The 57,671-nt window shown below is 62.1% G+C and carries 54 protein-coding genes and 1 tRNA gene (2 of these 55 running past the window's edge); 40 read left to right on the top strand and 15 right to left on the bottom strand.

Going from position 1 to position 57,671, the window contains the following annotated elements; translation table 11 throughout:
- The 3 genes from EP165_RS13370 to EP165_RS13360 form a co-directional block, all read right to left on the bottom strand.
- Positions 1–86, bottom strand: the beginning of a protein-coding gene (locus EP165_RS13370) for a homoserine dehydrogenase (RefSeq protein ID WP_127523309.1). The gene continues 1,228 nt to the left of window position 1, outside the view; only the first 86 of its 1,314 coding nucleotides appear in the window; it begins with the start codon at positions 84–86; its stop codon lies off the left edge, out of view.
- 40 nt (positions 87–126) lie between these two features.
- Positions 127–1,344, bottom strand: coding sequence for an LL-diaminopimelate aminotransferase (locus tag EP165_RS13365; protein ID WP_127523308.1), 1,218 nt, complete (start codon positions 1,342–1,344; stop codon positions 127–129).
- Positions 1,345–1,425: 81 nt separating this feature from the next.
- Positions 1,426–1,746, bottom strand: coding sequence for a hypothetical protein (locus tag EP165_RS13360; protein WP_127523307.1), 321 nt, complete (start codon positions 1,744–1,746; stop codon positions 1,426–1,428).
- Positions 1,747–1,868: 122 nt separating this feature from the next.
- Between EP165_RS13360 and EP165_RS13355 the strand changes: the two genes are divergently transcribed.
- The 12 genes from EP165_RS13355 (at position 1,869) to EP165_RS13300 (ending at position 15,860) form a co-directional block, all read left to right on the top strand.
- Positions 1,869–3,698 carry a PHA/PHB synthase family protein gene (locus EP165_RS13355; protein WP_127523306.1) on the top strand — a complete coding sequence of 610 codons (1,830 nt, stop codon included), beginning with the start codon at positions 1,869–1,871 and terminating at the stop codon, positions 3,696–3,698.
- 221 nt (positions 3,699–3,919) lie between these two features.
- Positions 3,920–5,242 carry a YcbK family protein gene (locus EP165_RS13350; RefSeq protein WP_245440137.1) on the top strand — a complete coding sequence of 441 codons (1,323 nt, stop codon included), beginning with the start codon at positions 3,920–3,922 and terminating at the stop codon, positions 5,240–5,242.
- A 72-nt stretch (positions 5,243–5,314) separates the two neighbouring features.
- A tRNA-Glu gene (locus tag EP165_RS13345) sits at positions 5,315–5,390 on the top strand.
- A gap of 184 nt (positions 5,391–5,574) precedes the next feature.
- Positions 5,575–7,008, top strand: coding sequence for a tetratricopeptide repeat protein (locus EP165_RS13340; protein ID WP_127523305.1), 1,434 nt, complete (start codon positions 5,575–5,577; stop codon positions 7,006–7,008).
- Positions 7,009–7,064: 56 nt separating this feature from the next.
- On the top strand, positions 7,065–9,500 hold the full coding sequence (gene ligD / locus EP165_RS13335) for a DNA ligase D (protein WP_127523304.1): 2,436 nt from the start codon (positions 7,065–7,067) through the stop codon (positions 9,498–9,500).
- Positions 9,501–9,527: 27 nt separating this feature from the next.
- Positions 9,528–10,379, top strand: coding sequence for a non-homologous end joining protein Ku (ku, locus tag EP165_RS13330; protein WP_127523303.1), 852 nt, complete (start codon positions 9,528–9,530; stop codon positions 10,377–10,379).
- Entirely contained in the window at positions 10,376–11,461 is a 1,086-nt protein-coding gene (locus EP165_RS13325) for a tetratricopeptide repeat protein (protein ID WP_127523302.1), read from the top strand. Before ku ends, EP165_RS13325 begins: the two co-directional genes overlap by 4 nt.
- Positions 11,458–12,096 (top strand): alpha/beta hydrolase family protein, encoded by a 639-nt coding sequence (locus EP165_RS13320; protein WP_127523301.1) that lies wholly within the window; start codon positions 11,458–11,460, stop codon positions 12,094–12,096. Before EP165_RS13325 ends, EP165_RS13320 begins: the two co-directional genes overlap by 4 nt.
- Positions 12,093–12,863 carry an exodeoxyribonuclease III gene (gene xth, locus EP165_RS13315; protein ID WP_127523300.1) on the top strand — a complete coding sequence of 257 codons (771 nt, stop codon included), beginning with the start codon at positions 12,093–12,095 and terminating at the stop codon, positions 12,861–12,863. Before EP165_RS13320 ends, xth begins: the two co-directional genes overlap by 4 nt.
- 105 nt (positions 12,864–12,968) lie before the next feature.
- Positions 12,969–13,799, top strand: a complete 831-nt coding sequence (map, locus tag EP165_RS13310) for a type I methionyl aminopeptidase (RefSeq protein ID WP_127523299.1) — start codon at positions 12,969–12,971, stop codon at positions 13,797–13,799.
- Between the two features lie 72 nt (positions 13,800–13,871).
- The gene (gene radC / locus EP165_RS13305) at positions 13,872–14,618 is read left to right on the top strand and encodes a RadC family protein (RefSeq protein ID WP_127523298.1); all 747 of its coding nucleotides are present in this window, start codon (positions 13,872–13,874) and stop codon (positions 14,616–14,618) included.
- A 27-nt stretch (positions 14,619–14,645) separates the two neighbouring features.
- Positions 14,646–15,860 (top strand): lipid-A-disaccharide synthase-related protein, encoded by a 1,215-nt coding sequence (locus tag EP165_RS13300; protein ID WP_127523297.1) that lies wholly within the window; start codon positions 14,646–14,648, stop codon positions 15,858–15,860.
- 44 nt (positions 15,861–15,904) lie between these two features.
- Here EP165_RS13300 and EP165_RS13295 read toward each other — a convergent pair whose 3' ends face one another.
- From EP165_RS13295 to tpiA, 3 genes are all read right to left on the bottom strand, one after another.
- Entirely contained in the window at positions 15,905–16,621 is a 717-nt protein-coding gene (locus tag EP165_RS13295) for a L,D-transpeptidase family protein (RefSeq protein ID WP_127523296.1), read from the bottom strand.
- A gap of 180 nt (positions 16,622–16,801) precedes the next feature.
- On the bottom strand, positions 16,802–17,161 hold the full coding sequence (gene secG / locus EP165_RS13290; RefSeq protein ID WP_127523295.1) for a preprotein translocase subunit SecG: 360 nt from the start codon (positions 17,159–17,161) through the stop codon (positions 16,802–16,804).
- Positions 17,162–17,312: 151 nt separating this feature from the next.
- Entirely contained in the window at positions 17,313–18,077 is a 765-nt protein-coding gene (gene tpiA, locus EP165_RS13285) for a triose-phosphate isomerase (RefSeq protein WP_127523294.1), read from the bottom strand.
- 147 nt (positions 18,078–18,224) lie between these two features.
- Here tpiA and EP165_RS13280 point away from each other — a divergent pair, with 147 nt between their 5' ends.
- The 13 genes from EP165_RS13280 (at position 18,225) to kynA (ending at position 32,222) form a co-directional block, all read left to right on the top strand.
- Complete coding sequence (locus EP165_RS13280; protein WP_127523293.1) at positions 18,225–20,108, top strand: SurA N-terminal domain-containing protein; 1,884 nt, start codon at positions 18,225–18,227, stop codon at positions 20,106–20,108.
- 10 nt (positions 20,109–20,118) lie between these two features.
- Positions 20,119–21,141, top strand: a complete 1,023-nt coding sequence (gene trpD / locus EP165_RS13275) for an anthranilate phosphoribosyltransferase (RefSeq protein WP_127523292.1) — start codon at positions 20,119–20,121, stop codon at positions 21,139–21,141.
- The gene (gene trpC / locus EP165_RS13270; RefSeq protein WP_127523291.1) at positions 21,141–21,965 is read left to right on the top strand and encodes an indole-3-glycerol phosphate synthase TrpC; all 825 of its coding nucleotides are present in this window, start codon (positions 21,141–21,143) and stop codon (positions 21,963–21,965) included. Before trpD ends, trpC begins: the two co-directional genes overlap by 1 nt.
- Before the next feature lie 4 nt (positions 21,966–21,969).
- Positions 21,970–22,461: a cyclic pyranopterin monophosphate synthase MoaC gene (moaC, locus tag EP165_RS13265; protein WP_127523290.1), complete on the top strand. Its 492-nt coding sequence runs from the start codon at positions 21,970–21,972 to the stop codon at positions 22,459–22,461.
- A gap of 8 nt (positions 22,462–22,469) precedes the next feature.
- Positions 22,470–23,675 carry a molybdopterin molybdotransferase MoeA gene (locus tag EP165_RS13260; protein WP_127523289.1) on the top strand — a complete coding sequence of 402 codons (1,206 nt, stop codon included), beginning with the start codon at positions 22,470–22,472 and terminating at the stop codon, positions 23,673–23,675.
- 120 nt (positions 23,676–23,795) lie between these two features.
- Positions 23,796–26,093 (top strand): bifunctional salicylyl-CoA 5-hydroxylase/oxidoreductase, encoded by a 2,298-nt coding sequence (locus EP165_RS13255; RefSeq protein ID WP_127523288.1) that lies wholly within the window; start codon positions 23,796–23,798, stop codon positions 26,091–26,093.
- The gene (locus EP165_RS13250) at positions 26,090–26,809 is read left to right on the top strand and encodes an SDR family NAD(P)-dependent oxidoreductase (RefSeq protein WP_127523287.1); all 720 of its coding nucleotides are present in this window, start codon (positions 26,090–26,092) and stop codon (positions 26,807–26,809) included. The genes EP165_RS13255 and EP165_RS13250 overlap by 4 nt, the downstream gene beginning before the upstream one ends.
- Positions 26,806–27,327 (top strand): MarR family winged helix-turn-helix transcriptional regulator, encoded by a 522-nt coding sequence (locus EP165_RS13245; protein ID WP_245440136.1) that lies wholly within the window; start codon positions 26,806–26,808, stop codon positions 27,325–27,327. The genes EP165_RS13250 and EP165_RS13245 overlap by 4 nt, the downstream gene beginning before the upstream one ends.
- Positions 27,327–28,130 carry an enoyl-CoA hydratase family protein gene (locus EP165_RS13240; protein WP_127523286.1) on the top strand — a complete coding sequence of 268 codons (804 nt, stop codon included), beginning with the start codon at positions 27,327–27,329 and terminating at the stop codon, positions 28,128–28,130. Before EP165_RS13245 ends, EP165_RS13240 begins: the two co-directional genes overlap by 1 nt.
- Positions 28,130–29,296, top strand: a complete 1,167-nt coding sequence (locus tag EP165_RS13235; protein WP_127523285.1) for an acyl-CoA dehydrogenase family protein — start codon at positions 28,130–28,132, stop codon at positions 29,294–29,296. Before EP165_RS13240 ends, EP165_RS13235 begins: the two co-directional genes overlap by 1 nt.
- Positions 29,297–29,300: 4 nt before the next feature.
- Complete coding sequence (locus EP165_RS13230; protein WP_127523284.1) at positions 29,301–30,920, top strand: AMP-binding protein; 1,620 nt, start codon at positions 29,301–29,303, stop codon at positions 30,918–30,920.
- A gap of 27 nt (positions 30,921–30,947) precedes the next feature.
- A complete protein-coding gene (locus tag EP165_RS13225; protein WP_127523283.1) occupies positions 30,948–31,346 on the top strand; it encodes a RidA family protein in 399 nt (132 codons plus the stop codon).
- Positions 31,347–31,385: 39 nt separating this feature from the next.
- Positions 31,386–32,222 carry a tryptophan 2,3-dioxygenase gene (gene kynA / locus EP165_RS13220; protein WP_127523282.1) on the top strand — a complete coding sequence of 279 codons (837 nt, stop codon included), beginning with the start codon at positions 31,386–31,388 and terminating at the stop codon, positions 32,220–32,222.
- A 10-nt stretch (positions 32,223–32,232) separates the two neighbouring features.
- Here the strand turns inward: kynA and EP165_RS13215 are convergent, their stop codons facing one another.
- Together EP165_RS13215 and EP165_RS13210 are read right to left on the bottom strand one after the other, a co-directional pair.
- A complete protein-coding gene (locus EP165_RS13215; RefSeq protein ID WP_127523281.1) occupies positions 32,233–33,426 on the bottom strand; it encodes a mandelate racemase/muconate lactonizing enzyme family protein in 1,194 nt (397 codons plus the stop codon).
- Between the two features lie 118 nt (positions 33,427–33,544).
- On the bottom strand, positions 33,545–34,459 hold the full coding sequence (locus tag EP165_RS13210) for a LysR family transcriptional regulator (RefSeq protein ID WP_164743033.1): 915 nt from the start codon (positions 34,457–34,459) through the stop codon (positions 33,545–33,547).
- A 192-nt stretch (positions 34,460–34,651) separates the two neighbouring features.
- Between EP165_RS13210 and EP165_RS13205 the strand changes: the two genes are divergently transcribed.
- The 12 genes from EP165_RS13205 to EP165_RS13150 all read left to right on the top strand — a co-directional run bounded on the left by EP165_RS13205 (position 34,652) and on the right by EP165_RS13150 (position 47,622).
- On the top strand, positions 34,652–35,902 hold the full coding sequence (locus EP165_RS13205) for an aminotransferase class V-fold PLP-dependent enzyme (RefSeq protein ID WP_127523279.1): 1,251 nt from the start codon (positions 34,652–34,654) through the stop codon (positions 35,900–35,902).
- A gap of 16 nt (positions 35,903–35,918) precedes the next feature.
- Positions 35,919–37,019, top strand: a complete 1,101-nt coding sequence (locus EP165_RS13200; protein ID WP_127523278.1) for an ABC transporter substrate-binding protein — start codon at positions 35,919–35,921, stop codon at positions 37,017–37,019.
- Between the two features lie 55 nt (positions 37,020–37,074).
- The gene (locus EP165_RS13195; protein WP_127523277.1) at positions 37,075–38,004 is read left to right on the top strand and encodes an ABC transporter permease; all 930 of its coding nucleotides are present in this window, start codon (positions 37,075–37,077) and stop codon (positions 38,002–38,004) included.
- A complete protein-coding gene (locus EP165_RS13190) occupies positions 38,001–38,822 on the top strand; it encodes an ABC transporter permease (RefSeq protein WP_127523276.1) in 822 nt (273 codons plus the stop codon). The genes EP165_RS13195 and EP165_RS13190 overlap by 4 nt, the downstream gene beginning before the upstream one ends.
- Positions 38,815–39,924 (top strand): ABC transporter ATP-binding protein, encoded by a 1,110-nt coding sequence (locus tag EP165_RS13185; protein WP_127523275.1) that lies wholly within the window; start codon positions 38,815–38,817, stop codon positions 39,922–39,924. The genes EP165_RS13190 and EP165_RS13185 overlap by 8 nt, the downstream gene beginning before the upstream one ends.
- Before the next feature lie 70 nt (positions 39,925–39,994).
- On the top strand, positions 39,995–40,969 hold the full coding sequence (locus EP165_RS13180; protein ID WP_127523274.1) for an ornithine cyclodeaminase: 975 nt from the start codon (positions 39,995–39,997) through the stop codon (positions 40,967–40,969).
- A 45-nt stretch (positions 40,970–41,014) separates the two neighbouring features.
- Positions 41,015–41,911 (top strand): LysR substrate-binding domain-containing protein, encoded by an 897-nt coding sequence (locus EP165_RS13175; protein WP_245440135.1) that lies wholly within the window; start codon positions 41,015–41,017, stop codon positions 41,909–41,911.
- Positions 41,912–42,122: 211 nt separating this feature from the next.
- Entirely contained in the window at positions 42,123–43,373 is a 1,251-nt protein-coding gene (locus EP165_RS13170) for an ABC transporter substrate-binding protein (protein WP_127523272.1), read from the top strand.
- A gap of 19 nt (positions 43,374–43,392) precedes the next feature.
- Positions 43,393–44,349 carry a carbohydrate ABC transporter permease gene (locus tag EP165_RS13165; protein WP_127523271.1) on the top strand — a complete coding sequence of 319 codons (957 nt, stop codon included), beginning with the start codon at positions 43,393–43,395 and terminating at the stop codon, positions 44,347–44,349.
- Entirely contained in the window at positions 44,346–45,188 is an 843-nt protein-coding gene (locus EP165_RS13160; RefSeq protein WP_127523270.1) for a carbohydrate ABC transporter permease, read from the top strand. The genes EP165_RS13165 and EP165_RS13160 overlap by 4 nt, the downstream gene beginning before the upstream one ends.
- A 23-nt stretch (positions 45,189–45,211) precedes the next feature.
- A complete protein-coding gene (locus EP165_RS13155; RefSeq protein WP_127523269.1) occupies positions 45,212–46,309 on the top strand; it encodes an ABC transporter ATP-binding protein in 1,098 nt (365 codons plus the stop codon).
- A gap of 17 nt (positions 46,310–46,326) precedes the next feature.
- The gene (locus EP165_RS13150; RefSeq protein WP_127523268.1) at positions 46,327–47,622 is read left to right on the top strand and encodes an NAD(P)/FAD-dependent oxidoreductase; all 1,296 of its coding nucleotides are present in this window, start codon (positions 46,327–46,329) and stop codon (positions 47,620–47,622) included.
- A 13-nt stretch (positions 47,623–47,635) separates the two neighbouring features.
- Here the strand turns inward: EP165_RS13150 and EP165_RS13145 are convergent, their stop codons facing one another.
- The 6 genes from EP165_RS13145 to EP165_RS13120 form a co-directional block, all read right to left on the bottom strand.
- The gene (locus EP165_RS13145; protein WP_245440134.1) at positions 47,636–48,355 is read right to left on the bottom strand and encodes a maleate cis-trans isomerase family protein; all 720 of its coding nucleotides are present in this window, start codon (positions 48,353–48,355) and stop codon (positions 47,636–47,638) included.
- Positions 48,356–48,359: 4 nt separating this feature from the next.
- Positions 48,360–49,802 carry an amidohydrolase family protein gene (locus tag EP165_RS20695; RefSeq protein WP_127523266.1) on the bottom strand — a complete coding sequence of 481 codons (1,443 nt, stop codon included), beginning with the start codon at positions 49,800–49,802 and terminating at the stop codon, positions 48,360–48,362.
- A complete protein-coding gene (locus tag EP165_RS13135) occupies positions 49,778–51,076 on the bottom strand; it encodes a TRAP transporter large permease (protein WP_127523265.1) in 1,299 nt (432 codons plus the stop codon). Before EP165_RS13135 ends, EP165_RS20695 begins: the two co-directional genes overlap by 25 nt.
- Positions 51,073–51,675: a TRAP transporter small permease subunit gene (locus EP165_RS13130; protein ID WP_245440160.1), complete on the bottom strand. Its 603-nt coding sequence runs from the start codon at positions 51,673–51,675 to the stop codon at positions 51,073–51,075. Before EP165_RS13130 ends, EP165_RS13135 begins: the two co-directional genes overlap by 4 nt.
- 72 nt (positions 51,676–51,747) lie before the next feature.
- A complete protein-coding gene (locus EP165_RS13125) occupies positions 51,748–52,779 on the bottom strand; it encodes a TRAP transporter substrate-binding protein (RefSeq protein WP_127523263.1) in 1,032 nt (343 codons plus the stop codon).
- Positions 52,780–53,052: 273 nt separating this feature from the next.
- Positions 53,053–53,853, bottom strand: coding sequence for a BtpA/SgcQ family protein (locus EP165_RS13120; protein ID WP_127523262.1), 801 nt, complete (start codon positions 53,851–53,853; stop codon positions 53,053–53,055).
- 164 nt (positions 53,854–54,017) lie between these two features.
- Here EP165_RS13120 and EP165_RS13115 point away from each other — a divergent pair, with 164 nt between their 5' ends.
- The 3 genes from EP165_RS13115 (at position 54,018) to EP165_RS13105 (ending at position 57,310) form a co-directional block, all read left to right on the top strand.
- Entirely contained in the window at positions 54,018–54,812 is a 795-nt protein-coding gene (locus EP165_RS13115; RefSeq protein ID WP_127523261.1) for an SDR family NAD(P)-dependent oxidoreductase, read from the top strand.
- A gap of 46 nt (positions 54,813–54,858) precedes the next feature.
- Entirely contained in the window at positions 54,859–56,355 is a 1,497-nt protein-coding gene (locus tag EP165_RS13110) for an FGGY-family carbohydrate kinase (RefSeq protein ID WP_501981678.1), read from the top strand.
- A 106-nt stretch (positions 56,356–56,461) separates the two neighbouring features.
- The gene (locus tag EP165_RS13105; protein WP_245440133.1) at positions 56,462–57,310 is read left to right on the top strand and encodes a DeoR/GlpR family DNA-binding transcription regulator; all 849 of its coding nucleotides are present in this window, start codon (positions 56,462–56,464) and stop codon (positions 57,308–57,310) included.
- A gap of 28 nt (positions 57,311–57,338) precedes the next feature.
- Here the strand turns inward: EP165_RS13105 and EP165_RS13100 are convergent, their stop codons facing one another.
- Positions 57,339–57,671, bottom strand: the 3' portion of a protein-coding gene (locus tag EP165_RS13100) for an ABC transporter ATP-binding protein (protein WP_127523258.1). Its footprint extends 726 nt past the window's final position; 333 of the gene's 1,059 nt are visible here — the last part of the coding sequence; its start codon lies off the right edge, out of view — the gene reads right to left on this strand; it ends in the stop codon at positions 57,339–57,341.

Genomic DNA, 57,671 nt, shown 5'->3' with positions numbered 1-57,671 from the left:
TCGGCTGCCTTCTCGGCAAGCACTCGAACGGTCGAAGCACCAACCGTGCCCAAACCCGCAATTCCGATCCGCAACGCGTCGGCCATAATCCCGGCGTCCCCTCTTCCTGTCTGTCAGTAATATGTCTCAGCGGCGGGCGTTCAGCGCCACCACGTTGTCCGGTTTGGCGTCGGCGGAAGCCAGAAACCGCTTGATGTTTCGTGCCGCCTGGCGAATGCGGTGTTCGTTTTCCACCAACGCAATGCGCACGAAATCGTCGCCATGTTCGCCAAACCCTATGCCCGGTGAAACAGCGACATCCGCCTTCTCGACCAGAAGCTTGGAGAATTCGAGCGACCCGAGCTCACGGAACGGCTCCGGGATCGGCGCCCAGGCGAACATGGTGGCGGCGGGAGCCGGCACCTGCCAGCCCGCGCGGGCAAATGCGTCCACCAGCACGTCGCGGCGGCGGTGATAGATCGAGCGCACCTCCTCGACCTCTGCGCCATCCGAATTCAGGGCTGCTGTTGCCGCAACCTGAATCGGCGTGAAAGCGCCATAGTCGAGATAGGATTTGACACGCGTCAGCGCCGCGATCAGCCGCTCGTTGCCGACGGCAAAACCCATACGCCAACCCGGCATCGAAAAGGTCTTCGACATCGAGGTGAACTCGACCGTGACATCCATCGCGCCCGGCACCTGCAGCACCGACGGGGGCGGATTGTCATCGAAATATATCTCCGCATAGGCCAGGTCCGACAGCAGAATCAGCTCGTGTTTGCGGGCGAAAGCGACGACGTCCTTGAAGAAATCCAGTGTTGCGACATGCGCCGTCGGGTTCGACGGATAATTGAGGATCAGCGCGAGAGGCTTGGGGATGGAATGGCGGATGGCGCGTTCCAGCGCCGGAATGAAACCCTCGTCCGGTTCAACCTGCATGGAACGGATCACGCCGCCCGACATAATGAAGCCGAATGCGTGGATCGGATAGGTCGGGTTCGGGCACAGCACCACATCGCCCGGCGCTGTGATCGCCTGGGCCATATTGGCAAAGCCTTCCTTGGAGCCCAGCGTGGCGACGATCTGCCGTTCGGGGTCGAGCTTTACACCGAACCGGCGGGCATAATAGTTCGCCTGCGCGCGCCGCAGGCCGGGAATGCCGCGCGACGAGGAATAGCGGTGGGTGCGCGGGTCGCGCACGACATCGCACAATTTGTCCACGATGCTCTGCGGCGTCGGCAGATCGGGATTGCCCATGCCGAGATCGATGATATCGGCGCCGCTGGCGCGAGCGCTCGCCTTGAGCCTGTTGACCTGCTCGAACACATAAGGCGGTAGCCGGCGAACCTTGTGAAACTCTTCCATGGCGTTTTCCGTCGGAGGCGTGAACGCGGCGGCTATACACCCAATCACCCGACGGGTCGATAGAAGCCGCCGGTTCCGCCGCTAATTCTCGATTTCCTCAAGCGTGTCCTGGGCATGCGACTTTTTCAGCTTCTTGAGCCGGTCGACATCGTTGTTTGCGGTGGTTGGAAGCGACTTCTGTGCGGCACGCTGGGTTTTCAGCGCCGCGAGCCGGTCAGCGGCTTCTTCGTCGGTGAGTTGTTCTGTCTCGGCCCGCGGCGGTATATTGAGGTTGGGGTAGCTCCCGGTATTGCGCGCGCCGGGCACCGCATCCTCGAGCGAGGCAGACACGCATCCACCCGCGATTGCGAGCACCGCCAGAAGCAGCCATGCGCGCAGAAATTTCACAACAGCCAACGTCACCGCGAGGCGTTCCCTTTCGCTGTTCCCTTGAGCCGCGTCAAATTGCTGACGCAGTTGGACGTGTAGGGACTTGTCATTGTAATATGTCAACAAAAAGCACGAGTGGGAGGCTCGGCGCCGGCATGAGCGATCCGCGCGAAAAAGTCGAAGACGGCAAGGCTGAAGACAGCGGCGTCGAGCAATACATCGTCAAGGATCCGGAGCGTTTTGCGCTGAATTTCGCGCGCATGATCGAGGAAGCCGGCAAGGCGGCCGCTGCCTGGGCCGAGCCGCGCGAAAAGGGTGAAATCCGCGACACGGTTTCCGACCCTGTGACCGACATGGTCCGCACCTTCTCCAAACTCACCGAATATTGGCTGTCCGATCCTTCGCGGGCACTGGAGGCGCAGACCCGCCTCTTGTCCAGTTATATGACCATCTGGTCGAACTCGGTGCAGAAACTGAGCGGCAACACGCGCGATGACCTGGTCGAGCCCGAACGGGGCGACAAACGTTTCCAGGATCCCGAATGGGCAAGGAATGCCTTCTTCGACTTCCTCAAGAAGACGTATCTCGTGACCTCGCGCTGGGCCTCTGATCTGGCGGAGGAAACAGGAGGGCTCGACGAGCACACCCGCCACAAGGCCCGCTTCTACATCAAGCAGATCACCAACGCGCTCTCGCCGTCGAATTTCGTACTCACCAATCCGGAGCTGTTCCGCGAAACCGTGGCCAGCAATGGCGAGAACCTGGCGCGCGGCATGCATATGCTCGCCGAAGACATCAAGGCTGGCCATGGCGAACTCAAGCTGCGTCAGTCGGATGCGTCCCGTTTCGCCGTCGGCGAGAATATCGCGACGACCCCCGGCATGGTCGTGGCCCGCAACGACCTCGTGGAGATCATCCAGTACGAGCCGACGACCAAGAAAGTACTGCGGCGCCCTCTGCTGATCTGCCCGCCCTGGATCAACAAGTTCTACATTCTCGATCTCAACCCGGACAAATCCTTCATCCGCTGGGCGGTGGAGCAGGGCCACACAGTATTCGTCATTTCCTGGGCAAATCCCGACGAACGTCACGGCCGCATGGACTGGGACGATTATTTCGAACTCGGCCTCGGCTTTGCACTCGACACGATTGAAAAAGCGACTGGCGAGAAGAAGGTCAATGCGATCGGCTACTGCGTCGGCGGCACTTTGCTTGCGGCGTCCCTCGCCAAGATGGCACGCGATGGCGACGATCGGATCCGTTCCGCGACTTTCCTGACTACGCAGGTCGATTTCACCTATGCAGGCGACCTGAAGGTGTTCGTCGACGAAGAGCAGATCGCCGCTCTCGAAAAGGCCATGAACGAAAAAGGCTATCTCGACGGCACGCGCATGGCGACAGCCTTCAACATGCTGCGCTCCAGCGAGCTGATCTGGCCTTACGTGGTCAACAACTACATGCGCGGCAAGGCGCCGATGCCGTTTGACCTGCTCTACTGGAACTCGGATTCGACGCGCATGGCGGCGGCCAACCACTCCTTCTACCTGCGCAACTGCTACCTCGACAACAATCTGAGCAAGGGCAAGATGCGGCTCGGCGGCAAACCGGTCTCGCTCTCCGATGTCAAAATACCGGTCTACAATCTGGCGACACGCGAGGATCACATAGCCCCGGCGAAATCGGCCTTTATGGGGAGCACCTTTTTAGGCGGTGACGTCGAGTTCGTGCTGGCCGGCTCCGGTCACATCGCAGGCGTGGTCAATCCGCCGAAAGCCGGCAAGTATCAGTTCTGGACCGGCGGCAAACCGGAAGGTGAGTTCGACCATTGGCTCGCCAATGCGGAGGAGACGCCGGGATCGTGGTGGCCTCATTGGCAAAAGTGGATCGAATCGCAGGATAAGAAGCGCGTCGACGCACGGACACCGGGCGACAAAACCGAGCTTCTGGACAGAGCGCCGGGCTCATATGTGAAGGTGCGCGTTTGAATTTGCGGTCCCGGCTGCAATTCGTTAGTTTGCAGCCTGTGATTTCCGCCACAGGTTCAAACGCACAACAGTGCTTGTTGGCCAGCGGATGTCGCTGCTAGGGGCAAGAACACTTTTGGTGGGACAATCCGGCGGATTCGTTCGCGTCGGCCTTACCGAAAAACCGGTTGAGAGTGTCTGCAGCCGCGATGCGGCGATGACAAACGCAAAAGGAAGAAAACTTGCAGGCTGACGGAGTGACAACGCCGGCCACTCGTGGGTTTAAGGTCGCATGTCGTGGCGGCGTTGCCGGGCTGGCAGGGTTGATGCTCGCCTCATGCAGCACCTCGTCAGACCCCTTCACGCAGCTTGGTCTCGTCGCTCAGCCGGGCTATCAGCAGCAGGCACCCCAGATCGCAGACGCACAGGCCGCTACCGACGAACGGCAATTCGCTGTCTCGGGCGACGATCCGGCTTTACCCGAACAGGTCGCGTCGAACCCCTCACCCGCCGATGGCAGCGAGCCGGCTGTGGTCTCCGGCGGCGAAACACAGCTCGCAGCTGTGCTGCCGACAGCGGATGATGCAACGCTCGCTGCCCGCATGGGTACCGGCGGCGCCTATCTTGAAAGTGTTCCCGCGGTAGCCGCCCCGCGGGCCGCGGTCGAGCCGGAACCGCGCCGGCGCGGTTTTTTCTCCGCCCTGTTCGCCAAGACCGACCACCGCAGGGCACCGCCGACGAATGTTCAGCAGCCGACAGCTCCGGCACCCCCTCAGATTGCTGAAGCAGACATTTCTCCGGTTTCCGGCCTGCCGCAGGCTGAGGAACCCACTCAAATAGCCACCGCAGAGGCTGCCGATCCGGTCGATGTTGCGCAACCGACGGCATATGTGGAGAACCGCCCTCCGGAAGCCGTGCCGCAGGCGCCTGCAAAGCGCCGCAGCTTCCTCTCCGCGTTTTTCTCAAATTCCGAGGCTACTACGCCGCGGGCGGCGCAGAAACCTGAGCCGGTGATGCTTGCCGCGGCCCAGCCTAGCCAGTCTTCCGCTGCAGGGTTTTACAGCGAGAAGGCCCTGCCCGGGGTAAGGGACACCGACAACCTTTACGAAATCAAACGCAAATCGGGCACGAACGACCACAGCGACATCGACATCAACGAGAACAACGATGTCGAGCTTGCCTTGGCGCCTGGTTTTGCGCGGCTGGCGCCGAACGGTCTGACGATCCAGACCGACAGGGTCGACGTCGCGTGCCTGAAACCATCGCTGGTGCGGGTGCTCAAGGCGGTCGAAGGGCATTACGGCGAAAAGGTCGTCGTTACGTCCGGCTATCGCAGTCCGCAGCATAATCGCCGGGCGCGCGGCTCCAGCAATTCGCTGCATATGTATTGCGCTGCAGCCGACATCCAGGTTCCCGGCATAGGCAAATGGGAACTGGCGCAGTTCTTGAGGACGATGCCGGGTCGCGGCGGCGTTGGCACTTATTGCCACACCAAATCCGTGCATATTGACGTGGGTCCGGAGCGCGATTGGAACTGGCGCTGCCGCCGGCGCAAAAGAAAGTAGAAAAATCTTCGCATCAAGCGGGCTTTCCGGGTTGCCGGGCAAAGCGAAGCTGTTATAAGCGCTCCGTTCCGCGCGCCCATCGTCTAGCGGTCTAGGACGCCGCCCTTTCACGGCGGAAACACGGGTTCGAGTCCCGTTGGGCGTGCCAGAACATCTCTCCTGCCTTTCTGCAATGACAACAGCTTAAACAAATCGCGCGCCGCCGTTCGCTTTCGGCGGTCACTGTTGTTAAGCTCATCCCGAGGGTCTGAAGCGTACGAGCATGCGATCAGACGCATACAGGTCTCATCGTTGTTCTCGGGCGTTTCGGCCACTGGCTGGGAGGTGGCACGATGCGACTGTTGCTAACATTGGCGTTGTCGATGTTTGCGGTTTCGGCTTTTGCCGACACTGAATCGGACGAGCGGGATTGCGCCAACCGAAAGCTGGATGCCGAACAGCGCATCGAAGCCTGCGACCGGCTGCTTGCCGCTCCCTCTGTCAGCGATGCGGTACAGGTCCGGGTGCTGCGCAATCGGGCCGACGCGAAAGAGCAGCTCGAAGATTGGGACGGCGCGGTCGCCGACTACCAGACAGCGCTTGGGATAGATCCGCAAAATCCCGGTCTGTACCGCGATCTCGGCTGGGTCCGCCTGCAGATGAAAGACTATCAGGCCGTTGTGACCGTGCTCGACAAGGCGATCGAGTTCGACCCACGCAGCGCCTGGTCGTTCCAGCATCGCGGCATTGCCTGGGCGCGCCTCAAAAAATACGACACGGCGCTCGCCGACTACAATCGTTCGCTTGAGCTCGACCCGCTGCGCCCCTCCGCTCTGCGGGCGAGAGGTTATCTCTACGTCAAGCTCGGCGAACACGAAGCTGCGCTGCCCGACTTCGATCAGGTGCTGGCACTGGAGCCCTACAACGCCGCGCTCTATTCCGCGCGGGCCGCGGCGCATGAGGAGCTCGGCCACCGGCAGAAAGCGCTGCATGACGCCGAAGTCGCGCGCTGGCTCAACCCGAACCTGGGCCTGCCGGACAGGATCATCGAGCGGCTCTCCGCGCCAAGTGGCATGGCCGATCCAGGCTCTGCCGATTTCGATGCGCCGGATGAAGGGCGAACGATGGTTTACCTGGAGCTGGTCATCAGCCCGCAAGCCAAGCTGTCGCCCATGGAAGAAGCGATCGAGGATCTGATCAACTTCTTTCGCCCCGTCGTGAAACCACTGCCCGAACGGCGCAGCTTTGTTTCCCGAACCGCCGGCGCAACGGACGCGGATGTGACCACTGTCAGCACGGTTCAGACCCATGCGACCAACGCCGAGGCCCAGGCGGTCGACTATTTCCGGACGATGTTCCCGACCGTCATTCCGGGAGGCCAGGGCCCCGACCTTCACATCGCACGCCAGCTTGAGGCCCTCGCAGGTCTCTGGCCCCTCAAGGCGGGAGCGTCTGCACAGGGCTCGGGCGACATCTTCGTCGTGTGCCCGGAATCAGGGCCCATGGTGATGATGCTGCAATGCGCACCGGACGAGCAGGTGCCCATGGGCAATGTCGACTGGAAAACGACGGTCGAAGGCTGGGAGGATGTCGTGGTGCCGGCGGGAACCTTCGGGGCCTACCGCATCCGCCATTCCGAGCAGACCACGATCAATATGTTCGGCCGGCCGATCCAGCGGCAGGACGAGTTCACGCTCTGGTATTCGCCCCAGCACAAATGGTGGCTGAAGCGAGAGGTTGCCGCGCAGGACAAGGTGAGCCTGTCGCTCGCAACCGAGATCGAATGATCGGGCGCTGCCGTCCATCTGGTTTTTGGCCGGCGCACGTGTAGTCTTTTCGCCAGATGGCGTCTCTGAAAGACTATAAATCGAAGCGCGATTTCGCCCGCACGCCGGAGCCGACAGGTTCGGCGGCCGCGGGTGCTGGAAACCGCTTCGTCATCCACAAACATTCCGCCACAGCCGATCACTACGATCTGCGGCTTGAGCTCGATGGTGTGCTGAAGAGCTGGGCGGTGCCGAAGGGGCCGTCGCTCGACCCGGAGCAGAAGCGCCTTGCGGTCGAAACCGAGGATCACCCGCTCGAATATATCGATTTCGAGGGCGTCATCCCGGAAGGCGAGTATGGCGGCGGGCCAATGATCGTATGGGATACCGGCGTCTGGGCACCGATGGAGGACCCGGAAAAGTCACTCGCCAGCGGTGCGTTCAAGTTCCGGCTGGCGGGCGAGAAACTCAATGGCGGCTGGATGCTCGCCCGGCTGAAATCCAAGCAGGGCGAAACCAAACGCAACTGGCTGCTTTTCAAGGAGCGCGACCAGGCGGCGGCACCCGATGTCGATATCCTGATGGAGCGCCCGGAAAGCGTGAAAACCGGACGCCGCATCGAAGAACTCGTCGCGGCACCAGACAAGAAAGCCGCCTCCCGAGCCAAGCCACCCAAGGTCGCGCGCCTGCGCGGCGCCGTGAAAGCCCCTTTCCCGGCTGGCCTCAAGCCGCAACTGGCGACCGCCGCCGATGCTCCGCCCGTGCAGGGCAAGTGGCTGCACGAGATCAAGTTCGACGGCTACCGCACGCTGGTCGAGATCGACAGGGAAGCCACACGCATGATCACGCGGAGCGGCCTCGACTGGACGAAGCGTTACTCCGCACTTGCCCGCGCGTTCTCCGCACTGCCCTGCAAGCGGGCGGTCCTGGATGGCGAGGTCGTGGTGCCCGACGATGACGGCATTACTCGCTTTGCCGCCTTGCAGGATGCGCTGTCGGCAAAAGCCTCCGAGCAACTCGTCTTCTACGCCTTCGATCTGCTTTATCTCGACGGCTACGACCTGCGTCAGCTGCCGCTGGAAAAGCGCAAGGAACTGCTGAAACAACTGCTCGATGCCGCTACCCCCAAACCCGCTGCAATCCTCTACAGCGATCACATTGAAGGTGACGGCAAAGCCTTCTACGAGCGCGCGTCGGAGATGGGGCTTGAAGGCATCGTCTCCAAACGCGCCGACGCCAAATACGAGCAAGGCCGCTCAAAGACCTGGCTCAAGGTGAAGGCGCAGAAGACTGGCGATTTCGTCATTGGCGGCTACACGCCTTCCGAAACGAATAGCGGCCTCGGCTCGCTTGCGCTGGGCGAATGGCAGGATGGCGAGCTGGTTTTTGTAGGCGGGGTAGGCTCCGGCTTCGACAATGCAACACTCAAGATGTTGGTCGAGCGGCTCGAGCCGCTGCGCGCCGGGGCGCCTGCGTTCGAAGGCACGCCGAAGGACGTGCTGCCCGTCAAACCGGTGCTTTCCGCCCATGTCCATTTTTCCAATCGCACAACAAGCGGCATGCTGCGCCACGCTGTCTACAAGGGGCTGCGCGAAGTCGAGCTTTCCGCAGAGCCCGCCCGCCCCCGCAAGCGCCTCATCTCGGATGCCGACCTCGCAGGGATTTGGGTCACAAACCCGCAGCGGCGTGTGTTCGGCAAGACCGGCGCCACCAAGCTCGACATCGCAATCTACTACGCGGCGGTGGGCGACTACATGCTGCCACACATTCTTGGCCGCCCCGTCTCGCTGATGCGCTGCCCGACCGGTCGCCCGCAGGACTGTTTCTACCAGCGCCATGCTTTTTCCGGCATGCCGCCATCGCTGGCTACCTTCGACATGAAATCTTCCGACGGTGAAACAAAGCGCTACATCGCCATCGAAGACGCCAAGGCCTATCTGGCGCTGGCGCAATTCGGTGTGGTCGAGCTTCACGCATGGGGATCGATGCGCAAGCAGCCGGAAAAGGCCGACCGCGCGGTGTTCGACCTCGATCCGGGCGAAGGCATCGGCTGGCGCGAGATCGTGGAAGCGGCGCTGCATCTGCGACAGCCGCTCGAAGACATGGGACTGGTCCCGTTCGTGAAGACATCGGGCGGGCGCGGCGTCCATATCGTGGTTCCGATCAAGCCCGGGCCGAACTGGAAGCGCGTTCACGCCGCCACCGGCAAGATCGCCGAAAAGCTGGCCGCGTCAGCGCCAGAGCTTTTCACCACCACAATGGGCAAGGCGAACCGCAAAGGCCGCATTTTCATCGACTTCCACCGCAACGCGCGCGGCGCCACCGCGGTGGCGCCCTACTCGCTTCGCGCACGGCCCAACCTGCCCGCCTCCACCCCCCTTTCCTGGGCCGATCTGGAGTCAATCGACGCGCCGGAGGATTTGAATTATTCTACGTTGCCTGGGCTGTTAACTTCTTCAGGCGATCCTTGGGCTCAGATCGGCGACAATGCCCGCGCTCTGCCGGGCGCATAGCCTTGAGTATTTGCGTAGGAGACGGTGATGGCACCACGCGCCACCTGGAAAGGTCATTTGCGATTGAGTCTGGTGAGCTGCCCCGTGCGGCTCTACAACGCCACCAGCTCGAAGGACCGGATTACCTTCAATCAGTTGCACAAGGACACACACAACCGGATCAACATGAAGCCGGTTGATCCCGAGCTCGGCCTTGTCGAGCGGTCCGACCTCGTGAAGGGCTACGAATACGAAGACAAGAAGTACATCATCATCGACAGTGATGACCTCGACAACGTGAAGATCGAATCCAATCACACGATCGGCATCGAGGCCTTCGTCGACGAGGGTGAGATCGACCCGCTCTATCTCGACGCGCCCTATTATCTGGCGCCCGACGGCGCGATGGCGGAAGAGACCTTCGTCGTTCTGCGCGAGGCGCTCAAGAAGGCCGGCAAGGTGGCTATCGCCCGTCTGGTGCTGTCGAGCCGCGAACGAGTCATTACGATCGCGCCGCGCGAAACCGGCATGTTCGTCTGCACGCTGCGCAATCCGAACGAAGTGCGCGGCACCGCCGAATATTTCGACAACATTCCCGTCGGCGAACCCGACAAGGAAATGCTCGACCTCGCCGAAAAGCTCATCGAGCAGAAAACCACCGAATTCGATCCGAAAGACTACGAGGATCGCTACGAGGCCGCCCTGATGGCGATGATCAAGGAGAAGCTCAAGGGTCATAAGCCGGTCATCGCGGCCGCACCCGAGCGTGGCGGCAATGTCATCAACCTGATGGATGCGCTGAAGGCGAGCCTTTCCGACAGCAAGCCGCCGGCAAAAAGCAAGAGCAAGCCGGCCGCGGCAGCCGCCAAGCCGAAGAAAGCGACCAGGAAGAAGGCGTGACGACCGGCGCGGGCCAAAGCTTCGGCATTATCGGCCCGCTTGCCGCCTTTCCGCTGCGCCTGGCGGTGCGCCACGCGAACCGGGTCGGCTCCAAAGCCGGCCGCGGCGTGCGCCGGCAGACCACGCACGCCGTTGTCGGGCGCAAGCTTCTGGACAAGGAAAACCGCGTGCGCATTGCCGCCAGGCTCGAAGCGGCCCGCCGGCCCGGTCTCGAAGTCCTGAGCGAAAACGGCTTCCTGCGCGTACTCGGCCTCAAGGCAATACCTGACGGCGCAACGCTCGAAATAAGCGCGCTGCTGCAGCAATCCGGTCTTTCCGAGCATGATTTCGAATTCCTCAGGCTCTTCGACGCCTTCGAAAGCGATGCCGACCCCTTTACCTTTCGCGACGCAATTCTGGCCCGAAAATTCGCCGGGCTGATCGCGGGCGGCGCGGACTGGCACGATATTGCCCGCTCGATCCACCGCTCCGGTCCGGTGTCTTCGCTGACGGCAAAGTCGCTGCATCCGGGCGGCCAAGGCGCCATCTATGCGCGCCACGACGAAGGCATGGCCGAACTCAGCGGCCAGATGCTTTTCGATCTGGGCGGAGACGATTCCGGTCTGGACGATGTATTTGCTGACGCCGAAGAAGCTGAGGCAGACGGCGAATTCGACCTCGCAATCACGCTTTATGCCCGCTGCCTGGCGATCGACCCCACCGACGCAGTAGCAGCCTTCAACCGCGCCAATTGCCTGCGCGCGATGGGCAGAGAGCAGGAAGCCGCGAACGACTATGTACGTGCGTTGAAACACGATCCGGGCTTTGTCGAAGCCTGGTTCAACCTCGCCGATCTCACGGTCGAAACCGGCAGCGCGGAAACCGCGCGCAGCCATCTGCGCCGCGCACTAACGATCGAGCCGGGCTACGCGGACGCGATCTTCAATCTGGCCCGGCTGGAGTTCGAAGCCGACGAGTTGGACGAGGCAAGGCGCCTGTGGAGCCGCTACCTCGAACTCGACGACGCCTCGGAGTGGGCGCGTACCGCCCAGCGGGGTATCCAGTTCGTCGATCTGCACATGAGCCAGAAATCGACCGCATGACCGACTTCCTTTTCGATGGACCTGACGCGGCACCAGTGACAGTGCTCCTCGCCCATGGCGCGGGCGCGCCGATGGATTCCAAATCGATGGACGCAGCGGCCAAGGCACTGGCTGCTTGCGGCCTGCGCGTCGCCCGCTTTGAATTCGGCTATATGGCCGCTCGACGCTCGGGCACGCGCAAACCGCCGCCGCGAGCCGACAAGCTCAATCCAGAATATCTGCAAGCGGTCGAAAACCTCGGTGCCAACGGCCCGCTGATCATCGGCGGCAAATCGATGGGAGGCCGCGTCGCCTCCATGGTTGCCGACGAGCTTTTCTCCGAGGGCCGGATCGCCGGCCTGCTCTGCCTGGGCTACCCCTTCCACCCACCTGCCAAGCCGACCCAGCTGCGCACCGCTCATCTGGCTGACCTGCGGACACCTGCCCTGATCTGCCAGGGCACGCGTGACGAGTTCGGCACCCGCGAGGAAGTCAGCGGCTACGATCTTGCACCCGGCATCGAGCTTCTCTGGCTGGAAGATGGCGACCACGACCTGAAACCGCGCAAGAAAATCTCCGGCTTTTCCGCCGACGACCATCTGAAAACCATGGCGCAGACCGTGACTGACTGGATTGGCCGCCTCACCTCGCCATGAAGATCGCCACCTTCAATATCAACAACGTCAACAAGCGGCTGGCCAATCTATTGCACTGGCTTGAGCTTGCAGAGCCCGATGTCGTCTGCCTGCAGGAACTGAAGGTCGAACAGGACGCGTTTCCGCTGGATGCTATCGAGAGCACTGGCTATTCGGCCGTCTGGCAGGGTCAGCGAAGCTGGAACGGCGTTGCCATCCTGTCGCGTGTCGGCGCGCCCGTTCTGACACGAACCGCTCTGCCCGGCGACGATGATGACCGGCAGGCCCGCTACATCGAAGCGGCGGTACGCGGCGTTCTTATCGCCTCGATCTACGCGCCCAACGGCAACCCGCAGCCCGGCCCCAAATTCGACTACAAGCTTGCCTGGCTGGAGCGGCTCTCCCGCCATGCAACCGCGCTGCGCAAGACAGGAGCGCCGGTGGTGCTTGCCGGCGACTACAATGTCGCACCGACCGAACTCGATATCTACGACACCAGATCCTGGGACGATGATGCGCTCATCCAGCCGCAGAGCCGAGCCGCGTTCCGCAAGCTGGTTGGCAGAAGCTGGACCGATGCGCTGCGCCATCGGCATCCCGACGAACGCGTCTATACATTCTGGCGCTATCGGCGAAGCCGCTGGCAGCGCGACGCAGGCCTGCGGCTCGATCACCTGCTTTTGAGCCCCAATCTGCGCGACCGCCTCACCGATGCCGGCGTCGACCGCGACGTGCGTGCGCTGGAGGGTGCGAGCGACCATGCTCCGGTCTGGATAGAGCTGGAATAGACGAACGTAAGGCCCCTTACAGGCCCGGGACTTGCAGCGGCAGCCATCTGATGCCAAATCAGGGATGCGCCGCAGGCGAACGGCGCGCAACCGGAAGAGTTCCAGATGGTCACTTATGTCGAAGCCGACGTGGCGCCCTCACGCAATACCGGCCAGATAAGGCTCTATGGCGCAGAAGCGTTCTCGGGTATGCGCAAGGCGTGCGACCTGACTGCTCGGGCGCTGGATGAACTGGTCGGCATGGTGCAGCCCGGTATGCCGACAGCAGATATCGACCGTTTCATCTTCGAATTCGGCATGGATCACGGAGCGATACCCGCGACGCTGAACTATCGCGGATACACAAAATCCTCCTGCACCTCGATCAACCACGTTGTCTGCCACGGCATTCCCGATGAGAAGCCGTTGCGCGACGGCGACATCGTCAACATCGACGTTACATACATCCTCGATGGCTGGCACGGCGATTCAAGCCGCATGTATCCGGTCGGGACCATCAAGCGCGCCGCCGAACGCCTTCTCGAAGTGACGCATGAGTGCCTGATGCGCGGTATCGATGCCGTAAAACCCGGGGCACGTACCGGAGCAATCGGCGCGGCCATACAGAGCTATGCCGAAGCCCAACGCTGCTCGGTTGTGCGCGACTTCTGCGGTCATGGCGTTGGTGCGCTTTTCCATGACGCACCGAACATTCTGCACTACGGCTCCCCACAGGAAGGCGTGGAGATGCGTGAAGGCATGATCTTTACCATCGAGCCGATGATCAATCTCGGCCGGCCGCAGGTAAAGGTGCTGTCCGACGGCTGGACGGCGGTGACGCGCGACCGCTCGCTTTCGGCCCAATACGAACACACCGTCGGCGTAACGAAGGATGGCTGCGAAATCTTCACGCTTTCGCCCGCGGGCCTTGACCGGCCAGGCCTCCCTCCAACATGAATAAAGCCACGCAACCGCCTTTAATTATGTCATTTTCCGGCACCAAGTATCAGAACTCGGGCATCGGCTGAAATGGCGCACGCGGACGACGAGAAGCGGTTTTTCGCCGAAATGCCTCCGCCGGCCAGACCCGGAAAAGAGGACCGGAAACCGCACTATCATGGCCACCGGCAAAGGCTGCGCGACAGGTTCCAGCAGAGCGGCACAGGCACACTTCAGGATTACGAACTGCTGGAATTGATGCTGTTCCGGGTGATCCCGCGCGCCGACACCAAGGCGGCGGCAAAAACGTTGCTGGCGCGTTTCGGCTCCTTCGCGGAAGTTCTTGGCGCACCGTTGAAATTGCTTCGTGAGGTGGAAGGCATCGGCGAAAGTGCAGCGCTTGAGATCAAGGTTGTCGCAGCCGCAGCCGAACGAATGGCCCGTGGCGCGGTGTCCGCACGTCAGGTTCTGTCATCCTGGACCGATGTGATTACCTATTGCCGCGCAGCCATGGCGTTCGAGCCACGCGAGCAGTTCCGAATTCTGTTTCTCGACAAGAAGAACCTGCTGATCGCCGACGAGGTGCAGCAGACCGGCACGGTCGATCACACACCGGTTTACCCGCGCGAAGTCGTGCGCCGCGCGCTCGAGCTATCGGCGACTGCAATCATCCTCGTTCACAACCATCCTTCGGGCGACCCGACGCCCTCGCGGGCAGACATCGACATGACCCGCACGATCATCGATACGGCGAAGCCGCTCGGCATCACCGTACACGATCACATCATCATCGGCCGCGACGGCCACACCAGCATGAAGGGCAGTCAGTATATCTGACCTGCCTACGCGGAGCGGCTTTCCAGCGTGACCAAGAAGATCCTGTTCATTTCCAACGGGCATGGCGAGGACACCGACACCTCCTATGCCATACGGGCGTTGCGCGAAGCCGTTCCCGACCTTGAACCGCTTGCCCTGCCGCTCGTCGGAGAAGGTGGTGCCTATCGCGGCATCGACGTGCCGATTGTGGGGCCTACGCTCGTGCTGCCCTCGGGCGGTTTCACCTATGTCCAGCGCAGCAAGCTGATCGGCGACATCCGGGCCGGTCTGATCGGCAACACGATCAATCAATGGAGGGCGATGCGCAGCATCGCGCCGATAGTAGATCTTGTTTTCGCAACCGGCGACACCTTCAGCCAGACTTTCGCATTCGGGTCGAAGCGCCCTTTCATCTCGTTTATCGCATCGCTTTCCGCACTCTACGAAGGCAAGCTCAATCTCGACCCGCCGCTCAGATGGTATTTTCGCTCGCCCCGCTGCCGGATGGTGATCACCCGAGATTCGGCTACCGCCATCGACCTGAAGCGCCAGGGTTTTCCACGCGTTGCCTATGGCGGCATGCCAAGCATGGACTATTTGCTGCCTGGCGGAGTCGATCTGCGTGTGCCTGCGGGAGCCGCCACCATTGGGCTGCTCCCCGGCTCCCGCATCCCGGAAGCCGAACGCAACTTCCGCCTGCAGCTGCGTTTTGCCGAGAAGGCAGTGCGGCTCGCCGCGGAGATGCCCGGGCGCAAAGTGCTTGCCTTTCGCGCCGCGCTTGTGCCGTCACTGATGTCGCGCGCGGTCGATCTCGCCACAGCTGAAGGCTGGGCGATGCTGGCCAAAGGCGTGCTCCGCAAGAAAATCGCCAAGGGTGTGACGGCCGAAATCCGTTGCTACGACAATGCATTCGCCGACATTCTGGAAGCGTCGACGCTCGTTGTCGCCATGGCCGGACAGGCAGCGGATCAGGCGCTTGCGCTTGGCAAACCGTCCTTGATGTTTCCCGGCGAAGGGCCACAGTTCAATTACCGCTTCGCTGAAGCACAGTACCGCATCCACGGCGACCTGTCGGTGCTGGTCGGTGACCGCCCGGCGGATGACGAGATACTCGGCGCATCGGCGCGACGGCTTATCGAATTGATCGGCGATGACGCATTTCTGGCAAAGGCAGCCGAAAAAGGGCCGCAGCAATTCGGCTCCAAAGGTTCTTCAGCCAGAATCGTCGAGACGGTACTTCCGATCCTCGACGCGGTCACCTAGCCGACGGACCGTTGGGCAGACCCGGCGAACCGTGCCCCGGAAGTCTAGAGAACCACGACCTGAGTGCCCATGCGCACGCGCTTGTAAAGGTCGATCACATGATCGTTGATCATGCGGAAGCAGCCATTCGACGAGGCAGTGCCGATCGTCTGCGGCTGGTTGGTGCCGTGGATGCGGATATGGGTGTCGCGTTTGCCCTGATAGAGATAGATGGCGCGCGCGCCGAGCGGGTTGTTCACGCCGCCGTCCATGCCGTCCTTGTAGCGCCCGTATTTGCCGGGTTCCCGCTTCTGCATGTCCTTGGTCGGCGTCCAGCGCGGCCACTCCTGCTTGTCGCCAACGGTGGCGGTGCCCGAGAAGCCCAGGCCTTCGCGGCCGACCGCGATAGCGTAGCGGCGGGCGCTGTTAAAACCTTCGATCAGGTAGAGATATTTGTTCTTTGGATCGATGATGATCGTGCCGCGGCGGTATTTGCTCTGATAGTTCACCGACTGCGGCTCGAACGATTCCTTGACCTTGAAGCGGCGCTTCTTGTTTTTTGCATCAAGCGCCTTGTCGAGCTCCTTGGTCTCCGGCAGCAGCTCCTTCTTGCCACCGAACAGGCCGCTGAACAGCCCTTTGGACTCATAAACTTCGCTGCGCAGTTCGCCCTTGTTGACGACGGCAATTTCGTAGGCCTCGTCCTTCGCGGCTGCCTGGCCGGCCGGCAAGGCACAAACCACCACAAATGCGCCAATCAATACCAAATTGCGAAAAAGCATGGCCTCGCCCCAAAACCGGTGTTCGCTTGCTTGTTTGACAGCCCGGGCGCAGCGGCCCGACTTTCTTTGCCATTCATAGCGCCGCACCTGCCTTGTGCTCAAGGCAGGCTTCAGGTCTCGGCAAGAAATTTTACGTGATCTCGCGCGCCGTTGCCGTTTGGCAACGGCTGCCGGCGTCCCTTACTGGTTGGGAATCGCCGGTTCTTCGGCAGGGGCAGATTCTGCCGGCGCCTCATTGCCGCCGAGCTGATCCAGAATGCCGCCGCTCTGCTCCGTGCCGCCTGTCGAGGGCAGACGCTCGAGAATGTCGACGGGCTGTGCGCCATAGCGGGCAATGATCGACAGCGCCAGCGAGGTGGCGAAAAAGGCCACGGCCAGAAACGCGGTCGTGCGCGTCAGCGCATTTGCAGCACCGCGGGCGGTCATGAACCCGGAACCCCCGCCGATACCGAGACCCCCGCCCTCGGAGCGCTGAAGCAGCACGACGCCGACGAGCGCAACGACGACAAGCAGGTGGATGACGATAACGATGGTTTGCATTTGAGGTTCCGGAAGCTTTCGCGGCCAATTGTACGCCGCTTATGGTTCGCGCGGCGGAATATACGCATTTCGTGGCTTTTCCAAGCCCCGAAGGTCCAAGTCGATATGGTTCGTCCGCACCGTCAATGCAATGACCGGCACCGCCGGGGGCTCAAATCTGCTGATAAGCCTCGGCAATCGCCAGAAAATCGGCGGCCTTAAGGCTGGCGCCGCCGATCAGGGCCCCGTCGACATTTGCCACAGCCAGCAGCTCGCGTGCGTTTCCAGGCTTGACCGAGCCACCGTAGAGCAGGCGCATCTTGTCTGCCCCCGCTCCCAGCTTTCCGGCAAGCTGCGCACGAATATGCGCATGTGCCGCCGCAACATCGTCCACGGTCGGGGTAAGCCCGGTGCCGATCGCCCACACGGGTTCATAGGCGACAACGGTATTATCCGGTGTCGCCGATGCGGGTACCGAGCCTTCGATCTGGCCCGATAGCACCTCCAGCGTGCGGCCGGCATCGCGTTGCTCGCGCGTTTCGCCGACACAAATGATCGAAACAAGCCCCGCGCGCCATCCGGCTTCCGCCTTCTGCGCCACAACAGCGTCGGTTTCGCCATGGTCGGCGCGGCGCTCGGAGTGGCCGACGATCACATGGCTTGCACCGGCATCTTTTAGCATCTCCGCCGAAACGTCGCCCGTGTGCGCCCCGCTTTCATTGACGTGGCAGTCTTCGCCGCCGGCAGCGACCGGTGTGGCCGACAGCACTTGCGCAGCGCGCGCCAGCAGCGTCGCCGGCACGCAGATCAGCGCGTCGGCTTCCGTATCCAGACCCCGCATGAAACCATTGCCGATCAGCGTCAGCTCCGGCAGCGATGCCGAAAGGCCGTTCATTTTCCAGTTGCCTGCAACCAGCGGGCGAATTCCGGGCGTCATCGACAAACTCCATGCATGTTAGCGGCGAGAACGCACTCAGGCGCCGCGCCTGACTACCAAAAACGTGACACAAAGCAATCGACACTGACCGGCAAGGACGCTATTGCCGTCATTTGCATCGTTTTCGACGGAAAAACCGGACCATTCATGCTCGACAGTCTTCGACAAGCCGCCACCACCTGGGTCGCAAAGTTGCTCCTCGGCCTCCTCGTCCTCAGCTTTGCGGTGTGGGGAATCTCCGGCTCGATTTTCGGCGGCCCCGGCAACAGTGTTCTCACTGCTGGCGAAACCAGCGTTTCGATTGTCGAATACCGTCTGGCCTATGATCGCCAGCTCAACGTCATGTCGCGCCAGTTCGGCACGCGTTTGACCCGCGAGCAGGCGGCCGCGCTCGGTATCGACCAGCAGGTGCTCTCGCAGCTCGTTGCAGGAGCGCTCCTCGACGAGCAAGCCTCCGAGATGCGCCTTGGCCTGTCCGAAGACAGGCTCGCGCAACTCACCGCGGAAGATCCCGCATTCCATGGCCCCGATGGTCGATTTGACCGTCAGCAGTTCGAATTTGTGCTGCGCCAGGTCGGCATGCGCCCGGAAGACTATCTGCGCAATCGCGAGCGTGTAGCCATCCGCCAGCAGATCGTGGACGCAGTAGCCGAAGGCCTGCGAACGCCGGACGCATATCTGCGCGCCGTTGCGCTTTATCAGGGCGAGGACCGCACCGTTGAACTGATGGTCATGCCCCGATCCATCGTTGAGCCCATTGCAGACCCGACCGATGCGCAGGTGACGACATATTTCGATGACAACAAGCAGCGTTATGCCGCGCCGGAGTATCGGGGCATCGCCTACATCAAGCTCGAGCCGGAAGACATTGCCGACGAGGACGCCGTCCTGCCAGACGCGGTGGAAGCCCGCTACAACGACGACATCGACCGCTACACAACGGCTGAAACGCGCCGCATCGAGCAGCTGGTGTTCGCCAGTGAAGACGACGCCAAGGCCGCGCTGGAGAAAATCCGGGCCGGCACCAGCTTCGAGGACATCGTCGCCGAACAGGGCCGCACCATGGCCGATGTACTTCTCGGCACCTTTGCAAAGAACAGGGTTGCCGACCCGGCAATCGCCGAAATTGCATTCGGTTTGCCGTCCGGAGGCGTGAGCGACGTTGTCAAAGGCAATTTCGGATCCGTGCTCGTCCGGGTCACCGAAATCAAGCCGGCGAACGTCCAGCCGCTTGCCGAGGTCGCCGGAAAAATCCGCACCGAGATCGCTCTCGAGGAAGCGGCCAATGTGCTTCTGGATGTGCACGATTCCTACGAAGACGCCCGCGCCGGCGGCGAAACGATGCAGGAAGTTGCCAGCCGGTTGCGGCTTACCGTGGAAACGGTGGAGGCGGTCGACAGCCGCGGTCGCACGCCCGACGGCGGCGAAGTCAATCTGCCCCAGCAACGCGAACTGCTCGCGGAAGCGTTCGACAGCGACGTAGGCATCGAAAACCCGACGATCAACATCGGCGCGACCGGCTTCCTCTTCTACGAGGTTACGGACATCATCCCGGCGCGCGATCGCACGCTGGACGAAGTCCGCGACCAGGTCGTTGCCGACTGGCGCGACGATGAGGCGGCGACCCGGCTGGCACAGAAGGCGGAAGCGCTTCGCAAGGAGCTGGCCGACGGACGACCCTTCGCCGAGATCGCGGAAGAACTCGGGCTCGAACTCAAGACCCGGCGCGGCCTCAAGCGCGACAGCGAAGACCTCGACCTCGACCGCAGCGGCGTAGCGGCTGTTTTCGGCGTCGCGCGCGGCGAGACCGGGCTGGTCAGAGGCGGCACTGAGGGCTCACAGATTCTGTTCAAGGTGACGGAAGTCTTCGAGCCGGCAAGCGCCGGGCCGGACACCGTTGCCGAACAGACGCGCGAATCTCTGACCCAGGGTCTTTCCGACGACCTGCTCGACCTACTGGTTGCCGAACTGCAGTCGAAATACGAGGTGCGGATCAACCAGGGCGCCATCAACCAGGCATTGAGTTTCTAGGCGCGACGGAATGGCAGACCTCAAGAGCTTTATCGCCAAGGCCGCAAGCGGTGAGCCGCTGACGCAGGACGAGGCTCGCGGTGCGTTCGACATCATGATGTCGGGCGAAGCCACACCCAGCCAGATCGGCGGCTTTCTGATGGCACTGCGCGTACGCGGCGAAACTGTTCCCGAAATTGCTGGGGCGGTCAGCGCGATGCGGGCAAGGATGCTGCCGGTGGACGCACCGGACGATGCCATCGACATTGTCGGTACCGGGGGAGACGCGTCGGGTTCCTACAATGTGTCCACCTGTGCGGCGTTCATTGCGGCCGGAGCAGGCGCGACCGTGGCCAAACACGGCAACCGCGCACTCTCTTCCAAATCCGGCACGGCAGACGCTCTTGCTGCGCTCGGCGTGAACATCGAGATCGGCCCCGATGCGATTGGCAAATGCGTTCGCGGCGCGGGTCTGGGCTTCATGTTCGCACCTGCACATCACGCGGCAATGCGCCATGTCGGCCCCTCACGTGTCGAACTCGGCACCCGGACGATCTTCAATCTTCTTGGCCCTCTGTCGAACCCGGCCGGCGTGAAACGTCAGCTTGTCGGCGTGTTCGCGCCGCAATGGGTGGAACCGCTCGCACATGTGCTCAAGGACCTCGGATCGGAAGCAGTCTGGGTCGTTCATGGAGACGGCCTCGACGAAATGACGACAACCGGCGTTACGAACATCGCCGAATTGTCGAACGGTAGAGTCCGGACCTTCGAAATCACGCCCGAAGAAGTCGGTTTGTCCCGCACATCGCCCGACACGCTCAAAGGTGGAGACGCCAGACACAACGCAGCCGCGCTCAAGGCCGTTTTGAAGGGGGAGAAGAACGCCTATCGCGACATTGCGGTGCTGAACGCTGCCGGCGCCCTGGTGGTCGCAGGCAAGGCGCCCGATCTCAAGGCAGGTGTTGCGCAGGCCGAACAGTCTATCGACAGCGGCGCTGCCCTTGCTGCGCTCGAAAAGGTCGTCGCGATCTCCAACGAAGTTGGTTCAGGCTGATGCCCGATATCCTGAAGCGCATCGAAGACTATAAGCGCGAAGAGATCGCCGCGGCCAAATCAGTCATGCCGCTCGCGGAGTTGAGGGCCCGTGCCGCCGATGCCGGAAAGCCGCGCGGATTTCTTGCCGCGCTCGACCGCGCGCAAAGGGACGGCGGGTTCGGGCTGATTGCGGAGGTGAAGAAAGCGAGCCCGTCAAAAGGACTTATTCGCGTCGACTTCGATCCACCGGCGCTCGCCCGTGCCTATGAAACTGGCGGCGCTACTTGCCTTTCAGTGCTGACCGACAAGCCCTCTTTTCAGGGGGCGCCCGAATTTCTGACCGCTGCGCGAGCCGCGACCACCCTGCCCGCGCTGCGCAAGGATTTCATGTTTGAAACCTATCAGGTGCATGAGGCCCGCGCTTGGGGTGCCGATGCGATCCTTCTGATCATGGCGAGCCTCTCCGACGATGACGCCCGCCGTCTGGAGGATGAGGCATTCGCGCTCGGCATGGATGTGCTCATTGAAGTTCATGACGCGGCGGAACTCGAGCGTGCTTTACGCCTCAAATCGCGTCTGGTCGGTATCAACAACCGCAATCTGCGAACCTTCGAGACGACGCTTGAGACATCCGAGCGGCTCGCAGCGCTGGTGCCTGACGACCGGCTTCTGGTGGGCGAAAGCGGCATCTTCACACATGCCGACTGCCTGCGTCTGGCAAATTGCGGCATTAGGACCTTCCTCGTCGGCGAAAGCCTGATGCGCCAGGACGATGTGACAACCGCGACTCGTGCCCTTCTGGCCGGCGAACGCAGCGCGGCGCACAACCCGGCTGCGGAGTAGGCAAATGGGTGATCGCACCACCCTCACCCATATCGGCAGCTCGGGCTCGGCGCACATGGTCGATGTCGGCGGCAAGGAGGTGACGGTACGCCTGGCCCGCGCCGAAGGCAGGGTGACGATGACGGCACAGTCGCTGGAAACGATACTCGCGGGCGACGCCAAAAAGGGTGACGTACTCGGCACCGCACGCATCGCCGGGATAATGGCCGCAAAAAAGACAAGTGAACTGATCCCGCTCTGCCACCCGCTCCTGATCGACAAAGTGACGCTGGACATCGAACCCGACAGCGCCCTGCCCGGTCTGCGCGTCACCGCCGAGGTGCGTGTTTCGGGCAAGACCGGCGTCGAGATGGAAGCGCTGACGGCCGTCAGCGTCGCATGCCTGACTATCTATGATATGGCCAAGGCGATCGACCGGACCATGAACATCGGCGACATCCGTCTTGTCGAAAAAAGCGGCGGCCGCTCCGGCGATTTCAGACGCGGGGCTGATTAGGTTCGGCCATGGCGCTGCTGCCCGTCGATGAAGCGCTGCAACGCCTGCTCGGGGGCGCGGCGACGCTGCCTGGCGAAACCGTCCCGCTTCACGAAGCCTCCGGGCGTGTGCTGGCCGAACCCGTTTCTGCCAAACGCACGCAGCCGCCATTCGACGCATCGGCCATGGACGGCTATGCCGTGCGTGCAAGCGATATCGCAAAGCTGCCGGCAACGCTTGCCGTGATCGGTGAGGCGGCGGCGGGCAGCCGGTTCCATGGAACTTTGGAATCCGGTCAGGCCGTACGCATCTTCACCGGCGCGCCGGTACCCAATGGCGCCGACGCCATCCTCCTGCAGGAAGATGCCCGGGTATTGACCGGCGGTGGAGTTGAGGCACTGGAAAGCGTTGCCGCCGGCCGACACATCCGCAAGGCTGGCCTCGATTTCCGCCAGGGCGATGCGCTTTTGCCGGCCGGCCGCCTGCTCGACCCCGCGGCGCTGTCGCTTGCGGCCGCCGCGAACCATCCGAACCTGCCGGTCATCGCGCGGCCCCGCGTTGCGATCCTTGCGACTGGCGACGAGCTGCTGCCGCCCGGTGCCGAAACCGGCCCTGACCAGATCATCGCGTCGAATGGATTTGGCGTGGGTGCCCTCGTCCGCGCCGACGGTGGCGAGCCGCTCGATCTCGGTATCGTGCCGGACAGTCGCGAGGCAATCGAAAACGCTGTGACCGGCGCGAAAGCAGCGGGCGCACACGTCATCGTCACCCTCGGCGGCGCTTCCGTCGGCGACCACGATCTCGTTCACGGCGTATTGACCGGGCTCGGCATGTCGCTCGACTTCTGGAAGATCGCGATGCGTCCGGGCAAACCGCTGATGGTCGGCAGGCTTGACGACACCCACGTCCTTGGCCTCCCGGGCAACCCGGTGTCGAGCCTCGTCTGCGCCCACCTCTTTCTGCGGCCGCTTGTGGCAAGGCTTGCCGGACGCGAATTTATGCCTCCTCTTCGGACAGCGGTGCTTGGACAGGCGATGAAGGCCAATGATCACCGGCGCGACTACGTGCGTGCGAAACTTGTCGAAGGAAGCGGCCAACCCGTCGCGCAAGCGTACGCAACGCAGGATTCCTCAATGCTGCGCACGCTCGCCGACGCAAACTGCCTGATCGTCCGCGAGGCCCATGCGCCTGAAGCGCACCAGGGCGACCCTTGCCAGGTATTGATGCTCCGCTGACAGCTCCTTTGCCGGCATGGCGAATCGAACGATCCGGATCACGCTTGGGCCAATAAATTTTAAGCTTGAAATATCTGCGCTCCCTGCTAGCCTTTCGATGATCGAACAAGGAGGAGCGCGATGCGGATCCTGTGCATGGGTGGCGGACCGGCTGGGTTGTATTTCGCCATTTCAATGAAGCTGCGCGACCCCTCTCACGAGGTAACGGTCATCGAGCGTAACCGGGCCGACGACACATTCGGCTGGGGCGTCGTGCTTTCCGATGACGCGATGAGCAGACTGCGGACCAACGATCCGCAGAGCGCAGCCGAGATCGAATCGGCCTTTGCTTATTGGGACGACATCGCGGTCATCCATCGCGGCAAGCGCACCGTATCGGGCGGTCACGGTTTTGCCGGTGTCGGCCGCATGAAGCTGCTGCTCATCCTGCAGGCCCGCGCCCGCGAACTGGGCGTCGACCTGCAGTTCGAATCCGTATTCAAATCCGCTGACGAGTACCGCAAGGATTACGATCTGGTGGTTGCCTGCGACGGCATCAACTCCCTCGTACGCAAGGAATATGAGGGCGTCTTCAAGCCCGATATAGACATGCGGCTGTGCAAGTTCATCTGGCTTGGCACGCATCAGAAGTTCGACGATGCCTTCACCTTCATCTTCGAAGAGACCGAACATGGCTGGATGTGGATCCACGCCTACCAGTTCGACGAAAACACCGCCACGGTGATCGTGGAATGCACGCAGCAGACCTGGGACAATTGGGGCTTCGAGCACATGTCCAAGGAAGAAGGCATCGCTGTGTGCGAGAAGGTCTTTGCCGATCATCTCGGCGGCCACAGCCTGATGTCGAATGCCAACCACCTGCGCGGCTCTGCCGTCTGGATGAACTTTCCGCGCGTGATTTGCGACCGCTGGTACAACGGCAACGTCGTGCTGATGGGCGACGCCGCCGCGACGGGGCATTTCTCCATCGGCTCGGGAACGCGGCTTGCATTCGACAGCGCGATCGCGCTGGCGGATTATCTGCACAGCGAACCCACGCTCGAAAAGGCGTTCGAACGTTACCAGGAAGAGCGGCGCCTCGAGGTTCTGCGGCTGCAATCGGCCGCGCGCAACTCGCTGGAGTGGTTCGAGGAGGTGGAGCGGTATCTCGACCTCGACCCGGTTCAGTTCAACTACTCGCTTCTCACTCGCTCGCAGCGCATAAGCCACGAGAACCTGCGCCTGCGCGACCGCGAATGGCTGGAAAGCGCCGAATTGTGGTTCCAGCGGCAGGCCGGGGCCCCGGACAACGCTCCCGTGCGCCATCCCATGTTCGCGCCATTCCACCTCAGGGATATGAAGCTCAAGAACCGCATCGTGGTCTCGCCCATGGCGCAGTACAAGGCGGTGGCCGGCTGCCCGACGGACTGGCACCTGGTCCACTACGGCGAGCGAGCCAAGGGCGGCGCCGGCCTCGTTTACACAGAGATGACCTGCGTATCGCCTGAAGGCCGCATCACGCCCGGTTGCCCCGGCACCTACGCGCCGGAGCATGAGGCCGCATGGAAGCGGATCGTCGATTTCGTCCATGCCGAATCCGATGCGAAAATCTGCATGCAGATCGGCCATGCAGGCGCCAAAGGCTCAACGCAGCTTGGCTGGGAAGATGCCGACGCGCCGCTGGAAAGCGGCAATTGGGACATTCTTTCGCCGTCGGGTGTCGCCTGGTCGAAGGACAACGCGACACCGAAGACAATGACCCGCGCCGACATGGACCTGGCGCGCGACCAGTTTGTCGAGGCGGCCGAGATGGCCGAGCGCGCCGGTTTCGACATGATCGAGCTGCACATGGCGCACGGCTATCTGCTCTCGTCCTTCATCACGCCGCTGACCAACCGACGCGACGACGAATATGGCGGCAGCCTGGAGAACCGCATGCGCTGGCCGCTTGAGGTTTATCATGCCGTGCGCGAGGCGTGGCCGAAGCACAAGCCTGTGTCGGTGCGCATCTCGGCCAACGACTGGGTCGGCGCCGATGGCGTGACACCGCAGGACGCCGTCGACATTGCACTCGCTTTGAAGGAAGCCGGCGTGGACATCTGCGATGTTTCCGCCGGACAGACATCGACGCTTGCAAAGCCTGTCTACGGGCGCATGTTCCAGACGCCCTTCTCCGACCGTATTCGCAACGAAGCGCAAATGGCGACGATGGCGGTCGGCAACATCTACGAGCCGGACCATGTGAATTCGATTCTGATGGCAGGCCGTGCCGACCTTGTCTGCCTGGCGCGGCCGCACCTGACCAACCCCTATTGGACGTTGCATGCCGCCAGCGATCTGGGCGACCGAAGCGAGAAGTGGCCCGATCCCTACCTGCCCGGTCGCAATCAGCTGTGGCGCCTCGCAGACCGTGCCGCCGAAATGGAGCTCAGGGCATGAGGCGCGTCCTCGTCACCGGCGGCGGCTCCGGCATCGGACGCGCAGTGGCACGCGATTTTGCCGCCGGCGGCGATCATGTCACCATTGCCGGGCGCAGGCTTGACGCGTTGCAGGAAACCGATGGCGGCCGCGGCATGGAATGCCGTACCGCCGACGTTGCCGACGAAGCCTCCATGAAGGCACTGTTCGACACGCCTTTCGACATCGTTGTTGCAAATGCCGGCATGGGTCGCGCGGCGCGCGTCGCCGACACCAGCCTCGATCTCTGGAACACCACGCTCGCCGTTACCCTGACCGGTGTCTTCCTGACATTCCGCGAAGCCCTCGCAGGCATGAAAAGCGGCGGCAGACTGATTGCCATCTCTTCGATCGCGGGGCTGCATGGCGAGGCGAACACGGCAGCCTACGCCGCTGCCAAACACGGTGTCATGGGTCTGGTCAAATCGCTTGCGCTGGAAGTCGCAAGACACGGCATCACCTGCAACGCTGTGTGCCCGGGCTGGGTCGACACCCCAATGGCCGAGACCGCGGTCGCCAACGTCATGAAGCGTTTCGACATCGGCCGCGACGAGGCGGAAGCCCGTGTTTTCGGTCAAAAGCCGTCGGGCCGCATTGTCAAACCGGAAGAAGTGGCGGCCGCGGTCCGCTATCTTGCCTCGCCGGAAGCTACCATGGTCAACGGACATGGGCTGGTTATCACGGGAGGCGAGACGTGAGCGCTACGGTCGAATCCGCCGGAACCAATCTCCACGCGGAAAGCGCAGGCCTGTCCAAGGACCGCCTGCGTCTGTGGCTGAAACTGCTGAAGGCCACGCGGCTGGTGGAAGCCGACCTGCGCGAACGCATGCGCGCGCAGCATGCAACCACGCTGCCGCGCTTCGACGTCATGGCCGCCCTGCGGCGCGCGCCTGACGGTTTGCGGATGACTGAACTCTCGTCCGAGCTCAAAGTATCCAACGGCAACGTGACCGGCATCGTCGACAGGCTGGTTTCAGAAGGCATGATCGAGCGTACGCCGGTGGAAAACGACCGCCGCGTGATGGTTGTTGGCCTCACGGCCGCAGGAAGGCGCGAATTCGATGCATTGGCCGAGGCGCATGAAAGCTGGGTCGACGGTCTGTTTGGCGGCGTCAGCGCGGCGGAAGCCCGCGAACTCGGCCACTCGCTCGACCGTATCTCAGCAGAGGCGGCAGCGCATATGCAGGCAATCCGCGAACACGGAAAGGGCGACTGATGAGTAGCGACACCCCCCGGCATTTTCTGCTGGAGATCGAAGGAGCCATCGCCCGCGTTTCGCTCAACCGCCCTGAGCGCAAGAACCCGCTGACCTTCGAATCCTATGCCGAGCTGCGCGACTGGTTCCGTGCGCTGGTTTACCGCGACGACATCAAGGTCGTGATCTTCGGACCGAACGGCGGCAATTTCTGCTCAGGCGGGGATGTGTTCGAGATCATCGGGCCGCTGCTCGACAAGGACATGAAGGGCCTGATGGAATTCACGCGCATGACCGGCGACCTGGTCAAAGCGATGATCGCATGCGGCAAGCCCATCATCGCCGCGGTCGACGGCGTGGCGGCCGGCGCCGGTGCCATCATCGCGATGGCGTCCGATATCCGCATCGCCACTCCGGCAGCCAAAACGGCTTTTCTGTTCAACCGCGTCGGACTTGCCGGCTGCGACATGGGTGCCTGCGCGATCCTGCCGCGCATCATCGGCCAGAGCCGTGCGGCGGAGCTGCTCTACACAGGCCGCTCGATGAGCGCTGAGGAAGGCGAACGCTGGGGCTTTTTCAGCCGCCTGGTCGACCCTGCCGTGCTTGAGGACGAAGCTCTGGCCCTTGCCAACCGCATCGCCGACGGGCCGACCTTTGGCAACATGATGACCAAGACGATGCTCGCGCAGGAATGGAACATGGGCATCGAGCAGGCCATCGAAGCCGAGGCACAGGCGCAGGCGATCTGTATGCAGACGCAGGATTTCCGCCGCGCATATGAGGCATTCGCCAACAAGCAAAAGCCGGTTTTCGAGGGCAACTGATGGCCGATCGCAGCTTCCTGGAATGGCCTTTTTTCGATGATCGTCACCGCGCCCTGGCCGCCCGGATCGACGATTGGGCATCCGCGAATCTGGCGGCAATCGACCATGCGGATACCGATGCCGCCTGCCGCGATCTCGTTGCCGCGCTTGGAGAAGGTGGCTGGCTCAAGCTTACCGCGGTCGACCCGGACGACCCGAACTCATCCCTCGACGTCCGCAGCCTCTGCCTGATGCGCGAGACATTGGCCCGCCATGACGGGCTGGCCGATTTCGCTTTCGCGATGCAGGGTCTCGGCACCGGCGCCATCTCGCTGTTTGGCAACGACCGGCAGAAACGGGAATGGCTCCCCAGAACGCGGGCCGGCAAAGCCATTTCGGCCTTCGCGCTTTCGGAGCCGGCGTCCGGGTCGGACGTCGCCAACCTCGCTCTAACCGCGAAGCGCGATGGCGACAGCTACGTGCTCGACGGCGAGAAAACGTGGATTTCGAATGGCGGAATTGCTGACGTCTACACCCTGTTCGCCCGTACCGGCGAGGCACCGGGCGCCAAGGGTTTGTCGGCCTTTGTCGTTCCCGCCGACACACCTGGCCTGACAGTCGCCGAGCGCATCGACGTCGTTGCCCCGCACCCCCTCGCCCGTCTGGCGTTCGATGGCTGCCGCATACCGGCATCGGCGATGATCGGAAAACCGGGCGAAGGTTTCCGCATCGCAATGTCGGTGCTTGACGTTTTCCGCTCGACCGTGGCCGCCGCCGCCCTTGGTTTCGCGCGCCGCGCCCTCGACGAGAGTGTCGGCCGCGCCGCCAATCGTGAGCTTTTCGGCGCCCCGCTTTTCGACATGCAGATGGTGCAGGGTCACATAGCCGACATGGCGCTCGACATCGATGCCGCCGCCCTGCTCGTCTACCGGGCGGCATGGCTGAAAGACAGCGGAGCGCCGCGCGTCAGCCGCGAGGCCGCGATGGCAAAGCTGTTCGCCACCGACCACGCACAGGATGTGATCGACAAGGCCGTTCAGCTTCACGGCGGCGACGGGGTGCGCAAGGGCTGCATCGTCGAGAGCCTGTATCGCGAAATACGCGCCTTGCGCATCTATGAAGGCGCGTCGGACGTGCAAAAGGTCATCATCGCGCGCCAGACCATGTCAGCATTGGCCGGGGGGTAACACAATGACGACGCTGGGTCCGACAGGACATGTGGATACCTTCGCCCGCGACAATCTTCCGCCGTCCGATCTTTGGCCGCAGTTCCTGCTCGCCGGCTTCGACTACCCCGAATGGCTGAATGCGGGCCACGAACTCACCGACGCGATGGTTGCAAAAGGCTTCGGCGACCACACCGCGCTGATCGGCAACGGCCGCATGCGCACCTATAAGGAGCTGGCCGACTGGACCAACCGCATCGCCCACGCTCTGGTCGAAGAGCTCGGCGTCAAGCCCGGGAACCGCATCCTCATCCGCTCGGCAAACAATCCCGCAATGGTTGCGGTGTGGCTCGCGGCCACGAAGGCGGGTGCCGTCGTCGTCAACACCATGCCGATGCTGCGGGCTGCGGAACTGAAGAAGATCGTCGACAAGGCCGAGATAACGCTCGCCCTGTGCGACACCCGCCTGATGGACGAGCTGGTTTCCTGCGCCAAGGACAGCAAACACCTGAAGAAGGTCATCGGCTTTGACGGCACCGCCAACCACGATGCCGAACTCGACCGCCTGGCGTTGAACAAGCCGGTCCGCTTTAAGAGCGTGAAAACAGGCCGGGACGATGTCGCCCTGCTCGGTTTCACTTCCGGTACGACCGGCGAGCCCAAGGCAACAATGCATTTCCACCGGGACATTCTGATCATTGCCGACGGCTATGCGAAGGAAGTGCTAAAGGTAACGCCGGACGACGTTTTCGTTGGTTCCCCGCCCCTTGCTTTCACCTTCGGTCTCGGTGGGCTGGCCGTCTTTCCGCTACGCTTCGGTGCGGCCGCCACCCTGCTCGAACAGGCAACGCCGCCGAACCTGGTCGAGATCATCCAGACCTATAAGGCTACGATCTGCTTCACCGCCCCGACAGCCTACCGCGCAATGCTGGCCGCGATGGATGAAGGCGCCGACCTTTCGTCGCTGCGCGCGGCCGTATCAGCCGGCGAAACCCTCCCTGGTCCCGTCTACGACGATTGGCTGAAGAAAACCGGACGCCCGATGCTCGACGGTATCGGCGCAACCGAGATGCTGCATATCTTCATTTCCAACCGCTTCAGCGATTCCCGCCCCGCCTGCACCGGCAAGGAGGTGAGCGGCTACCAGGCAAAGGTTGTCGGCGACGACATGAATGAAGTGCCGCGCGGCACACCGGGCCGGCTCGCCGTGCGCGGACCGACCGGTTGCCGATATCTTTCGGACGCCCGTCAGGAGGAATATGTGCGCGACGGCTGGAACCTTACCGGCGATACCTTCGTGCAGGACGAGGACGGCTACTTCCATTTCGCTGCGCGCTCCGACGACATGATCGTCTCGTCCGGCTACAATATTGCCGGCCCCGAGGTTGAAGCCGCCCTGCTTGCGCATCCCGATGTCAGCGAATGCGCGGTCATCGGACGCCCGGACGAGGCACGCGGTCAGATTGTCGAAGCGCATGTGGTCCTTGCGGGTGATGTCGCCCGCGATGAACTGACGGTCAAACGTCTGCAGGACCACGTGAAGGCGGTCATTGCTCCTTTCAAATATCCCCGCTCAGTGGTTTTCACCGATGCGCTGCCAAAAACCCAGACCGGCAAGATTCAGCGCTTCAGACTGCGCGACTGAACTCCGAAATACGAGGATCCCGAGACGATGATGAACCTGATCAACCCGCCCAATTGGATGAAACCGAAAGGCTACACCAATGGAATCCTGGTCGACGGCAAGCGGCTCTATGCCGGCGGCCAGATCGGCTGGAACGCCGAACAGGTTTTCGAACACAAGGATTTTGTCGGCCAGTTCGAACAGACATTGCGCAACATCTCCGAGATCGTGACCGCTGCCGGCGGCAAGGTCACCGACATTGTCCGCCTCACCTGGTTCATCACCGACAAGCGGGAATATCTGGCAAAACAGCGGGAAGTCGGGCAGGCCTATCGCGCGGTGATGGGCACCCACTATCCGGCAATGTCCGTCATTGTCGTCGCCGGCCTTATCGAGGATGAGGCGCTGGTCGAGATCGAGGCCACGGCCGAGATCGGCAGTTCCTGACCGGGGCAGCCGCCACCACCGGAGCGGAGGCGATCGCACATGGCAAAAGACTACGATCCCGGACTTGAAGGCGCATCGATGGATTTCGATGGCCGCATGTCTTATGGTGACTATTTGCGGCTTGATGCCATCCTGGACAGCCAGAAACCGCTCAGCACGGCACATGACGAGATGCTGTTTATCGTCCAGCATCAGACGTCGGAGTTGTGGATGCGCCTTGCCATCCACGAGCTCACTGCCGCGCGCGCCGCACTCAGAAACGACTCGATACAGCCGGCCATGAAGATGCTCGCTCGCGTTTCCCGCATCCTCGAGCAGCTGAACTCCGCCTGGGATGTGCTGCGCACGATGACGCCGTCGGAATACACTCATTTCCGCAACCAGCTCGGCCAGTCGTCCGGTTTCCAGTCATGGCAGTACCGGTTGATCGAATTCGTGCTCGGCAACCGCAATCCGGCCATGCTCCGGCCGCACGGCCATCGGCCCGATATCGTCGCAAGGCTGGAGGCCGAACTCGGCGAGCCGAGCCTTTACGATGAGGCGCTGCGGTTGCTTGCGCGGCACGGCATTACGGTGCCTGCCAGCGTGCTCGAGCGTGATGTGTCCCGGACGCACAGCGCGGACCCAGGCGTCATCGCCGCCTGGCGCAGCATCTATCAGGCGCCCGAACGCTATTGGGAGCTCTATGAGGTCGCCGAAAAGCTGGTCGACCTGGAGGACTACTTCCGGCGCTGGCGGTTCAACCACGTGACGACGGTGGAGCGCATTATCGGCTTCAAGCGCGGCACCGGAGGCACGGCGGGAATCTCATATCTCAAGCGCATGCTGGAGGTGGAGCTATTCCCCGAGCTCTGGCACGTTCGGACCGAACTTTAGGCCAATTGCATCACTGGGCGGCCGCGGAAACGATGCCTGAGCCCTCCTGCACGACCCTGGCCCATCTGTGCGGCGCGATTGCCTCCGATGCCAGCTCCACGCCGAGACCCGGAGCGTCCGGAACCGGCATGCGTCCTTCCTTCAGGGTATCCTCCAGCGGATTGCGCAACACCGGCAGGTAGCCGGGTTCGAGATGGTGGTCCGGAAAACATTCCAGCACCATGAAATTGGGGATCGAAGCGCATAGCTGGACCGAGACCGCAGTCGCGAGCGTGCTGCCGTAATTATGGGGTGCAACCCGTACATTGTGGACTTCCGCCATAGCCGCGATCTTCTTGGCTTCGGCAAGCCCGCCCGTATTGCAGACGTCCGGCTGAATAATGTCGACCGCGTTGGTATCGAGAAGCCGCTGAAAGCCGTAGCGCGTATATGCACGTTCGCCGGCAGCCAGTGGAATCGATGTCATTTGCCGGACTGCAGCCATCGCCGCCGGAATCGCCGGATCGGCCGGTTCTTCCACGAAACCCGGATGAAATGGCTCAATGCGTGCAAGGAGCTGCCGCAGCTGGTCGCGCGCCAGACCGCCGCCGAAATCCAGCAGCAGCGACACATCCTTGCCGAGCCTTTCACGCAGGACTTCAATGCGCTCGACGGCCCGGTCGATCTCGTTATTGGCCAAAGCCCTGCGAACCGGGTGGCGCACCACCGTGACCGGGTCCGGCATGCCCAGCGGATAGAGCTTCAACCCGGTGTAACCGCGGTCAACCATCTTCTGCGCGGCATCGGCATATTCCGCGCCCGTGTCGCAACCCAGCCACCAGCCATTCGCATAGACGTCCAGACTGTCGGTGAACGGGCCGCCAAGAAGCGAGTGAACCGGTACGCCGAGAGCCTTACCCTTGATGTCCCACAGTGCATGATCGATCGCGCTGAGCGCCGCGATGCTCAGCGCGCCGCCGCCCTTGGTCCAGAAGCTGTGATCGTAGATGTCGCTCCAGATGCGCTCTACCGGCGACGGGTCGCGGCCGAGAACGAAACGCTCCACCGTTGCCTTCAGCAGTTCGGCAGCAGCCGTTGTTCCCATTCCGTAGGCAATTCCCGCCTCGCCTATTCCGCTGACGCCGGAATCGGTTTCCAGTTTCAGCAGGACGGCACGGCGGTTGCCGGTCGGCACCACGTAAATATCGGCAGCGATGATTTTCATTGAACGGTCCGCATTTGGTTCGATCCGTTCGAGAAGATCGTTCCAGCGGCGCTCCGGGAAAAGGGAATAGTGGTGAGGGGCGTACCACTCGGCGGAATAACCTGTGCTACCCCAAGCCTCATACGAGAATCTTCGAAAGCTGCTTCTCGTCTTTTTCCATTTCCGCGATCAGCCAGTCACGGACCTGACGAACCACTGCCCGCGTCGCCCGCTGGCTGGAAGAGACCAGATGATAGCTCCGATCTGTCTTCACCACCGTGTCCGACGCCTGCACAAGCATGCCGTTGATGATCAGCCCCGAGGCGACGGAGGTCCAGGCCAGCGCCAGCCCCTGCCCGCTCAATGCCGCCTGCAGCACCACGGAATAGTCGGAAAAAGACAGCTTGTCGTAGCCTGCGGGGATGCGGCTGTTGGCTTTCTGTGCAAACTCCGGCCAGCCGAACCAGTGCTCCGGCAGATTGATCAATGTGTGACTGGCTTTCGGTTTGTCGTAACTTCCGTGGTCGCGCAGATAGCCCGGCGTTCCGACGGCGAGTACGCGTTCTGGCGCGAACCAGCCCCCGAGTTCGCGGGCGTCGTCGCCCTGGGCCACGCGCAGGCCGAGATCGCAATTGTAGAGCGGACCGCCGACGCTGACGGCGCTGAGCTGGAACTGCAGGTCGGTATGCGGAAATGCCTCGCGGAAATTGCTGTAGCGCGGCATCAGCCAATGCGTTGCCATGCCGGAGGAAATCGAAAGCATCACGACCTCACGCGTGCTGTCCCGTCCCCCGATCTCCTCGAGCACGTCCTCGATGGCGTGAAACGATCGCGTCGTAACCCGGCTGAGCCGCTCACCCACTTCCGTCAGCTCCAGATGCGGCCCAGCCCGTGTGAACAAGGGTTGCCCGAGATGCTGTTCCAAAGCAGCCACCGCATGGCTGACCGCCGGCTGCGTGATGTTGAGCTCCTGTGCCGCGCGCGAGAAATTCGTCAGGCGGGCCGCAACCTCGAAAACGAAAAGTGTGCTGGGCGATGGGAGATGACGACGCAAGACCATAAGCACAGATTATACTAACGATGAATCTTTTCAATCTGTTTGGCGCCCCGCCGCAATGCCAGAATTGGAACTGGGAATGCGCAATGCAGCTTTCCGATGCAGTGAAACCGGCCATTCGAAGTGCCATGTGAATACTGCGACGGGATGACAGCTACGCCGCGCCAGATGGGGATCATAGACCAAGCCATGGTAATTGACGCCGAGAGATTGAGAGCAGAGACGCCGGGTTGCCTCGACGGTCTGGTCCATCTCAACAATGCCGGCGCCAGCCTGATGGCGGCCCCAGTTGCGCAATCGGTCACGGATCATCTCGCGCTTGAGCAGCGCATCGGCGGCTACGAAGCCGCTGCCCGCCAAAGCCATCTCATCGACGCTGCCTATCAGGCGGCCGCGGAACTGGTGGGCGGCAAGACGTCCGAAATTGCGCTGCTCGATAACGCGACCCGCGCATGGCAGGCGGTCTTTTATGCCATGGATTGGCGAGCCGGCGACCGTGTGGTGACCGGTCACGCAGAGTACAATTCCAACATGATCGCCTTTCGGCATGCCGCCGACCGTTTTGGGATCGAGGTTGTGCTTGCCGGTGATACGCCTGACGGAGAACTTGACCCGGCTGCTCTCGAAGCGCTGATCGACGAACGGACACGTCTTATCTGCGTGTCACACATGCCTACCAATGACGGCCTGATCAATCCGGTCGAAGAGATCGGGGCCATCGCCCGCGACCGTGGCATCCCGTTCTTGCTCGACGCCTGCCAGTCTGCGGGTCAGATGCCGCTTGATGTCGAAAAGATCGGCTGCACAATGCTGTCCGCTACGGGGCGCAAATACCTTCGCGGCCCCAGAGGCACCGGCTTTCTGTGGATTCAAAGCGACTGGATCGAGAGGCTTTCGCCGCATGTGCTCGACATTCGCTCGGCCGAATGGGTGGCGGTGGACAAATACCGGATTGCCGGAGACGCGACCCGTTTTGAGCTTTGGGAAAACAACGTCGCCGGCCACATCGGCCTGGGGGCTGCATGTCGTTACGCTCTGGACATTGGGGTGGAAGACATCTGGACCCGCATCCGCGAACTGTCGGGTGCTCTGAGAGAGCAAATTGACGCGCTGCCGGACTTCAAGGTTCAGGATCACGGCCGTCAGCGCAGCGGGATAGTCACCTTTGCTCACAAGAATCTTGCCGCGGAGACGATAGTCCCCCGGCTTCGCCATGAATGGTCCATCAATACCTCGGTTTCAACAACGCAACTCACGCGAACCGGGCTGATTGAACAAGGGACCACTCAGCTCGTGCGTGCATCCGTGCATGCCTACAACACGCATGAGGATATCAACCGGCTAGTCGAAGCGCTCACGGCACTTGCTACGGGCCGACCGGACCAACAAGACAAATCAACCGGCCGAAGCAATCGCATGGGCGCCGAGCGAGCCGTCTGACCGAGGAGGAATGACAATGACTTTCAAACCAACACGCCGAAAATTGCTGCGCGGCGCCGGGGCAGCCGGCCTTGCAGCTCTTGCCACGCCTGCAATCATGCGCACCGCCTTCGCACAGTCGAAAGAGCTCAACATCTGGGCATACGACGGGTTTGTGACCGACGAGTTTCGCAGCCGCTTCGAAGCCGAAACGGGCATCAAGACGAACATTCGCCTGGTCACCGACCAGGGTGAGCAGTTCAATCTGATGGCCGCCGAGAACGGTAATTACAGTGCCGACATCGTCACCTGCGCCGGCCACCGGTTCTACCAGTTCGTCGACGCCGGCTTCCTCGCACCGGTCGACCGTTCGCGCCTGGAAAACTGGAACCTCATCGAAGAAGAATACGCGGATGCTTCCTGGGTTTCGCGTGCCGGCGAACGCTGGGGCGTGCCACTGGTGGTGGTCTCAACGGGTCTTCTCTACAGCACCGATGCGATGGAAAAGCCGACCAGCTGGGACGTTATGTTCGACGAAGCCAATGTCGGCAAGACCGCATACCAGATCCAGGACTTCTTCCAGATCGTGATGAACTATCTCGGCTATGACGGCTCCGCAGCCAGCTATGGAGGCAATGTCGATGTCGCCCAGCGCGCGGTGGATTCCACGCGCGACTTCCTCATTGCCCAAAAGCACATGGTGCGCCGCTATTATGAGGCCGCGACAGAAATCCAGCAGATGATGGTGACCGGAGACATCACTCTGGCCCAGGCCGGCTCCGGACCCTCTTCGCAGCTCATTCTCGAAGGGCTGCCGGCCGGCTATACGATCCCGCGCGAAGGCGGACTGGCCTACGCATACGGTTTCAACATCACCAACAACGCTCCGAACATGGCCAACGCCTATACCTTCCTCAACGCCCTGCTCGGCGACCCGGAGAATGGCGCCGAAATCGTCAGGTCGACGGGTCTGAGCGCCACCATCAAAGGCACCGAGGCACTTCTGACCGACCAGGAGAAGGAAGCTCTGGCGCTGGAACCGGAAGAGCGGGCGCGGCTGTCCTGGGTCGATGTGGAAACCGCGGCCTTCATCTTTGACCTGATCGACACGGCGGCCGAAGAAATCCGCGCCGCCTGATACCTGGAGAGGCGGCGCATAGCCGCCTCCCTCCACCTTGGAGAACGCCGTCACAATGACGCGACTGCTCGTCGGTTTACGCAGATTTCCACCCTATAGGGCTCTTCTGGAGCTCTATAGCCGTTCGCCTCTGCTCAGGCTTCTCCTCGTCGCTTTCATCCCGGTTGTCTGGATCGCGGCAACGAACATCACGCCGTTGCTCCAGATGATCGAGATCAGCTTCTATGAGCAGTATCCGGTCCGGCAGGGCGAGCCTATCGAATGGACTTTGCGTCACTACGCGGCGTTTTTCGAGCGCTCCCTCTACATCACCGCTTTCGTGCGTTCCTTCGTATTCGCGAGCCTCGCCACCATCGTGACGCTGGTGATCGTGTTTCCCGTTGCCTATTACATCTCCAAGGTCGCACCCAAATCCGCCAGCACGCGTCTGCTCCTTCTGGTCATCGCTCCCTTCTGGGTCAGCGAAATCATCCGCAGCTTTGCCTGGATCGTGATGTTGGCGAATCGCGGCGCGGTCAATTCGTTCCTGTCGATGATGGGCCTGCCCGGAACGCCTTTCGAGCTGCTCTACAACAACATTTCCCTCACGATCGGCGTCGTTTACCTGACCTCGCTCTACATGCTGCTGCCACTCTACGCCGCGCTGGAAAAGATCGATGACAACCTGCTCGCCGCGGCGGCCAACCTCGGAGCACCGGCACGCCAGCGTTTCACGCGCATCGTGCTGCCGCTGTCGCGCGAAGGAATCGTAGCCGGCTGTACGCTGGTCTTCCTTCTGGTGATCGGGCTCTACGCCATGCCGCAGCTTCTCGGCGGTCCCAACAACACGCTGTTTGCGTCCACCATCGGGCAAATCTTCGCCAAGGCCGGCGACTCCTGGCCGCTGGGCAGCGCCTTCAGCATCATCCTGACCGGCTCCGCCCTTGCGTATGTCGGCCTGTTTATCGCCCTCTTCCAGCGAAAGCGCCGTGGAGGTGCCGCATGAACAAGCTCCGCCGCATGGCATTGCCGGGCCTGTTCTGGCTGTTTGTCGCCTACCTGTTCCTGCCGCTCATCGTCATGGCCGCCATGGGCTTCAGAGACTCGAACTTCGTCGCGTTTCCGATCCACAGCTGGACCACGCAGTGGTATCGAGAGGTTCTGTTCGACCGCGACATTCTCGCCTCCCTGTGGCTGTCGGCGCGCGTCGCGCTGTTATCGACGGTGATTTCGATCGTGGTCGGGCTGCCGGTAGCATTTCTCACCGCCCGCACGTCGGGACTTTTGCGCGGCGCTCTGGTCGCGTTGGTCGTGCTGCCGGCGTTTCTGCCGGTCGTGGTCTCCGCCATCGCTTTGCGCATCTTCATTGGCAGGATCGGCCTGGAAACCGGCATGGTCGCGATTGCCTTCGGACATGCCGTTGCGTCCATGCCTTTCGTGGTTGTCATGGTGCTGACCCGGCTCAACTCGATGAGCCACAACATGGCCGACGCAGCACGCAACCTCGGAGCCGACGAAGTCATCGTGCTGGTGCGTATCGTCCTGCCCTATCTGTCGCCGGCGCTGCTGGGCGCATTCATGTTCTGCATGCTGCTCTCGTTCGAGGACTTCGTACGCTCCTTCTTTCTCGGCGGGTTCGAGCAGACCTTCCCGGTCCTTTTGTTCTCGCGGCTCCGCTTCGGTTTCGACCCCGGCCTCGCCGCCATTTCGACCATCATCCTGATCGCGACCACCGGCTTCGGGCTTTATGCCGAGCGTTTCATCCGCACCCGCCGGCTCGGCCGCGACACCTCCCTTTCCGCTACAGGCAATACCCATGACTGAAACCGTGCCAGCGATCGAACTCCGGAACATCTCGAAAGCTTACGGCGCCTTGCGCGTGATCGACGACGTTTCGCTGCGTGTCGAAAAGGGCGTCTTCATCACTCTGCTGGGTCCTTCGGGTTGCGGCAAATCCACTTTGCTGCGTTCGATCGTCGGCCTTGCCCAGCCCGACAGCGGCCAGATCCTCGTTGACGGCAACGACATCACAAACGCGGTTGCGCATAACCGGCCGGTCAAAATGGTGTTTCAGGACTATGCGCTGTTTCCGCATATGACCGTGGCACAGAACATCGGCTTCGGCTGCGAAATGCAGGGCATGAGCCGTCAGGCCATATCGGAGCGATGCCAGGAGCTGCTCGACCTGATCAGGCTTCCCGACCTTGGCGGCCGCTTTCCAGATGCGTTGTCTGGCGGGCAGCGCCAGCGCGTCGCCCTCGCCCGCGCTCTGGCCCCGGACCCGAGCGCCCTCCTGCTCGACGAGCCGCTGGGTGCACTCGATCTCAAGCTGCGCCAGGACATGCAGCGCGAGCTTAAGTCAATCCAGCGCCGCACCGAAAAAACCTTCGTGTTCGTGACCCACGACCAGGAGGAAGCGATGTCGATGTCGGACCTCGTCGCGGTCATGAACAAGGGACGCATCGAACAGCTCGACGCGCCGCAGAACGTCTACGCCAATCCGGCGACGGAGTTTGTCGCCAATTTTGTCGGCGCGGCAAACCTTTTCCGCGCGCATGTCATTGCCGTCGACGGCGACGAAGCAAAACTCGAGGTCGAAGGCAGCGAGTGGATCGTACCCATGAACAGGGTCACCTCCGGTCACAGCCTCAAGGCGGGCGACCGGGCAACTGTCGTAATCCGCCCGGAGGCGCTGACAACCGACACCACCAAAGCCGGCAAGGCGATCCGCATGACGGGCAAGGTGACGGAGCAGACCTATTTCGGCGATCGCGTGCACCTGCACCTGAGCCTCGCCAACGGCCGCTCTGTCCTCATCGACGCCAGGCCGCAATCGCTGCGGCCAGGCGTGGATGAAATGACGGTCGAATGCGCCGCCAGCGATATGGCGATCATCGTGCGCGACGAGCGGGCGGAGCAGTCGTGACGGCTCCCTGCTTAAGAGCAACGCAATGGACCTACAGGCCTGAAAGCCAAGGAATAGAAGGAAAAACAGCATGGAAATGATCGACGCGAACCGCGTGCACGAACTCCTGGATTTCAAGGGTCTCATTGAGGCACTCGAGACCGCGCATCAGGGCGGCATGCCGAAGCAGTCGGACCGGCTGATCTACCAGGAGCCCAATCCGCAGGGCCAGCCGGACATCTTCATCATGCTGCCGGCCTGGCAGCCGCAAGAAGGCATTCTGGCCAAGCTCGTAACCTCATTCCCCAACAACAAAGCGCGGCACAATCTGCCGACGGTGAATTCGGTCTATGTGTTCATCAACGCCGACACCGGCGTAACCGAAGCCGTCATCGACGGCGAGGCGGTCATCTTCCGCAAGACATCCTCCGATTCCGCGCTCGGCTCGAAGCTTCTGTCGCGTCCCGACGCCGAAACCATGCTGATGATCGGAGCCGGCGGCCTCGCGCCCTACCTCGTGCAGGCGCATCTCACCGCGCGCCCCGGCATCAAGAACGTCATGATCTGGAACCGTACCGGGGCCAATGCGGCCGCACTGGCCGACAAGCTGGCCGGGCTCGGCATCACGGCCCGGGCCGTTGAGGATCTGGACGTGGCGGTTTCGCAGGCCGACATCATCTCAAGCGCGACCATGGCGCAAACCCCGCAACTCAAGGGCAAACTGCTGAAGCCGGGCGCGCATGTCGATCTCGTCGGTTCCTTCACGCCGGAGATGCGTGAGGCGGACGACGATGTACTCACGCGCGCATCGGTTTTCGTCGATCATCGCCAGACGACAACTCGCTCGGGCGAGTTCCTCGGACCTTTCGAGCGCGGAGTGATCACACCGGACGATGTTCGCGGCGACCTGTTCGAGCTTTGCCAGGGCAAGGTCGAGGGGCGCCGGTCGGCCGAAGAAATCACAATGATGAAGAACGGCGGCGGCAGCCATATCGACTACTACGTGGCCAAATATCTGATGGACCGCCACCACGGCCGCCCCTTCGCCACAAGCTGCTCGAGTTGATCAAACGGATGGTCAGGTGATGTGATGGAGCTCCCCAGAAGATTGATGCCCTCCATGCCCGGGCTGATTGCCTTTGAGGCGACAGCCCGCCACCTGAGCTTTGCGCAGGCGGCCAAGGACCTGTCCTTGTCGCAGGGCGCGGTGAGCAAAAGGGTGCGCCAACTCGAGCAGGCGCTCGGCGTTTCCCTTTTGGCGCGCAACAATCATCAGGTTCTGCTGACGGAGATCGGGAGCTCCTACCTGCCCGAGGTCCGGGCGCTGCTGGGCCAGCTTGAGACAACAACACGCTCCCTGATCAATCGGGCGCAGGGCAAGTCCGCCATAACAGTCGCTGTGTTGCCGGGCTTTGCCACACACTGGCTCATCCCGCGCCTCGGTGACTTCCGGCGTCGCCATCCGGACATTCTGGTCAACCTGGAAAGCCGGCTGAAACCTTTTGACCTGGCAGCGGAACAAATGGACGGCGCCTTCCATTTCGGCGCGCCGAATTGGCCTGAAGCCACCGTTTCCAAGCTTTTCGGTGAGAGCCTCGTGCCGGTCGCAAGTCCGGAAATTCTGCGCACGGACCGTGCCAATTCGCCGACCAGCCTCCTCGAAGGTACGCTCCTTCATCTCAGCAGCCGCCCCGGTCTGTGGTGCGAATGGTTCGACATGGTCGGCCATTCCGAATGTCTGCCGGCGGGCGGGCCAAGTTTCGATCAGTTTTCGTTGATTATCGCCGCGGCCGTTCACGGCCAAGGCGCTGCGATCGTTCCGCGTTTCATGATCGAAACCGAGCTGCGCGAGGGCAGCCTGTCGATAGTGTTCGACCGACCGCTAGTCTGCGACCGGTCATATTATTTCGTCACGCCGCTGCATGCCTGCAGCGACCCCCATGTGGTTGCCTTTGCCGACTGGGTTGGCCAGTGCGCGGCCGAATATGCCGGGAGGTCCCTGCAATGACCCTGGAAGCCGCGGTTGCGGCAGCAAGAATAGTCACCGGGCTATTCCAAAAAGCGATTTGCCGGGGTTCCGGCAGAGCGGCATAGTTTTTTTGGTTCTCATCTCGGCCGAAGGCCGAGGAGAACCGTCCAAAGCAAGTTCACACGGCGATCGGCCGCGCATCTGCACGCGCCGACACGGATGCTCATTGCCGAAAGGGAGGAGAAAGAAAATGAGACATACCCTCAAAAGTGCATTGCTCGCAGGAGCTGTCGCACTCGCTGCGCCGCTCGGCGCCCAGGCACAGGACGAGATCAGTTTTCTCGTCATCGACTACGAAGCGCCCGGCATGGGCGATTGGTGGCAATTGCTGGTTTCGACCTATCAGAAGAACACCGGCAACACCGTCGTTCCGCGCAACACCCCGGCCAGTGAATATTACGAGCAGCTGCTCATCCAGGCGGCCAGCGGAACGGGTGCCGACATCCTGATCGTCAATCCCAACAATATCGGCGAAATGCTGGCTGCCGGCCAGCTGATGCCGCTGAGCGACATGATCGCGAAATCCGGGATCGGTGACCGTATCGTCGAAGGCGGCTGGGATAGCCTGACGGTTGATGGCACCACATACGCCCTTCCCATCACCGGGCGTACGCTCGAGCTGATTTACAACAGCTGCTACCTCGAAGAGGCTGGTTTCAGCGCGCCTCCGTCAACGCCGCAGCAATTCCTCGAATATGCGAAGGCTCTCACGGTGACCGACGATTCCGGCAGGGTCACGCGCTACGGCGCCAACATGGTCAACGCCAACGAAGACCCGACCTATGAAATGCTGCTGATGTGGTCGCTCGCGCATGGCGGTTCCTATTCGGATGAAAACGGAAACTTCACCCTGGATTCCCAGCCGGTCATCGACGGTCTCAACTACATGAAGACCCTCTACGACGCCGGCGTGGTGCCCAAGGGCATGACGGAGACCGACCAACGCTCGCTGTTCGCGACCGGCGGAACCGCAATGACCATTGACGGACAATGGCAGTTCCCCTTCATCGAAAAGAACAACCCCGACAATTTCGACTGCTACAAGTCGGCCCTGCATCCCTGGGACGGCCCGGGTACGGGCGGGGTCAACATGGCGCTCGCAATCAACGCTGCAACCGACACACCTGAAGCCGCCTGGGCATTCCTCGAAACGGCCGCCAGCGAAGAAATGCAGTCCGCATTCTCCGATCACAGCCCGTACATTCCCTACGGTGTCGGCGCTCTGACGGACGAGCAGCGGGCCGCGCGGCCCTATCTCGAGCCCTGGATTGCCAGCAGCGGCAGCGCACACCCTGTGGCCATTCCCGGTCATGCCGATCAGTTCAACGAAATCTGGCCAATCGTGGTCGACGCGATTCTGCTGACCCTGCGCGACGGAGTGCCGGCCGAAGAATCGCTGGCACAGGCACAGGCCAAGCTGGTCGAGTGCTGCTCGAACTGACGCTTGCGGCGGGCCTGACATGACGACGCATATGCGCGCTCAGCCCGGTGAACGCCCCGACCTAAGGTCGGGGCGTTTGCGCCGCTTGATGACCGAAGGCCCGGGTTTTGCCCTGCTGATGCTGCTGCCGGCACTGCTTGTCCTCGGCTTTGTCATCGGGTTGCCGATGCTCAAAGCCCTAATCCTGAGCTTCGACACCATCACTTTCCGCCGACCCGCCGCTGCCGGTACATATGGCCTGCACAATTATGCCCGGCTCCTGTCGGACCCGGACGCCTGGGGCGCCGTCCTGCGCTCCGCACTTTACATGCTCGGGACCGTCGCCGGATCGGTTTCGCTCGCGCTTGGCGCCGCGCTTTTGACCCATCGTGTGATCAGGCTGCGAGCCCTTGCGCGGCTGACGTTCCTGCTGCCCTGGACCGTGCCTGCCGTCGTGACCGCCCTCGTTTGGGGCGTGATGTATGACGGCAATTTCGGTGTCATCAACCGGCTGCTGGACCTCGTACCGTTCGTGAATGGCCAGGACTGGCTGATCGACCGGAAGACCGCTCTCGTTGCTCTGATCGTCGCACAGGTGTGGAACGAATTCCCGGTCGCCTACATCTTCTTCCTTGCCGGCCTCCATTCCATTCCGGACGAACTCTACGAAGCCGCCAGGATCGACCGCGCGGGCGCATTCGCGCAGTTCCGTTTCATCACGCTGCCGCAGCTTCGCTACATCATCGCCGTCATCGTGATCCTGCTCATGATACTCGGCTTCAAGGCCTTTCCGATCATCTTCATTCTGACCGGCGGCGGACCTGCCGGAGCAACCGAGACGCTGACGGTGCTGACCTACAACACAGCGTTTCGCTCTCTCGACTTCTCCTATTCGGCCACGCTTGGCATCCTCGCCGTGCTGGTATCGATCGTCATGGTGCTGGGATATCTGCGCGTTATGGCGCGCGCAGACACCGGCAAAGGCGGCGCGGTATGAGCGCGCGGCGCAGGTTTGGCGGCGCTGTCGCAGCCGATATCTTCAAGGCCGGCGGCATCGTCGTGCTCGGCTGCGCGGTGCTGTTTCCGATCTACTGGATGGGTGTGATTGCGCTGACGCCTACCGGCTTCAGCCGCAGCCTCTCCTCCGTATTCCCCGCTGATATTACGTTTCAGAACTTCGTCACCCTTTTTACCGAGCGCCCGATGCTGCGGTGGCTGTGGAACAGCATAGTCGTGGCCGCGCTGTCATCATTCCTGTCGCTCGCCTTCGGCACCTCCTGCGGCTACGCTCTCAGTCGCCTGAAATTCCGCGGCGCCGGCCTCGTGCTGATCCTGGTGCTCGCCACACAGATGATGCCGGCGACCAGCATCGTGGTGCCGCTCTACATTCTGTTCCGCGACTTCGGGCTCCTCGACACAATGCAGGGCATGGTGCTCGGGCACATTTCGCTGGTTGCGCCGCTGGCAATCTGGATGGCCAAGGGTTTCTTCGACAGCATCCCGGCCGATCTGGAAGGCGCGGCGCGGATCGACGGCTGCACACGGCTGAGTGCCTACTGGTACGTTGCCCTGCCGTTGGCGATGCCCGGGCTCGCGGCCATCTTCATCTACGGCTTCGTGACCAGCTGGCACGATTTCCTGTTCGCAAAAACCCTCATCAATTCGCAGTCCCTGTGGACTGCCGCGACCGGCATTTCCTCGTTTCGCGGCGAATATTTCACCTTGCACGAACTGCAGATGGCGGCAGCGCTCACCTTCGCCCTGCCGGTTGTGGTGGTGTTCCTGGTGATGCAGCGCCGCATCGTTTCCGGGGCCCTGTCGGGAAGCGTCCGGTAAAATTCGATCAAGCAGGTAACCAGATGGCAGATGTAGCATTCAGGGGCGTCGAAAAATCCTTCGGGAACGTCACCGTCATCCATGGGGTCGATATCGACATTGCCGATGGCGAACTGGTGGTTTTCGTCGGGCCATCCGGTTGCGGAAAGTCGACACTGCTGCGGATGCTGGCAGGGCTGGAGGAAAACACCGGCGGCGAGATCGCCATCGGCGACGATGTGGTCAGCGGACTGCCGCCCAAGGACCGGGACATCGCCATGGTGTTCCAGAACTACGCGCTTTACCCGCATATGACAGTCGCCGAGAACATCGGTTTCCCGCTGCGCATGCAGGGCATGAGTGCGGCCGAGCGGCGAGAGCGCGTCGTCGAGGCAGCCGGCCTGCTCGGCCTCGAAACCTATCTCGAGCGTTATCCGCGCGAACTCTCGGGCGGCCAGCGCCAGCGCGTCGCCGTTGGCCGCGCTATCGTGCGCAAGCCGCGCGCATTTCTGTTCGACGAACCTTTGTCCAACCTCGATGCCGCGCTGCGTGTCCAGATGCGCAAGGAGGTAAAGCTGCTGCACCGGCGGTTGGGCGCAACGATGATCTTTGTCACGCACGACCAGGTTGAAGCCATGACATTGGCGGACCGCATTGTGGTCCTGCGCGCCGGCCGGGTCGAGCAGATCGGCACGCCCGACGATATCTACCGGCGGCCCGCAAACAGCTTCGTTGCCGGGTTCATAGGCTCGCCGCCGATCAACCTGATAGCGGGCACCGTCGAGCCGAGATCCGGCAGCGCGGTATTGGTCCCCGAAGAAGACCCCGCATTGGCATTTCCACTGCCGCCGCAATTCGATCTTGCGCCGGGGTCTCGAATCACACTGGGGATACGGCCTGAAAATCTGCTACTGGTTCCCGCAACTGCGGGGAGCGGTCTGGAGGGCAAGGTTGTGTTCTGCGAGAACAGCGGTCAGGAGAGCGCGGTGACGCTTGAACTCGGCGGGCTGCAACTCGTGGCAAGCCTTTGGGGCGACGAACCGCCAGTGATAGGCGGACGCGCGCGGCTGGAAATCGACCCCGCCCGCATGCTGCTGTTCGACGACGCAGACATGCGGCTCGAACCGGCAAGAGAGACATAACTCCAGGAAAACATGCGATGCTGAGTGATCGCGGTCATGACAATCTGTGGGCGCGCACGGCACGCGAAGCCGATCCCTTTTCACCGCTCGCGTCCGATATCAGCGCCGATGTCGCAATCATCGGCGCCGGCTTTACCGGGCTTTCAACTGCCCTGCATCTGGCCGAGCGCGGCCTGAAAGCGGTCGTCTTGGAGGCGCAGGCGATCGGACACGGCGGATCGGGACGCAATGTCGGGCTCGTCAATGCCGGCATGTGGGTAAAACCCGACGATCTGATCCAGACCCAGGGCCAGGAATGGGGCCAGCGGCTGATCTCCGCGCTGGGCGACGGCCCGAAGCTTGTTTTCGATCTTGTCGAGCGTTTCGACATCGCCTGCGAACCGGAACGCAATGGAACCCTTCATCTGGCCGTAGGCGACAGCGGCCTTGCAGACTTGCGCGACCGCGAGGCGCAATGGCAGGCACTGGGGGCGCCGGTGAAACTGCTGGATGCCGGGACTGCCGCCCGGTTGACCGGCACCCATGCGTTCCGCGGTGCACTCCATGATGCCCGGGCCGGAACGATCCAGCCGCTGGCCTATGCGCGCGGGCTTGCACGCGCCGCCGCCGCCGCCGGCACCCGCATCTTCACCCACACGCCCGCAACAAAGGTCGCCAGAACAGGCGGCCATTGGCAGGTGGAAACGCCAGGCGGAACCGCGCGGGCACCCTGGCTGGTGGTCGCGACCAACGCCTACACGGATCCCGCGCAGCCCGGACTGTTGGCCGCTCCGCAACAGGAGCTGACCATCCTGCCGTTCTTCCAGTTTGCAACCAGGCCTTTGCCCGGCGAGCTTGCGGACCGAATCCTGCCCGAGCGGCATGGCTGCTGGGATACGCGCCTGATCATGACGTCGTTCAGGCGCGACCGCGAAAACAGGCTGATATTCGGCAGCGTCGGTTCGCTCGAAAGCTGGTCTGTCGCGGCCCAGAAATCATTTGCGCGCCGTTCGCTCCGCCAGCTGTTTCCCGTCCTCGGCGAGGTCGAATTCGAGGCCAGATGGCATGGCCAGATCGGCATGAACAAAAGCCACCTGCCCCGCTTCCATGTCTTTGGCGAACAGGCGATCGGTGTCTGCGGGTTCAATGGCCGCGGCATCGCGCCGGGCACCGTTTTCGGAAAACAGATGGCCGGTTTGATCTGCGGCGCCGGCGAAATGGCGCTGCCGGCCACGCCGGTTGAAAATGCGAGCTTCGCCAGCCTGCGCACATGGTCCTACCGCCTCGGCAGCTGCGCGGTGCACCTGATCTCGGGGTACGGCAGCCGAAGCTAGCGTTGCGGTCCGGTCACTGCGAAAACATCCAGCCGCGTGCTGAAATCGGTGCGGAATCGACACCTAGAATGCGCAGGGCCTTCCAGACAACCGCGGCCGTCGAATCGATCAACGGAATCCCGAGCTCGGCCTCGAGCTCGGCCATGAAGTTCCAGCCCCGCATGTTGGTGCACATTATGACGATGGCGTCGGGCCGGTCCGCCGCAACCTTGCGGCACATCGCCTTGACGCGATCGCTCGGCACTTCCGAAAACGCAAAGTTCTCCGACAGCCCGGCATGGGCTTCTGCGCAAATCCGGCCCCCTGCCTGCGCATAGTTGGCGACAATCTTCGCCTGTACATCCTCGGTATAGGGTGTCACGAGCGCGACCCGCCGGCACTGGCCGAGCGCCAGCAATTCATTGACCGCTCCGACAGCCGTGCAGGCGGGGATGGCTGTGGCTTCCGTGACGGCCTCGCACAGCGCCTTGTCCCATTCGCTTCCAAGCCAGCTAGCCGATGTGCCGCTCCAGGCGATGACGCCAACCTTCGCATCGGCCAGCAATCGCGCTGCGGCCAGCATTGGCGCGAATTCGAACTGGCTGTTGGCTTCATCGCTCAGCGCGATCCGGGTAACGGTGAACCGTGAAAAATGCGCCGATACGCCGGGCAGCGCCGAAACGAGTGCCGACGTGGCCGGCTCAAGGATCGTGTTGGACGAGGGCGTCAGCACGCCGATCAGCGACCGCGACACGGCTTCAGTCCGCCATGCCGAGCGACAAGGGTACGATCTCGTCGATGTTCTGCGCCCCTGACGCAATCCGCTCCTGCTCGCGTGACAGATGTTCCGCCGCCCTGCCCCAGTCGATCGTCTCCGGCCGGCCCGCGGCAACGACCCGGCGGCCATCGACATATACCTGGTCGATGGCACGCTCCGCTGCCTGATGCACGATCGTGCGCAGCGGATCGCGCATGGGGTGCATGTGCGGGTGGTCGAGATCGAAGGTTACCAGGTCGGCCTTCGCACCGGCCGCAAGCCGTCCAAGGTCGTCGCGCCCGAGCAGCTTGGCCGCGCCGATCGTCGCAGCTCGGAAAAGCCGTGCCGTAGAGCTTGTGTGCCTGGCGCCGGAAGCCGCACGGGCAAGCAACTCGGCAGTGCGGATCTCTTCCAGCATGTTCTGCGGATGGGTATCCGTGCCGATTGCGACGTTGACGCCGGCATCCATATAAGCGCCGATATGGTGCAAAAGCGTGCCGTCGCGCACGAAAACGGTCGGGCAATGGGCCACTGTCGTGCCGCTCTCGGCAAGCAGACGAAGGTCTTCGCGCGTGGGCCACAACACCCATGGGTGCTGGTCGGTGAACACCGCATGGCCGATCACCGTCTTCGGGCCGAGAAACCCGATCGAATCCATGAACGCCACCGGCGTCTGGTTGTTGCGCCGGGCAATCTGGTTGAACTCCGGGTAGCTCTGGGCCCCGTGGGTGAAAAGCGGCCGTCCGGTCTTTTCGGCGAGCGCGATACTCTGCTTGAGCAATTCCGGCGTGCAGGTATCGATCTGCGCCGGCGCGACCATCGCGGTGAACCGGCCGCATGCATGGCCTTCTGCGGCGTCCATGACGTCACGCGCTTCCGCAAAAGCGGCCTCGCCGAAATCGTCCGACCAGTCGTAGAGCGTTTCCTGCCCGGTCGATGCCCACCAGCGGGCCGACCGGTACATCGGCGCAACGCATACCCGCAGCCCGCTTTCCTCCAGAATGTCGAGCCATCCAGGATAGGCGTGCGAAAGATCCACGATGGTGGTGATGCCGGCCGCCGACATTTCCGCCAGCGCATATCGCGCCGAGGCCCGCAGCGCCGCATCGTCCTGAACGAAGCTCTGCCGAAAATCCTGCCGGCCGTTGAAGAACAGCCGCGGGTTTCCGTATTCCTCGACAAAACCCCTATAGATCGGTGTCTGGGTCGGATGGCAGTGAATGTCGATCAGACCGGGCATCACAAGCCTGCTCCGGCCGTCGATCTCTACATCGGCCTCGCCGCCATAGCGGCCTCCGGCCTGGATGATCCGGTCGCCCTGCCATGCAACGTCGCCATTGCGCCGGTAGACATGATCCTGGCGCTCGCCATCCCAGGCGATGATCCATGCGGCGTTGCGGATGCAGAAGCGGCGGTTGTCTAGAAGAGTGCCTTGGGAAGCCATGTAACGATGTCCGGAAAGAGTGTCATGAAAGCGACCAGGATGAGAAAACAGATGATGAAGGGGATCACGCCGCTGATGACGTCGGTTACGGATCCTCGCCCTCGAACCGCCTGAACGACAAACAGGTTCATGCCGACTGGCGGAGTGATCAGCGCGATTTCGCACATGATAACGATGAAAATGCCGAACCAGAGCGGATCGTAGCCGAGCGCAATTACGACCGGGAACACGATCGGCGTGGTGGCGATCATCATCGCCAGGGAGTCCATGAAACAACCCAGTGCGACGTAGAGGCAGACCAGGATCACTACCATCTGCCAGGGGGCGAGCGTAAGCTCCGACATCGCATTGGTGATGAGAACGGGTATGCCCAGCACGCCGACGACGAAGTTCAGGTAGAAGGCGGCGATCAGTATGATCAGCGTCATCGCTGTGACGCGAACGGTCGCGAGCACACTGTCCAGCAGCAACCGAAACGTGAACTGCCGGTAGAAGATCACCAGCAGCGTCGCAGCGACCACACCAAGACCCGCCGCCTCGGTGGGCGTTGCCCAGCCGGTATAGATGCTGCCCATGACGCCGGCGAACATGACCAGCGGTGGCAACAGGTCTTTGAGCCGGCGCAGCCGCACGGATAAAGGTACCGGGTCGGCGCGTTCCGCAATGGGACCGAAAACACTCGCCAGCACGACTGTTCCGATGAACAGCGTGGCGAGCAGAAGGCCGGGGACGACGCCGGCCAGGAAAAGCTGGCCGATCGACGTATTCGTCATTGCCCCGAAGATAATGAGGTTGATGCTGGGCGGAATGAGAATACCCAGCGTTGCGCCACTCGCGACTGTGCCCAGCACCCACTTCTCGGAATATCGCTTGTGCTCGAACGCCGGAAACGCGACGGTGCCGATCGTTGCCGCAGTGGCAACCGACGATCCCGAGATCGAAGCGAATACCGTCGACGCCGCGATGTTGGTGTGCAGCAAGCCGCCCGGCAGCCGGCTCAACCAGTCATCGATTGCGGTATACATGCGCGCAGTAACGCCGCCGCGCACGAGGATTTCACCCATCAGCACGTAAAGCGGAATTGCAACGAGCAGAAAGTTGTTGAGGGTGCTCCACATCAGCGTTCCAAAGGGTCGGAACATCGTGGAGCCGAAAAACCAGTAGGCGCCCAGCGCGGCGGTGGCGAACAAAGCCGTTCCGATATGCACGCCGAGAGACAGCAGCCCCAGCATCACCGCAAAACCGATGGCAACCACATCGAGACCAACCGTCATTGCCGTTTTCCATCGTCTGTGGGTTGGGTAGCGCTCGAAGACAACTCGCTGATTTCGGCGATTTCTTCGTCGAATTCGGTAAAGCCGTATTCGGCTTCAAGGGCACTCTGGTCGATGAACAACAACAGCAGCGCCCGTGCCGCGTAGAGAACCGCGCAAAAGGCGAAGAACACCATCCCGGCCACCCAGAAGCCCTGCGGGATCCACATCGGGGTTTGCAGCGGCGTATTGGCGTGGGCGTTAAAAAGCAGCGTATCGCTGTATGTTGCAACGCCGCGTTGGGCAAAGAACACCGCCACAGCCGCCAGCGATACATAGGCGGTCACATTCAGGATGTTGAGAAGCCGGACATTGAACCGCTTCACGAACAGGTCGATACGGGTGAAGCCCCGCTCGAACAGAACATGGGAGAAGCCCAGCGAGGCAACGGCAGCGAGCACGTAGCCTCCGATCTCGTCCGTTCCCTGAAGCGAGATGCCGAAAAACTTCCGCGCCAGCACATCGATGCCGATGAGAAACGCGAGTATGAAAGTCGCGAAACCGGCGACCACGGCCAGCGCAGTCGAAAGGTTGCGAAGCAGATTGAAAAAAAGATTCATCAATGACAGCGGCGCCTCCTCCAGGCGAGACGTCCGCGCAGCCCGCGCGAACGTCCGAGCTGGATGAAGTCGTCAGGGTGCGGTGAAGCCCCGCGCCGCGCCGATCGTCTCGTACCAGACTTTGCCGCACTCGGGATATGTGCGTTCGCAGCGCGAAACCCAATCGCCAACGATCACATCGGTGGTGATCTCCTGAAGCTTGGCAAGGTCCGCTTCGCTTACATCCACGAGTTTCAGGTCATAGGACTGGTAGATCTCGCTGTCGCATGCGCCGCCGGTCGTGCAGGAGATCGCCAGGGCATCCGTGTCGCGTGCAAGCTGCCACAATGCGGCTTCCATCGCCTTGAACTCTTCCTCTAGCTGCGCGCGCCGGTCCTCCTCAAGGCCGTTCCACCAGTCCAGGTTGACGACATGCGCCTGAACTGCGCCGGACACCGCCAGAGGCAGAAGATGCGTTGTAACCTCCGGCCATTTGCCGGTGTTCGCAGAGGTGGCGGATGTCACGCCGCAGGATGCAACCCCGCGCTGCAGCGCCGGATACACTTCCGGAAATGCAAGCGTGATCGGCGTGGCACCCAGCCTCTCGATGAGCGATGACATCGATGCCGTGAACGAACGCACTTTCAGGCCCGCGAGATCGTCGAGCGTCGAGAGCGGTTCGTTGCAGAAGAACATTTGCCCGCCGAACGGCCAGACAGCCAGCGCCTTGACGCCGAAACGTTCCTGCAAACGGCTGTCGAAGACTTCCCGATACGCGGTTACCGCGCTGTCGAGATCATCCATATTGGTGGAAACCCCGATAAGGTCGATGCCCTCAAGGAAGGGATCGTCGCCGGCAACAAGACCGACCTGGATCGAAGCCAGATTGAAGGTGCCTTCACGCACGAGACGCAGACCATCGGCCATGCTGATGCCAAGCGCCTGAAATTCATTGCGAAGCACATTGAAGCCGTCGGCATTGATCTTTTCGATCGCCGCGAGCTCGATCGGATATTGAGCACTCAGCGACTGCGACTGGCTGAGCCAGGATATCTGCTGTGCGCTGGCGGGCGAAAGCGTCAGCGCAAGCGCCGCAAACGCGGCGGAAAATTTGGGGAAAGTCATGGGCTGCTCCTCGGCAGATGAGTTCGTTTTATTCGGTCCGCGGCACGGACGAGGCGATCAAGCGGCTGCGGCCCGGCATCGGTCTTTGATGCCGCAGCGGTCGGCCGCATATGCATTAAGGCTCAGTCATGTTCGGTCAGTTCCTCCCGTACTGACCGCCGGACCAAACCGTCCGGCGGCAGGTTGTTCGATTATGTTGCAATTCGAACATACTCGTCCACTACGATCCGACTCTTCTTCACTCCATATCGAGCCGAGATGCAGAAAGTCCGCTCACCGCAGCGCGTTGACCTTGTCCATGAAGCGGCGGGCCCGGTCGGCATCCACACTCTTCCAGGTGTCGCCGTCATATTTGAAATGCGAGCCCACAATCGCGCCGTCGGCGACAGCGAGAACGTCGCCCACCGAGTCGATATTGACGCCGGTATTGGCGAACACCGGAGTGTCGGGAAGCGCCTCTTTCACCTTGCTCAGATCGGAATGATCGGCCGGCTGGCCGGTCACCGGGCCGGACACGAGAATGGCGTCGGCAAGCGATGAGAAGACCGCGCTCTTGGCGCGCAGTGCGATCGGGCGCTGGTCAAGCGAATGCGCGAATTCGGCATTGATGTTGAAAAGCATCTTCATGTCCTGGCGGCCGAGATTGCGCCGCAACTCCGCCGCCTTGGCAGCGCTCGGCTCCCAGAGGCCCATATCCGATGCAAACAGGCCGGTAAAAATCTCGCGCACGAAATTCGCGCCAACCGAGGCACCGATCGCGGTGCTCGCGACCGGGTCCCAAAGATAATTGACGCCGAATGGCAGGCCGAGATCCCGCGTCACCGCATTGATGACGGTGGTGAAGGCTGCGATTCCCTGGGGCGGCGCCTTGAAAACATAGGGGCGGTCGTTCTCATTGCCGAACATGACCGCGTCGACGCCAGCAGCCTTCAGCTTCTCGGCATCCGAGCGCGCGCCGTCAATGAGGGCCTGCATGCCGCCGTCGGCATCGTAGAGCGGGGTCCCCGGCAGAGCACCCACATGAATCATCGCAACGATGACCTTCTTGCGCCCCTCAAAAAAATCGAAAACCATTCAATTGACTCCGTCTCTGGAAACCCGAAATGCGCACGTCTCGCCAAGCGGCGGCGGCAGGACATGTTATTCAACAGATTCGAACACAAAGCAACATAAAGAACCATTGCCTAACAATGCCATCTGTGCGTAACGTGCCGGCAACGCATTACGAAAGGACAGTCATGACGGGACGAGACCGCATCGCGGCCGATCTTGAGGGCAAGCGCGCAATCGTGACAGGCGGCGCCGGCGGTATTGGGCTGGCTATCGCCAGATCCCTATCCTTGCATGGGGTCCAGGTGGCGCTTTCCGACATCTCCCTCAAAGGCGCCACCGCCGCGGCAGCCGATCTGGGCGAGGGCCATATCGGGCTCGAAATCGATGTTACGAACCGCGATTCCGTTGCCACGGGTTTCCAGCAGATTGAAGCGGCATGGGGCGGCTACGACCTGCTTATCGCCAATGCCGGCGTTTCAACCATGAACCGGACGGTCGACCTGACCGACGAAGAGTGGGATTTCAATTTCAACGTCAACACGCGCGGCGTGTTCCTGACCAACCAGCTCGCATCGCGTCATTTTCTTGCGACCCGCAACAAGGGCGTGATCGTCAACACCGCTTCGTTGGCCGCAAAGGTCGGCGCCCCGCTTCTTGCTCATTATTCCGCGTCGAAATTCGCCGTGCTCGGCTGGACTCAGGCCCTTGCGCGTGAGTTGGCACCTGACGGAATCCGGGTCAATGCCGTGTGCCCCGGGTTCGTCAAAACCGGAATGCAGTCCCGCGAAGTCGAATGGGAATCGCAACTGCGCGGCCTGACGCCGGAGCAGGTTCTGGAAGACTATGTCTCGCAGACGCCGCTCGGTCGCATCGAAACACCCGAAGACGTCGCCGGAGTGGTTGTTTTCCTTTGCTCCGACGCAGCCCGTTTTATGACCGGTCAGGGCATAAACGTGACTGGCGGCGTCTATATGGGCTAGCCGCCCTACCGAACGCCCCTCGCCCTGCATCACTTGGATAGAAGCATTGACCGCACGTGACATCGTCATTGGCCTCGACATAGGCACCACTTCAACCATCGGCCTTGCGGCGCGCATGCCCGACGAAGTTCTGGCAGTGGCTAGCATGCCGGTCGATCTGGTGTCACGGCACGCGGGTTGGGCGGAAGAAGACCCGCTGCAATGGTGGGAAAACGCCAAATCCATACTCAGGGAACTGACATCCAATATCGATGCGCAGCGCATTGCGGGCATCTGCGTGACCGGCATGCTGCCGGCAGTTGTGCTGCTCGACGCTGAAAAAAACGTACTTCGCCCTTCCATTCAGCAAAGCGATGGCCGCTGCGGCCGCGAGGTGGAGGAGCTTCGGCGGGAACTCGACGAAGACGCATTTTTGAGGCGAACCGGAAACGGCATCAACCAACAGCTTGTTGCAGCCAAGCTGCGATGGATCGCGCGCCACGAACCCGAAATTTTTGCGCGCATAGCAACTGTTTTCGGCTCTTACGACTACATCAATATGCGGCTTTGCGGCGTGCGGGCAGCCGAGCAGAACTGGGCTCTCGAAGCCGGTTTCACTGATCTCGCCGAAGGCGCGATCGCCGACGACCTCGTTGCGCTCGCCGGCGTCCCGCGTCAGGCAGTGCCGCAGCGGTCTGTCTCGCATGAAATAATCGGCCATGTGAACGCCGAAGCTGCCGCACAAACCGGCCTCGCCGAAGGAACGCCGGTTATGGGAGGGGCCGCCGACCACATCGTCTCCGCGCTCGGCGCCGGCATCGTAAAGCCGGGCGATGTTCTGCTCAAATTCGGCGGCGCGGGTGACATCGTGGTCGCATCGGACCGCGCCCTGCCCGACCACAGGCTGTATCTGGATTACCATCTCGTTCCGGGCCTTTACGCTCCCAATGGCTGCATGGTTGCCTCCGGGTCTGCACTTAATTGGATGACAACGCTGATTGCGCACAACGAGGCCGGTTCCAGGCCTCACGCAAGCATGGATGAACTTGCCGCGGCCGTTCCCGCCGGTTCCGACGGGCTCGTCTGCCTGCCCTATTTCCTCGGCGAAAAGACCCCGATTCACGACCCGCTTGCCCGCGGCAGCTTTGTCGGCTTCTCGCTCAATCACGGCCGCGGCCATGTCTGGCGCGCATTGCTGGAAGCGGTTGCCTACGGCTTCAAACATCATATCGAGGTGCTGAACGGAATCGGCTATGCGCCGACACGTTTCTTCGCCTCTGACGGAGGCACCAAAAGCCGGCTATGGATGCAAATCATGGCCGATGTTCTGGGCCAGCCTGTGCAATTGCTGAACAACCACTATGGCTCTTCTCTCGGAGCTGCATTCGTCGCCGCGTTCGGTACGCGCCTTGTGGACGACTGGAGCGGTCTGGCAACCCTGTCGCCGCATGGCGACCGCATCGAGCCATCGTCCGCAGCGCATGCTGCCTATGAAAGCGGCTATCTGAAATACAGGGGTCTCTACACACAGCTGCGACCCTGGTTTCAAGAGCACAACGGCTAAAGGAACCCGCCAGCGGGCGAAGCCAACGCGCGCATACGGCCAACTTCCTATGCGCGCCATTCATGTGCGATAAATGGTGGATTCGGGGAACAATAAGGAAAAGGTCTTGCCAAAGACCAACGTCACACTACGACGCCCGCACGCCGCCGGGCGTGAAAAGCTGCCGGCGTCTTTGCGCCAGGCCCGAATATTGGCGATATTCGACAGGAAGGGTTTTGCCTCCATAGCCGAGCTTGCCGAGGAGTTCGGCGTCTCGACAATGACGGTGCGGCGCGACCTGACGGTCATGGACCAGCGGGGGCTTCTGGAGCGCACCCATGGCGGTGCGGTCGCGGTGGGAACGGCACAGGGCGTGACCGATAGCGTCGAGCCTGAGTTTGACCTGCGGCGCCGGGACAACGAGGACCAGAAGAACTGGATCGCGCGGACAGCTGCCGCATTGGTCGGGCCCAGCGAATCGATCGGGCTGGACGTCGGAACCTCGGTCCTCGCGTTAGCGGAAGTGCTTGCGGCACGGCGCGACATACGGGTTCTGACGAACAACCTCCGCGTCGCCATGCGGCTGGCGGAAGGCAATGGCACCGTCTACACGGTCGCCGGGCAAATCCGCAGCCCTGAGTTTTCGGTATTCGGTCCGCAGGCGGTTGCGGCAATCAAAAGCCATTTCCTCGATCGCGTCTTCGTCGGCGTCTCCGGTCTGGATGCCGACGGTTTCTACGACTATTCGCCCGAAGATACCGAGGTCAAACGGGCCTTCATGGAGAATGCCGGACAGGTCGTTGTGTTATGCGATGCCAGCAAGTTCGGCCGGCGGGCGCTGTCGCGAATAGCCCCGCTCGAAAGATGCGATGTCATCGTAACGGACAATGCACCCGATGATCAGCTCGCGCAGGCAATAGCCGCCGCCGGCGCAAGGCTTATTGTCGCCTCGTCGAGGGGATCGGCAGCCAGATAGACGCCGCAGTCGCATTGGCGCCCTACCGTCAATCCAGCCTGGCGCCGGTCTCACGATCGAATATATGCACCGCGCCTTTGGCCAGGACGAGAGCCTGTTGCGCCCCGATGCCGAATGCCGGCCGCTCGCGCAGTACAACCGAAACCGTTTGTCCACCGAAGCGTATTTCCACAAATGTCTCGGACCCGGTGGGTTCGATATTTTCCACCGTTCCAACCAGCTGCCCATCGGCCGTGACCCCGATCTCCTCCGGCCTTATGCCGATCGTGACCTTGTGCCCTTCGGCCAGTCCGGCTGGCGCACTGATACCCGTCGCAAGGCCGTCTTCGAGAACGAAAGCGCCGGATCGCACACGCGCCAG

Origin of the sequence: Mesorhizobium sp. Z1-4, from assembly GCF_004000235.1 — a bacterium.
Classification (GTDB): Bacteria; Pseudomonadota; Alphaproteobacteria; order Rhizobiales; family Rhizobiaceae; genus RCIO01.
The sequence above is the reverse complement of the archived record's forward strand: the minus strand, read 5'-3'. Positions and strand labels throughout refer to the sequence as shown.

Excerpts from the sequence above, each read along its gene's own strand:
- EP165_RS13365 (WP_127523308.1), bottom strand. The coding sequence starts at position 1,344 with ATGGAAGAGTTTCACAAGGTTCGCCGGCTACCGCCTTATGTGTTCGAG.
- EP165_RS13355 (WP_127523306.1), top strand. The coding sequence starts at position 1,869 with ATGAGCGATCCGCGCGAAAAAGTCGAAGACGGCAAGGCTGAAGACAGC.
- EP165_RS13340 (WP_127523305.1), top strand. The coding sequence starts at position 5,575 with ATGCGACTGTTGCTAACATTGGCGTTGTCGATGTTTGCGGTTTCGGCT.
- ligD (WP_127523304.1), top strand. The coding sequence starts at position 7,065 with ATGGCGTCTCTGAAAGACTATAAATCGAAGCGCGATTTCGCCCGCACG.
- ku (WP_127523303.1), top strand. The coding sequence starts at position 9,528 with ATGGCACCACGCGCCACCTGGAAAGGTCATTTGCGATTGAGTCTGGTG.
- EP165_RS13320 (WP_127523301.1), top strand. The coding sequence starts at position 11,458 with ATGACCGACTTCCTTTTCGATGGACCTGACGCGGCACCAGTGACAGTG.
- xth (WP_127523300.1), top strand. The coding sequence starts at position 12,093 with ATGAAGATCGCCACCTTCAATATCAACAACGTCAACAAGCGGCTGGCC.
- map (WP_127523299.1), top strand. The coding sequence starts at position 12,969 with ATGGTCACTTATGTCGAAGCCGACGTGGCGCCCTCACGCAATACCGGC.
- radC (WP_127523298.1), top strand. The coding sequence starts at position 13,872 with ATGGCGCACGCGGACGACGAGAAGCGGTTTTTCGCCGAAATGCCTCCG.
- EP165_RS13295 (WP_127523296.1), bottom strand. The coding sequence starts at position 16,621 with ATGCTTTTTCGCAATTTGGTATTGATTGGCGCATTTGTGGTGGTTTGT.
- secG (WP_127523295.1), bottom strand. The coding sequence starts at position 17,161 with ATGCAAACCATCGTTATCGTCATCCACCTGCTTGTCGTCGTTGCGCTC.
- tpiA (WP_127523294.1), bottom strand. The coding sequence starts at position 18,077 with ATGACGCCCGGAATTCGCCCGCTGGTTGCAGGCAACTGGAAAATGAAC.
- EP165_RS13280 (WP_127523293.1), top strand. The coding sequence starts at position 18,225 with ATGCTCGACAGTCTTCGACAAGCCGCCACCACCTGGGTCGCAAAGTTG.
- trpD (WP_127523292.1), top strand. The coding sequence starts at position 20,119 with ATGGCAGACCTCAAGAGCTTTATCGCCAAGGCCGCAAGCGGTGAGCCG.
- trpC (WP_127523291.1), top strand. The coding sequence starts at position 21,141 with ATGCCCGATATCCTGAAGCGCATCGAAGACTATAAGCGCGAAGAGATC.
- moaC (WP_127523290.1), top strand. The coding sequence starts at position 21,970 with ATGGGTGATCGCACCACCCTCACCCATATCGGCAGCTCGGGCTCGGCG.
- EP165_RS13260 (WP_127523289.1), top strand. The coding sequence starts at position 22,470 with ATGGCGCTGCTGCCCGTCGATGAAGCGCTGCAACGCCTGCTCGGGGGC.
- EP165_RS13255 (WP_127523288.1), top strand. The coding sequence starts at position 23,796 with ATGCGGATCCTGTGCATGGGTGGCGGACCGGCTGGGTTGTATTTCGCC.
- EP165_RS13250 (WP_127523287.1), top strand. The coding sequence starts at position 26,090 with ATGAGGCGCGTCCTCGTCACCGGCGGCGGCTCCGGCATCGGACGCGCA.
- EP165_RS13240 (WP_127523286.1), top strand. The coding sequence starts at position 27,327 with ATGAGTAGCGACACCCCCCGGCATTTTCTGCTGGAGATCGAAGGAGCC.
- EP165_RS13235 (WP_127523285.1), top strand. The coding sequence starts at position 28,130 with ATGGCCGATCGCAGCTTCCTGGAATGGCCTTTTTTCGATGATCGTCAC.
- EP165_RS13230 (WP_127523284.1), top strand. The coding sequence starts at position 29,301 with ATGACGACGCTGGGTCCGACAGGACATGTGGATACCTTCGCCCGCGAC.
- EP165_RS13225 (WP_127523283.1), top strand. The coding sequence starts at position 30,948 with ATGATGAACCTGATCAACCCGCCCAATTGGATGAAACCGAAAGGCTAC.
- kynA (WP_127523282.1), top strand. The coding sequence starts at position 31,386 with ATGGCAAAAGACTACGATCCCGGACTTGAAGGCGCATCGATGGATTTC.
- EP165_RS13215 (WP_127523281.1), bottom strand. The coding sequence starts at position 33,426 with ATGAAAATCATCGCTGCCGATATTTACGTGGTGCCGACCGGCAACCGC.
- EP165_RS13205 (WP_127523279.1), top strand. The coding sequence starts at position 34,652 with ATGGTAATTGACGCCGAGAGATTGAGAGCAGAGACGCCGGGTTGCCTC.
- EP165_RS13200 (WP_127523278.1), top strand. The coding sequence starts at position 35,919 with ATGACTTTCAAACCAACACGCCGAAAATTGCTGCGCGGCGCCGGGGCA.
- EP165_RS13195 (WP_127523277.1), top strand. The coding sequence starts at position 37,075 with ATGACGCGACTGCTCGTCGGTTTACGCAGATTTCCACCCTATAGGGCT.
- EP165_RS13190 (WP_127523276.1), top strand. The coding sequence starts at position 38,001 with ATGAACAAGCTCCGCCGCATGGCATTGCCGGGCCTGTTCTGGCTGTTT.
- EP165_RS13185 (WP_127523275.1), top strand. The coding sequence starts at position 38,815 with ATGACTGAAACCGTGCCAGCGATCGAACTCCGGAACATCTCGAAAGCT.
- EP165_RS13180 (WP_127523274.1), top strand. The coding sequence starts at position 39,995 with ATGGAAATGATCGACGCGAACCGCGTGCACGAACTCCTGGATTTCAAG.
- EP165_RS13175 (WP_245440135.1), top strand. The coding sequence starts at position 41,015 with ATGCCCTCCATGCCCGGGCTGATTGCCTTTGAGGCGACAGCCCGCCAC.
- EP165_RS13170 (WP_127523272.1), top strand. The coding sequence starts at position 42,123 with ATGAGACATACCCTCAAAAGTGCATTGCTCGCAGGAGCTGTCGCACTC.
- EP165_RS13165 (WP_127523271.1), top strand. The coding sequence starts at position 43,393 with ATGACGACGCATATGCGCGCTCAGCCCGGTGAACGCCCCGACCTAAGG.
- EP165_RS13160 (WP_127523270.1), top strand. The coding sequence starts at position 44,346 with ATGAGCGCGCGGCGCAGGTTTGGCGGCGCTGTCGCAGCCGATATCTTC.
- EP165_RS13155 (WP_127523269.1), top strand. The coding sequence starts at position 45,212 with ATGGCAGATGTAGCATTCAGGGGCGTCGAAAAATCCTTCGGGAACGTC.
- EP165_RS13150 (WP_127523268.1), top strand. The coding sequence starts at position 46,327 with ATGCTGAGTGATCGCGGTCATGACAATCTGTGGGCGCGCACGGCACGC.
- EP165_RS20695 (WP_127523266.1), bottom strand. The coding sequence starts at position 49,802 with ATGGCTTCCCAAGGCACTCTTCTAGACAACCGCCGCTTCTGCATCCGC.
- EP165_RS13135 (WP_127523265.1), bottom strand. The coding sequence starts at position 51,076 with ATGACGGTTGGTCTCGATGTGGTTGCCATCGGTTTTGCGGTGATGCTG.
- EP165_RS13130 (WP_245440160.1), bottom strand. The coding sequence starts at position 51,675 with ATGAATCTTTTTTTCAATCTGCTTCGCAACCTTTCGACTGCGCTGGCC.
- EP165_RS13125 (WP_127523263.1), bottom strand. The coding sequence starts at position 52,779 with ATGACTTTCCCCAAATTTTCCGCCGCGTTTGCGGCGCTTGCGCTGACG.
- EP165_RS13120 (WP_127523262.1), bottom strand. The coding sequence starts at position 53,853 with ATGGTTTTCGATTTTTTTGAGGGGCGCAAGAAGGTCATCGTTGCGATG.
- EP165_RS13115 (WP_127523261.1), top strand. The coding sequence starts at position 54,018 with ATGACGGGACGAGACCGCATCGCGGCCGATCTTGAGGGCAAGCGCGCA.